Here is a 57,032-nt window from a genome sequence, read left to right on the forward strand (position 1 = left end):
TTTATAAAGAAGAAAAATTAAATATAATTGAAAAGGTGATAAAATTGGCGAGAATTAAATGGGATATTTTGTTGAACGAGGAAAGAAAGAGACAAAGTCAAGGCTCGAAAAATAACGAGTTAGATATTGATCAAAATTTAATAGATCATCGAAATGAATTTGAGAAAGATTTTGATAGGTTGATTTCATCATCTTCAGTTAGGCGCTTACAAGATAAAGCTCAGGTATTTCCCCTTCAAGAAAATGATTTTACAAGAACAAGATTAACTCACTCTATGGAAGTATCGGGCATCGCCCGGTCTTTTGGAAGATGGTTGGAAGATTGGTTAATGAAAAATAATAAATTAAGTGAAAAGAAAATTGGACAAATTCCTGCAATATTAGCTTCAGCAGGGATAGCGCATGACTTAGGAAATCCGCCTTTTGGACATTACGGAGAAGATGTAATTAAAAATTGGTTCGCAAATAAATTCAAAATTCATTCTGAAGAAAGAAAAAAACAAACTAAAGAAGATAAAGAAATTTATTCAATTAACTATTTTTTAGATCAATTGACAAATGCAGAAAAAAACGACTTTTTAAATTTTGATGGGAATGCTCAATCAGTTAGAATTTTAACTAAACTTCAATTTTTAAACGATCAGTATGGATTAAATCTATCCTATGGAACATTATCAGTGTTATTTAAATATCCATGGTCGTCTTCAGAATTGAGAGATGATAAAAGCAAATTTGGATATTTACAAAAAGATAGGGATATCGCTGAAGAAGTAATTTCAAAAACTATAGACTTAGGTGGTGGGCGAAATCCCTTAACATTTTTTTTAGAGGCTGCGGATGATATTGCATATAGAGGTGCTGATGTAGAAGACGGCGTCAAGAAAAATGTTATCAAGTGGGAAATTGAATTTCATAAAGTTATGAAAAAATTAGAGTCTTTAGATCTTCCAGGCCACCAAAAAATAATTGAAAAACATGATAGCACTTTTAAAAAGCAGGTTCCTAATCCTGAATTAATTAGTGTTCAAAATTTTAGAGTATGGATCCAAGGAATATTAATTACAGAAGCAAAAAGGATTTTTGTTAACAATTATCATAAAATAATGGAAGGTACTTTTAAAGGTGAGTTATTAGACGGTGACGAAAAAGCTGAAGCCATCATTGAAGTGCTAAAATCGTTGGCATTTGACTGTTTTTCTTGTAAAGAAGTTTTGACTTTAGAATTAGTAGGGGATAAAGTGATCAGTGATTTATTAGACATTTTTGTTGATGCTTGTTTAGCTGAGATTGATGTAGATAAAAAAGGGAATATAAAGAGTAAAGGTAAAAATGAAAAAATTATAAAAATGATCTCAGATAATTTCCTTCATGTAAGTATGTTAGAATATAGTACTGGCAAGAAAAAAACAAGCTTTAACGACTTGACTACCTATGAAAGATTGTTGTTAGTTACGGACTTCATTTCTGGGATGACTGACTCGTTTGCTGTAGACCTACATCAAAAACTAAGTGGCGTTAAATTACCTTAAGGAAGTGGTGATTAGGTGGCAACTAACCCTGAAATTAGATTTGATTTTTTTTCCATGATTAATAAATCTCAGAAGGCTAGGAACTTATTATGGGATTTTGAAGAAAATTCAGAGCTAATATTGTTTGGTGGGACCATTAGAGATTATTTCGATAATCAATTCATAAATTTACCTAGAGATATCGATATAGTACTAAAAGACAAGAATAGTATTTGGATTGAAAAAGAATTAAACAAATTCGGAATAAACTATAAAAGAAACAAATTTGGAGGGTTTAAAGCGTTTATTGATGAATTCACTTTTGATTTCTGGGCATTGAAAGACACTTGGGCATTTAAAGAACACAAGATTGAATGTTCAGTAAAGAACCTTCCTGAAACAGTTTTTCTAAACATTGATGGGCTTGTGTATAATTTGACAACACAAGACTTAATGAAAGAGTTTTACGATAATGGAATGAAAACACGATGTATTGATATTGTTTTTTCTGATAATCCATTTCCAGAATTAAATATTATGAGAGCTTATAACCTTAAAGATAAATACACAATGGAATTTTCATCGAAATTACAGAATTATATTCAAGAATGGTTTCAAGATCAACCGAGTTATATCAATGGACTAGAAAAATTAAAGAAAATAGAACAGAAGAGATATGGTGAAAATAAAATTTATTGGGAAAAAGAAATTGATGAATTAAAAGCAAACGTACCTTTATATTTATAAGTTAAGTTTTAAACTCATTAACAGCCTTTTTTAATATAATAATTTGAGTATGTAAGTCAGCTTTCTCACTCGGAGAAGCTGACTTTTTATTAGAGTCTAGAATTAAGTTACTTAAATACATATATTTACGTATCCATTCCTCACTCACAATACATGTAAACCTGAACCCTGTGTTGAACACAACTTCCACACAATTTAATACATTTATATAACGAAATGGTGTAGGGATTGCATCTGATAAAGGAAACACTTTAAAATAAGTACTACTCTTACTATGAAATCAATCACAAAAGTATCGTAATGACACATGTGTCTATTCGCAATCAGTACAAGGTAAAAAAACTGGAGGAAACAAAGTTGCCTACTATTAAAGATATTGCTGTAGCAGCCGGTGTCACTGTGACGACTGTATCCAGGGTATTAAATAACCATCCATATGTTTCAGAAGATAAAAGACAGGCTGTCCGTGAGGCAGTTGAGCGGCTTAACTATATTCCGAACGCGTCTGCTGTGAATCTGAAGAAGCAAAAGACAAATGCGCTTGCTGTGATATTGCCAATCATTGATCACCCTTTCTTTGGTAAATTAATTGAAGGCATGTCAGCAGCTGCATTAGAGGAGCATTATCATCTTATTTTGTGTCAGAGGGAAAACAGCATAGATAAGGAGCAGGAGTATTTGAATATGCTGAAGACAAAACAGGTTGACGGGATTGTCATCTCTGAGTTAATTCAACCGTGGGATTTAATATCGCCGATCACACAATACGGACCGGTTGTGCTTTGTCATGAATATGAGCTTGATTCAAATGCGCCGTCCATTTACATGAATCACTATAATAGCGCCTATGACGGCATGAAGTATTTAGTGAATCAGGGCTATTCTAAAATAGCGATTTGTATCGCTCCGCCGGCGGGTGTTGTTTCCCGCGATCGCGAAAAAGCCTGCAGGCAGGCACTCGAGGATTACGGTATGGCTGCGAAATGGGTCTACACGACCTCTCATTCAATACTGGATGGCGAGGAGATCGTGAAGCAGATCATACAATCAGAAGACCGTCCGGATGCGATCTTTACAGGGAGTGACCAGCTCGCAGCGGGTATCATAATTGCAGCAGCAAAGGTTGGACTTGATATACCCGGAGACCTTGCAGTACTTGGGTTTGATAATCAGCCAATTGCACAGGCACTTGATATCACAACCATTGACCAGCCGGCCAGAGAACTTGGTTACAGATCTGTCAAAACGGTGATTTCATTACTCAATGGAAACCTGTTAGAAGAACATGCGGTTGAACTTCCATATACGCTGGTTGAGAGGAAGTCTACTTAAAAATAATTAAATAAAATTGTGTGGGAATTGTACCTGACACAGGTAGTGTTTTTAAAAAGCTCAACTTCTCTACAAATCTAAATAGAGGAATTGAGCTTTTTAGTTACTTCATTTACTTATTGAACTCATCAACTGAAAAAAGTGTTCATCTTCATGCGTTTTATTCAGGTTATACCATGAATGCAATGTATCTGGTGTAAATACTTCTAATTTTTTCAGTACCTCCATCGCAAATTCCAGAGGAGCTATTCCTGATGCAGTAACTAAATTTTCATCAGACACTGCAGTTCTCAACTCATAATACTTTTCTCCTTTATAGTTAGGACACACCATCCTGGTATATTCTAAGTTATTACTCGTATGCTTTCTTGTATCTAGGTATCCCATATTCGCGAGGGCCTCAATCGCACCACAAATTGCGGCAACAATTGTGCCATATTTTAAAGCCTGGCCAATTCTTTCCAGGATAGGCTGATGAATGTCTTCACTCCACGTAGTCCCTCCCGGCAGGATTAAAAGATCCTTACTCTCAAAAGAACATTCATCAAGGGAAATGTCCGGTTTTATGCTTAGCCCTCCCATAGTTGTAACGACTTCATTATTAGCTCCTACTGTTATTACTTTTAAAGGTGATAAATCCTTTTTGAAATACCTGCCTGAGTTTAATTCAGCAATTAAATATCCATATTCCCAGTCTGACATTGTGTTAAAGACATATAAAAAAGCTTTTTTCGTTTGCATCCAATCACACTCCAATCACTTAATATAGCCAGTATAATAAAACTTCCCTGACAGTTAGCGTCAGGGAAGTGGTCATACTTGATGAAATTTTATTAATTCCGATAGAACTTCAACTAGTCTTTCCTTAAGGCTGATTGGCTCTATCACTTTGATAGATTGATTATATGGTAAAAGTAGATAAGGTACATATGTATTTATCACGTCTTTTTCAAGAAGAAAAACTGCTTGATTGTCAGTTCGTTCTTGTAAATAATGTCCTAAATACCAATGCTGGCAAATGTCAGCTAATACGTTTTTATCCCCGGTAATAACCAGAGAAATAACCTCTTCATTATTTTCTATAGACGGAAGAAGGCTTTCTGTAAAATAGTCACCTGCTGAAAAATCTTCCGGCCGTTCAAACTTATTTTCGGTTAGGGTAAGGTCTTCAATTCGGTCTACTCTAAAGCTGCGGATATCCGTTCTAAGATGACAATAACCAATCACATACCACTGATGATTCCAATAGATCATTTTGTACGGATCGACCAATCTATCGTTTGAATCCTTTACGCCGCTTTTATTGTAAAGAATTTTTACTGAATACCCGTCAGTTACAGCCTGTTCCAATTCCTTCAAAAAAAGTTCCGTAGCGTGCGAGCTTGATCGACTGATTACTTCAAGACTGGTTAAATGCTGGTTTATCTTTATTTCCTGTTCTTGATTTGAATGTTTACTCAGTTTTGAAATGGCCCTATTTAGTGCTTCACCTCCATAGTATCCGGCTTCTTCTGCAAAAACAGCAGCGTGAAATAAGGAAGTCTGCTCTTCAGAATCAAAATAGAGAGGAGCCTCGATAAAATTGTCTAATAAAGAGTATCCACCGTTATGTCCTGGTTCTGAAACGATCGGTACGCCACTTGTTGAAATCGTATCAATATAACGATACACAGTCCTTATATTCATCTCCAGCTTTTCTGAAATTTGCTTCGCAGTCATTTTTTCACCTGAACGAAGCATCCATAGAATCGCTAACATGTTGTCGGTTTTAGGCATGTAATTCCACCTCTATGTAAATTTCATTTTCTATATGATGAAGAATACTAAATATATTATGTTCTTCAATTAAATCAACCGACCCTCCAAAGCCGCAACATACCTCTCGGCCGACCGCTGCACAGCAACATCCGCCTGCCCGGCTACTTCTCTGTGAAATGCATTATACAATTCACTGAACTTCAAAGGCCTCAGTTTTAAAGCAATATCTCTTACTGTCTCTGCCGGCAGCGGAATCATATTAGGGTAGCTGTACATAAAGCTGACCCACTGACGATCTGCCGCAACCTGAATGATATCACCAGTTAGCAGGACAGCCTGACCGTCAGACTTTGCCCAATGCAAAACAGCACCTCCATCAAAATGTCCGCCAAGTCTGTGAAGGGCCAATCCTTTTGAGAGCTCAAGCGATTCACCACTCCAGTAAATAATGCGATCACTTGGCTCCTGCACCCATTGTCTGTCGTCTTCATGTATGTAGATTGGACAATTAAATGCTTCAGCCCACTCCACCTGCGTTGTGTAGTAGTGAGGGTGGGAGAGCGCAATCGCATCAAGACCGCCTTCCTCATTTATACGGGTGATGGTCTGATCATCTATGTAAGCCATACAATCCCATAAAAGTCTGAAGCCTTGTTCTTCTACTATGTATACCGTTTGTCCAATTCCGAATTCAGGGCTGGTTGTGATACTCTTCAGGCCTTTTTGCTCCTCAACAAAGTGATTTGAGTATGTGCCCGACTGTTGCATCTTTTCCAAAGTCGTCCACTGCTGCCCGGCAGGAGGGATGTATTGTCTTTCTTCCTCACAGATCATACATTCTTCTGGTGGATGTGAAGATGCAGGGTACTGTGTACCGCATGTGATACAAATATATTTTCCCATTGTTCATAACCTCCAAATTGCGTATAGTCTAATCCATTATATGGTCTTTCCGGTCAAGAATATAGTGTAAGATAAGGAAAGGATTTACTTTATAAATGAATGAATTAATTTGATCTGGAGCATCATCCCGTATAAAGGAGTGCAGACAATGCTGACATTCGGAGAAAAAGAAAACGGAAAGACCTACATAACAAGACCGGCCGTATATGGTGTGATATTCAATTCTAATAAAGATAAGATTGCAGTGGTTCAGGTTCAAAGTAAAAATCACTTTCTTCCTGGTGGAGGAATTGAACACGGTGAAAAACATGAAGATTGTCTACAAAGAGATGGAGGAAGGTTATTTAATGGTTTTTCTTTAGGGAAAAGGTAATCTTTATTGAACTAACTGGATACTTAAACGCAAGAACCGATTTCCTCAAAATGACGGATTTCTATACTGTACTATTTAATGAATAATTGTTTTCTCTCATAACGACAAAGGGGTGTAGATATGAAGCAGGATATTCAAATGGTGATGGGATACATTGGTTATTTTCTAATAGGGTATATGGCTTTGAAAGCTTTGTTGCTTCAAAATGACAAGATAGGATTTGCATTACTATTTATCGGTATGAGTTTACTGATAAGCTATGTTCATTCTTTTGAGAAACAACAAGGCTCCCCTAAGTATAGTGCTCACATTAAATTTACTTTGAGTCTGGTTTTGATCTTTTCAACACTAACGATGGTATACTAAAGGAAGTACAATACAATTCTCCGATACGCTGTATTGAGATTAATCTTGTTGAACTACAATGTGCGTAATTAATTCCGCTTAATTTTCTCCTTATACTGAATATGATAAAGATATGATAAAGAAAAACCATCGAAAACTCCTTCACGATGGTTTTTTTCAATCACTATTCATATCTCCTGCATCGTATCCCGCTTAGAAGCCCGCTGTTTTCTCTTTTGGGATTCATAAATTAACTGGTCCAGTTCCCGGCTTAGCTTCAGCGTTTCTGTGTGCATGAGACCGTTTGATAATCCGCTCTTGATCATGGCTTCGCGTTTGTAACGGATATTCATCTCTAATTCACTTTCAGATTTGTTCATGTGAGTAGCTCCTTGAAAGTTAGACGTAAACTGATACAACATGTGGAACATCAGTGAAAATCGTATGTAGAGAGAAATCATACATTCATATAAATCTCTTTTTATAGAAACTGACACATATTTCAAATAACCTATTTACATATTTTAATAACTATTCCATCATCATTCTACATATTTTTCATCCAATCATGTGGCAATTTGTAACAATTCATCTTCAATGTTTCTATTTGCCACAATCGATCAATCACGTGTCGTTATATGGTTTAATGAAACATTAGTTGATGGTTTTTCGCCATCCTTAAATGAGACGAGTATCATGGTGGTTTTAATTACCATAGAATTAGCGGTTCAATATATGTTTTATTGAATACATGAGTCTAAATGACGTGTTTGGACTTTTTAATGTTTAGAGGGGATCGGGGGATAGAATGAAGCGGGAATGGTTGATCGAACTAAGGAAATCTACTGGGCTTACTCAACAAAAGGTTGCAGATAAATCTTTCATTGACAGGTCCTATTATTCTCAACTGGAAAACGGCTTGCGCGACCCCAGCCCATCAGTAGCTGAGAATATTGCAAAAGTATTAGACTTTAACTTTTTAAGGTTTTTTACGGACTATATTTATTTTGGAGACTTAAGTTCCCCCTTGAAAAAAACGGTACATCTCAATCATGATGGGTTTTCTTTTTTAAGATCCAGAAAAAATGGTTATGTCATGTACCACTACAGCAATCATGAGGCATCTCAAAAGAATAAGATTAAATTTATCCTGTCAAAAGCAGAACAGAACATTCATTGCATCATCATAGACCAATACACAAACAATTCAAGCATCATCAATGAGTTACAATACTTGCTTCCAAAAAGTAAAATAGAAAAATATGTTCATTTTTTTCCGCATAATATCAGCACGGATGAACTTCCTCAGCACTTCTTTACATTTATACAGGAACAAGTAAAGCCTGATACATATTTCAGTATGTGGATCAATGATACTTCCTTAGATAGAAAAGATTCTTTTTACTATATCAAATCATTTGTTGAAACCTGCAGCAAAGAGCTGAAAGATTATGAGTGGCTTCTGGTCAGTTCCTTTGATGCATCTAAGGTAACTGCAGAGGAGTATATTCAGGTCATGAAGTTATTTCACTATATCATGACTGATCAGGAACTGGTCATGTCACCATTCTACAGTGAGCATGCTAAGGTGTTATCTGTAGCCCACCGTTTGGAAGATCAGGAGTCTTGAATAATGTGAATGTGACAACAACGGTGATCAACATTTGTGATCAATGATGAGTCAATCATTTATATAAAAATCCGGGCAGTGAGAAGTCGTCGCTGCCCGGATTTTTAATATTGAAGACTGATTGTCTCAAGGAAAAGTAGTGAAATAGATAACCTGTGATTTCAAATAAATTCTGCATTATAATTTATTTATAGAAAAATGAAGACAAAATTGACATACAGGAGGAAAAACGATGAAAGGGCAAAGATTAGATTCACTAGTATTCAACATCCAATCGCGAATGATTTGTTTTGGTGATCAGTTGTGACCAGCCGCCGAATTCTCATCGCAGGCGTATCAAGCGGTGTTGGCAAAACCAGCATCACACTCGGGTTAATGGCAGCTTTTATGAAAAAAGATCGATCTGTTCAGGGCTTCAAGTGCGGTCCTGACTATATAGATCCTGCTTATCACACTGCGATCACGAATCGTCCTTCCCGGACCCTCGACAGCTGGATGCTCACTTCAGACGTGATGAAGGAAATCTTCGTCAAAGGAAGTGAAGGTGCGGATATGTCGATCATTGAAGGCATGATGGGGCTTTATGATGGAGAGTCACCAACTTCCAACCGGGGATCCGCTGCAGAAATCAGCATTTTACTCAACTGCCCGGTCATTCTGGTCGTTGATTGCTCTGCCATGGCCCGGAGTGCAGCCGCAGTTGTTAAAGGGTTTCAGCTACTGGATCCGGACGTAAATATCGCTGGTGTGATTGCCAACAGAGTAGGAAGCGAAGGTCATTATAAACTGATTAAAGAAGCGGTGGAGCAGGAATGCGGCGTTCCAGTCTGCGGATATCTGACTGACAATGAACAGATTCATATGCCGGAGAGGCATCTCGGTCTAGTGCCGTCAATTGAACGTGGTGAACTGAATGAACAGCTTGAAAGGTTAGGGGAAGCTGTTGCAGAGACAGTCGATCTTGACCAGGTTTATCAGATGAGCGAGCAGTCGCCTGTGACAACTGAAAGCTCCTTATTCAAACAAAGAAGTTCCATGAACGTCAAAGTAGCAGTTGCCTATGACCAGGCATTTAATTTTTATTATCAGGAGAACCTTGAATTGATTGAAGCATTTGGCGCTGAAGTTATTTATTTCTCCCCGTTAAAAGGAGAGGTGCTTCCACCTGAAGCAGACGGACTTTATTTAGGCGGAGGTTTTCCGGAACAGTTTTTAAAAGAGCTGGCAGATCATAATGAAGTAAAACAGTCGATTAAAGACGCCATTGAAAAAGGTCTACCGGTACTGGCAGAGTGCGGAGGATTAATGTATTTGTCCGAATCAATCACGAACGTTGAGGAAGAGACTTATCCAATGGCCGCGGTGCTGCCTGGTAAGACAGAGATGCAGTTGAATATTGCTGCGATTGGCTATCGTGAAATCACAGGAGCGGCAGGTAATCCAATTGTGAAGGAAAAAACGCAAATACGCGGTCATGAATTTCACTATTCGACTTTTAAGCCTACTGATAAAATTCCCAGTGCATATCAAGTAAACAGCATTTTTGGTTCAGGAGAAGAAGGATATTTGTATAAGAATGTTGTGGCGGGATATACGCATATTCATTTTGCCTCTAACCCAGAGGTGCTGGAGAATTTTTTGAGTGAATGTAAACCCTAACCCTGTGTTGAAAACAATTCCCACACAATTTAACTTATTTATATAATCAAACAAAATTGTGTGGGAATTGTATCTGACACAGGGAACCGTTTACAGGGAACCGTTTAAAAGGTTCGTTAATCCCAGTGATTAAAAATAATCTGGCCGATTGTAGCGGGTTTCCAGTACGAAATCTGCTTTAATTCAGCTTTGTTCAGATTCCACTGCTGTAAAAGTTGCTGGTCATATCGGCTATTCAGATGTTTTGTATCCAGTATTTGATAAAATGTAGAGAATGACTGATGAACGGTAGACTCGTTCATAAACAGTATATTCCCATCTCCAACTGCCGAAGCACATGCAAGGTATGGGTAATGCTGATTAAGTAAGATATAAAAATAATGTCCAGCAACTTCAACATAAGCATAATGAAAATTTGAAGGGTAGTGAGACGGTTGACAATCAATTAGCTTCCCATTGTTGTGAAATACAAAGTCAAAGCATTGTTTTTTGAAGGTCTTCACATCCACTTGTGGCAGTGGACTGGCTATTGAATCGTAAAAACCAGTTACGCCATCAGGAAGTTTCATATTGGGTTCACCGCCTATCATAATTTTAGAAATTAATGCGATCTATTAAAAATTAATATAGTAAGAGGTGAAAAGGTTTGGGGACAGGTGGATATATAAACATTGGGATTGTCTTTAATTACTCCGGGCAACTGCCAGAGGTCTTTGAATCTATTAAAAATGACCTGATAGAAAAAGGAAGCAGCTTTCATCATGTTAAATATAGCAAAGACATCGATGGATTTGAATGGGTGGAGCAACAGATTAAAAACAACGTGATTCATCAGAGTAGTTTGTCAGGCAATTATACTAATTTTACGTTATCAGGGGCTTTTTTAAATGCCGGTATTCATGAATTGAGTTTGATCATTCATAAAGAAGATCATTTCTTTGGTTTTCTGTTTAGTGTTAACTGGGAAGATGTTTTCACTCGTCATGTACTGAATACGCAAAGTAAAATGGTCGACTGGTTAATTGAGTTGTATCAGAAAGTTCCATACGGTTATTCATTTATCGGTCATGAGATTGAAATTGAGAAGCATCCCAACGATTTCAAAACACTGATGATAAACAATCACTCATATCCTGTAAGTGTGATTCCGGTTAAAAGCAGATTAAAAATTTATTATGGCGAAAATGCAATTGATGGTCTATCAGATCAGGAACAGAGGATAGAGTATATCGATATTTAACGTTTTTTTAGCACAATGTTGAGCCTGAGAGTCATCTCATTTATGTTGTAAATGACAGAGTTTATCTGACCCTAAAAGATCAGATAAACTCAAACTCTCCCTCTCTCACTATATGCAGAAAGATGTTCAACCTGATTATACTCCCTAATCCGCCACTGATCTTCTGCAAAATCAATGGTCGTGATCCCGCCATTAATTAATCTTGTTTTTCTTGAACCGATTTCACCGCCTGAAAGCATGGATAAGATTGCACCAATGATGGCCCCATGCGCAACGACTAACACTTTTTTATCCCCGTATTTTCCGTGAATTTTCTGCAGCCCTGTCAGAATACGCTGTTGAAGAATATCCGCCTTTTCCTGGTTAGGGTATTCTTTATCCGGAAAAGCGATCATTCTTTCCTCCCGCGTCATACCTTCCGCATCCCCGAAATACCGCTCGGAGAATTCATCCATGATAACAAGTGGCAGGTGTAGGTCCTCATTGATGATTTCAGCCGTCTTTTTGGCCCGTTGGAGTGGGCTTGTAATCAGTACATCCCATTGATCGTTTTGTAAAAATTGACCGCATTCTTTTGACTGCAGGATCCCGGTTTTGTTGATCGGGATATCCGTGGCCCCCTGAAGACGTCCTTCTGTGTTCCAATCAGTTTCACCGTGTCTGATAATCGAAATCGAAGTAATGACATTCAGCTCCTTTTTATTTACAATACATTAGCTTCTTAATAATTCCTTGTGACTCGGCCATCAAAAGCTGCCTCAATATCCGCGTATTGATCAGTCGCCTCAACCAGTCTCGTTAACATGTTTTCTTCTGCAATCGAGTCCAGGTAGAGATGAGGTTCTTCTTCCTGTTCCATATGGGATTTCATCTGATAAAAATCCAGTGCCTCTTTTATAAAGGAATCAAGATATCCCTGCCAGTGTTTTTTCGCAAATTGTTCAAAGTTCATGAGGTGCACTCCTTTAACATGAAGTCTTACATATAGTGCAATTGTATAGGAAATCTATAGCCGGACACAAACACGGACCTTTTTTCCCCACAGTTTATATTCCGTTTATATTCACCGTGTAGACTGCACTGTGAAGACGAAAAAGGAAGTGACAGAATGAATCGGATTTTACAGTCAATCACAGATTTCGTGTCCGCACGAAAAGGCATGTGGATCACATTGATCGCATGGGTTGCGCTAGCCGTCCTTTTAAGTGCGGGGCCGGCTGCATCTGAATACCGGAGTGCAAGCTTTCAATCGCTCCCGGATGACGCGCAGAGTATCATTGCAGAAAATAAAGTGAAGGAATTGTTCCCGGATGATCAGGCGACACCGGGGATCCTGGTGTTTGATGCCGGGGAGGAGATAGAGGTTTCTGATGTTCAGGCTGTGCTTGATGAGATCAGAGAGGCAGACCTGACTGGTGTGCAGGAAATCATGGATCTGTCCGTTCTTCCGCCTCAGGCACTGGAAGGGTTTTTCTCTGAAGACAGTCAGACGTTTATCTTTCCGATCGAGCTTGACTCCGGTATTGGAAGTGACCAATACAGCAGGATTAATGATGAGATTCTATCAATCGGTCAGACATACGGTGAAAAGCAGAATGCGTTTGATTTTTATGTGACAGGACCTGCAGGAATCGCAGGTGATACGTTAAAATTGTTTGAGGAAGCTGATTTTGTTTTATTACTTGCGACAATTGGCATTATCTTAGTGTTATTAATCCTGATTTACCGTTCACCTTTGCTTGCAATCATTCCGCTGCTTGCAACGGCGATTGTCTATCAGGTAACGAACCAGATGATTGGCTTGCTTGGAGCAGGCGGCCTTGAGATCAATAATGCAACGACTTCCATAATGAGTATTCTGCTATTTGCTGCTGTAACCGACTATTCTCTGTTTGTATTCTCGCGTTTTAAAGAAGAGCTTTATCAGCATGAGAATAAGCATACAGCAATGGCAGTCGCGATGAGAGCAACAGGAAAGCCGGTTTTCTTTGCCGGGGCAACCGTTCTTGCTGCGATGCTTGTATTATTTATGGCGGATTTCCGTGATTATCAGAACTTCGCACCGGTGTTCAGTACAGCAATGCTCGTGATCATCATGGCCTCTGTCACACTGGTACCTGCTTTATTTACCTTGTTCGGACGTAAGGCTTTCTGGCCGAATGTTCCGTGGTATGGCAGGCAGCCGAAGCAGGAAAAAGGGTTGTGGTCCCGTATTGCTGAAATCGTTACGCGCCGTTCATATGTGTCAGGTGGAGCGGTGCTTGTATTACTGATTGTTGCTTCACTGAATTTATTTAACCTGGAATATGAGTTTGATATGGTCAAATCTTTTCCTGAGAATTTACCTTCACGGGCAGGCTATGAAATTGTAGAGTCCCAGTTTGATAAAGGGCAGCTGGCTCCAATGACGGTTGTATTGGAAGGGGAGGACGGCTTAAGTGAAAGCGCACGTACTTCATTTGAAGCGTTTCTGGCAAATGAAGAAACAATCGCTTCTTTCCGTCAGGGAAGTGAAACAGATGATGGGTCAGCTGTCAGTTATTCCGTTGCACTATCGTTAAATCCTTATACGACAGAGGCGATGGATGCCGTAGATGCGATGAGAGCAGAGGGAAGTGAATACGATGATGCTGAGGTATACTGGTCAGGCATGACGCCAAAATTAATAGATGAGCAGAATATAAACAATCAGGATATTGTCAAAATCGTGATTGCAGAAACAGTCTTAATTATCGTACTGCTATTCTTTATGACAAGGTCATGGAAGATGCCGCTCTACATGATGGCGACGATTCTGCTGTCATTTACAGCAGCGCTTGGAATCGGTATTTTTGCAGTTGATGTATTATTTGGCTATGAGGCGATCAGTACACGGGTGCCGCTATATGCATTCATCTTCCTTGTGGCGCTCGGAATCGACTATAATATTATATTGGTGTCACGCTTTATGGAGGAACGTCAGAAGGATGCAATTTTGCCAGCTTTAAAACGCTCCATTGCATCAACTGGCGGTGTCATATCATCAGCCGGTGTGATCTTAGCTGCAACCTTTGCAGCGCTGATGACGATGCCGATTGCTGACTTATTCGTATTCGGTTTTATCGTTGCGATCGGGATTTTAATTGATACATTCCTTGTAAGGGGTGTGTTGTTACCGGCGCTGATTCTGTTTTTTGAAAAGGAAAAGACGACGAAAGTATAAAAGGAGAGAGCTTCATGCGCATTTTAGTAGTAGATGATGAACTTCATATCCGGCAGCTCATTGCCATTCAGCTAAAGCAGGCCGGCTATGAGGCGGTTCTTGCAAAGGATGCGCAGGAAGCACTCCATTATCTTGAGGATGAAGAGGTCAGTGCTGCGATTGTCGATGTGATGATGCCCGGGATGACCGGATTTGAACTGACGAGAATTCTGTCACAGGAGTTGGATATTCCGGTTATTCTTGTGACAGCGAAGGGTCAGCTTGAGGATAAGGAAGAAGGGTTTCTTTCAGGCTCAGAGGATTATCTCGTTAAACCGTTTGAGCCAAAGGAATTACTGTTCAGACTGAACGCGATCCTGCGGCGTTACGGGAAAGCCCAGCGTCATAAAATCCAGGTTGCGAACGTCACACTCGACAGGTCAACCTATGATGTCACCATTAATGATGAAACATTGATCATTCCAATGAAGGAATTTGATATTCTCGCTGTATTAGCTAATTCATCCGGTCAGACGGTTCCGCGCTCTGTCATCCTGAGAGATGTGTGGGGGGATGATGAAGGGAAGCATGAATTTTCACTAAACACTCATATTACCCGTCTGCGCGAGCGGCTGAATCATTACGGTGCAAAGATCGAAATTCAGACGATGCGCGGGATCGGCTACCGGCTGGAGGTGACTGGATGAAAACACTCTACCGGCAATTTATCCAGACAAGCTTATTGTTTTTAGTGCTCAGTATTGTGCTTGGGATGATACTGACGAATGTGTATTATGTATCTTTTACGAAACAAGAAACAACTGAGCAGAATCTTGAGCGGGTCCAGGAAGTCGCTTATACACTTGAACAGATGCACGGAGACACTGCTGCACTTGAGCCGTTTTTATCATCAGTAGCCAACCTCGGCTATCAGATCGCCCTGCTTGATTCGGGTGGAGAACTCATGACTTTCGGTGAACCGTTTGAGGATCTGACACTGTCTGATCAGGCAGAGCAGGTGATGCTGAATCAGCAAATTTATACTGGTGACAATGCCGGCCTGTCCTTTTTTATGACGAGTCATTTTTCCAGCCGGCTTGATAATACAGTTGGCGTTCCATTTGAAGTCGACGGTCAGCAGTACGCACTCTTTTTGCGGCAGGATATGAACCTGTTGTCATCAGATATTCATACGCTGCTACTTGCATTTCTATTGTCGATTGCGGTTGTGAATCTGGCAGGCATGTTCCTGATGGCAAAGCAGCTGACGCGTCCAATCAGCCTGCTGCATCAGGCGACCAGAGAAGTGGCGAATGATAATTACAGCCATACACTGGCGATTTCAAGGCCGGACGAAATCGGTGATCTGGCAGACAGCTTTAATGAAATGATTGATCGGCTGCGGCAAAATGATGAATCACGCAAAACCTTTATTACGAATGTCTCCCACGACCTGCAGTCGCCATTAATGAATATTAAAGGGTATGCTGAACTGCTGTCAGCTAAAGCGGCGGACGGATCAGATGAAAGAGAGTATGCGAAAGTGATAGAATCGGAAGCGAAGCGTTTATCGGGACTTGCAAAGCAGTTGCTGCTATTGAGCTCGCTTGATCAGCCTGCTTATCAGCTGAAGGCAGGGACTTATTCTCTCGATGAACAAATACGTGAGATCATCAGCCATTATAGATGGCGCCTTGAGGAAAAAGAGCTTGATGTCAGCTTGAAATTGATGAAGGTAATCGTGTATGCTGACCGGGAGTTAATGCATTATGTGTGGGATAATCTGATCTCAAATGCGATTAAATATTCTCCATCAGGCAGCTCAATCCGTATTCATATAGATCGTGAAAACGGCATTTCAGTGATAGTCGAAGACAATGGGACAGGGATCTCAGCAGCAGATCTGCCGCATATTACAGAGCGGTTTTACCGGGCTGACCAGTCAAGAAGTGAAGAAGGGACAGGCCTTGGGCTTGCGATTGTGCAGGAAATTGTAAAGCTGCATAATGGGAAAGTTGAATTTGAAAGTATGGATGGAGAAGGTACGAAGGTTACAGTGTACCTTCCACAGTATGAGGAGGAGTAAGGAATGGAGAGAAAATGGGGATTGAGGTTAATACAAATCTCTGCAATTTTTGGTTTTATCGGAACGTATCTTGGCTCACATATGGCGGGCGTAATGGATTATTCGCTGCGTCCGATCCACGCGCACATTTTACTGGTGGGCTGGTTATCAGTGTTTGCGTGGGGGATCTTTTATCAAATCTTTGAAGTGAAGTATAAAAAGCTGGTTACGATTCATAGCATTTCAGCTATTATTGGCGCGATTGGCTTAACAACGGGCATGTGGTTTTATAACCTGAATCCATTGAATTTAAGTGACACTTTTGTACTTGTGTTCTTTATTGTTGGGGGAACAATTTTATTAATTGCATTTTTCCTGTTTGCTGTGGTGACGTTTTTTACGGTGCCGAGAACGGAAAAGAAATAAGGGAAAGCAAAGCGAAGTCCGGGATAATCCGGGCTTCGCTTTTTATATCTGCTTCATTTACAGAATATTTGTTCCAGACGTTTACAAAAAGTATAACGAAATCATCGGTACAGTCAGTGCGAATGAAATTCCACCGGCTATCGAGGAGGTTACACAGATTTTGTACTGAGCTAAATTGATTTCTTTGCGCTTATAGGCGAGTCTGGAGATTTTGATAATAGAATATACGGTGATCATCATGATGACGTATACGGTGAAAAAGAATGCAGTTAGTGGGATGATTTCCATAGAATCGTCTCCTTATCTTTTAAAATTGATGATCAGATATGTAATTAATCTTGAGTTAAGCTAAACAGATTGTATCATTTCTCCTTTTATAGGATGCTTTTTGGGCGGAATAATGAATACTGATTAGGTGTTTTTAAGAATTTAATTAGTTAAATAAAGGTTGAGTTAAAGTTTCTGTTTTGAAATAATTGGTACTAGTAAGTTCTCGCTATATAAAGGGGTGATAACATATGGATTTTTGGTTTTTACCACTGATTGTTCTTGTTGTTGTTGGAGTGACGTTAACTTTGATCACAAGAAATATGGATAATAAAAAATCTTCACGAATTCATTTTTGGACCTGGGCAACTGCCGGAGTTTTATTTATTGTAAGCTGGTTCGTGACCAGTTAAATCTTCCTGTAAAAAACGATTTTAAATATGCAGCTCAAAATTATAAAACTGAGTTGAATGCAATTCCTACATAATTTGTATCTGAAACAGGGGACTAAAATTAAGTGTAATCACTCTTATTAATTTTAAAGTCAGTTCTAATTTCATTTGATAAGGAGAAACCAATGTCTAAACCAACTGTAAAACACACTCGTCATGACGGGGTTACACACAATGTTGATTCTGCCTATAATATTGTGTTTGACCGGTGCACACCTTTTGCGAATGGCACTCCACGGGATCATAGAAAATCTTGATAAAGGTGATCCGGAGCTGATTTATTTTAAAAAAGTTTAACATCTACATAAGGGGGAGTAAGCTTGGCGCTATCTATTCGACGTTCACAGCAACATGATTATGATGCATTAATACCTTTGTTCAGACAGGTTCATGAATTTCACGTTTTGATGAGGCCGGATGTATATAAAGAAAATGAGACACCGGTTGAAAGGGGCTTTTTTGAAAATCAATTGATAAATGACAAACAGCATATCTTCGTGGCCTGCATAGACACTGACATAGCCGGTGTGATTGTAACGAAGGAAGAAGAGGTCCTTGAGAATACGTTTGTCAAAGCAAGGACAGTATTATTAATCCAAAGCTTATGTGTAGCTGAGATACATAGAAATAAGGGAATCGGAAAGAAGCTGACTGAATACGTTTTTGATTTAGGAAGAAGTCTTAAAGTAGATAGTATTGAGTTAGGTGTATTGGATGAAAATACAGCTGCCATTGAATTTTATCAGAGGGTTGGGATGAAAACGAAAAGCAGAAGAATGGAGATTTTGTTGTAGTAACTGATAAATTTCTTCATTAAAAAAGAAGCTTTATTTTCAAGCTTCTCTTCTGCAGTTTATTTAGTTGTGTAGTGTTAAAACTTTAACGGTCGTATATCTATCATTAAAGTTTTTTTACTTCATTCCCACAGTAAGCTGTTGAACTAAAGATTTTAACTTCACCGGGCTAAACGGTTTGGTGATAAAATGGTTGATCCCGCATTTACGTGCATTTTCCTGATCTTTCTGCTGCGTCATTGCGGTTAACATAATAATATGTTTAGGAAAGTGATCGCGCGACAGATTTTCTACTACTTCAATACCAGACAGCTTTGGCATAATGTTATCAATCACGCAAATATGGTATTCCTCATTCTTCAGTCTTTCTAAAGCTTCTTGGCCATCTGAAGCAAAGTCCAGTTCAGCATCTAATTCTTCCAGCGTGTCGCTAATCAGCATTCTTGAAAACTTTTCATCATCAGCGATTAGAATTTTCATCGTACGACCTCCCAGACAATACGCCTAAATAAAAATGTTATTTAAATAATATCTTGAACTAGATAGAAGTGAAAAACAAGTCATATTTGGTTTTTGTTATGTATGCAGAGATAGCAGAAGTAAGGAGAGCTAAGGTGATTAGGTGAGATCCTTTAACATAAAAAAGCGAAATCCGAGTTAATTAACCGGACTTCGCTTTCTCAATTAATTCACTTTCGCAAAACCAAATCCAGAAGCTATGTCGTCACCAACAGAAGAGCTGCGTCCGCCGAGGATATCATTTACTTTCGCGCGGTTTTGAAGCTCAGTACGAAGCTGGACGTGAGAGAAACCTGGGTTTTCTGCCCATACTTTAGCTGCAAGTCCTGCTACGTGTGGAGATGCCATTGATGTACCGCTGATTGTGTTATAACCGCCATTTGGCCAAGTTGAGAAGATTGCTGCACCTGGAGCAGAAATTTCAACGTCACCTTCCTGGATCAGGTAGTCGCCAGCACCGTTACGAACGCCTCTTGAAGAGAAATCAGCTACACGGTATGTACCGTTTTCAAATCTATTCTCAAGTGCTGCAACTGCAACTGCATTTTGAAGTGCACCAGGGTAGCCGATTGAACCAGCGCGGAAGCCTGAGTTACCAGCTGCTGCTACTACCAGAACGCCTTTACCATATGCATAGTTTACTGCATCTTCAATTAATGGGCTGTTTCCTGATGAACCAAGAGACATGTTGATCACTGTTTTTGTGCCGGTTGCAACAGCCTGATCAGCTGTGTGGCGGATTGCCGCTGCGATATCATCTGAGTAACCAGAACCGTCATCTCCAAGTACTTTGTATGCCCAAAGATCTGCATCCGGTGCAACACCGTATACGCCTGAACCGTCACTACCGCCATCTGCAAGTACAGAACCTGCAACGTGTGTACCGTGACCATCCACATCATTACATGATCCGTTTACAAGCGGAGTCGCCTGTGTGAAGTCTTTACACTGCTCAACTGTTCCCTGAAGGTCATGGTGCCCCGTGAATACACCTGTATCAAGTACTGCTACATTGATGCCTGAACCACCTGATGTTGCAGTAACATTAGCATCATTATAGATTGCTTCAATGCCCCATGGTGTCTGGTCAGCCGGTGCAGAGAATGCAGTCGTTACATTTTCATTGCCTCTGAGTGCATCAACTGACACCTCGTCCACTTTTGTCAGTTTCAGATTCTTATTGTTTTGAAGGGCTTTGAATTGCGCCTCGTTCATGTCAGTTGAAAATCCATTCGCGCTCAGTTCCCAGCGAGAATCATATTGTTTTTGCAATGACTCTTTCGTTTTTTTAGCTGATTCTCCTGATACCTCTACATATACGCGGAACTTTTCAGCGTTGTTAGACTGTTGATCAGGTGCTGCACTTGCCCCCGCTGGTACTGCCAGGCTTGCTGCTAATAATAAACTCATCATGACACTTCTCGACTTTTTCAATTCCTTCGACTCCTTTTGTCTAAATATTTTGTGAATAGACTCATCCTAACAAAAGCCGCGGGTCTTGTTTATCGGGAAAATTGAAGAGAGGAGGATACGGCAAAGGGGTATAAAACCCTTTATTTGTAAGGGTTTGTACGGAGTGTGGGGGATTGCCTCCTATGCGGGTTGGGAAAATTTCAGAAAAAGCGCCGGAGTCATATCTGTTTTTTTGTATAAAAATTTTATAAGGCTGAATAAAAGTGGTTTTAAAAGGATTATTTTTCTATAACTTTACATTTCATCCTTTAATCATTATTGTATATCTGCATTTATTTTTAAAATTCTAATTGATAAAAAGAACATTTGTTCGTATAATTTTCTTAAAAGTGGGTAATAGTATTAAAAGAAACTTACGCTGAATAGAGGAGTGAGGGTGATGGAAGTTGACTATTCTCTTGAAAAGAAAAAAGAAATTCTTTGCGTGGATATGAGAAGCTTTTATGCAAGCTGCACAGCAGTTGAACTTGGTCAGGATCCTTTGACATGTAAGATTGCGATCATCGGCAACCAGGAGCAAAAGGGCAGTGTCGTGCTTGCCGCTTCTCCGCGTGCGAAAAGTGAGCATGGTATCAGAACCGGCACAAGACGTCATGAGATCCCCGACATACCTGATCTTCAATTAATTGAACCGGATATGGGACAGTATCTCAGGCTGTCCACTGAAATAACGAAGATTTTTACAAGGTTCGTTCCAAAAGAAAATATACACGTTTACAGCGTGGATGAAAGTTTTATTCAGGTGGATGGTACTTCTTCGTTGTGGGGAGGACCGCATGCTGTCGCACGAATGATCTCTGATGATATGATGCGTGAATTTGGTTTGCCGTGTGCAATCGGAATCGGACCAAATATGCTGATCGCCAAGCTTTGTCTTGATCTTGAAGCGAAAAAGAAAGGGATCTGTGAATGGACGTTTGAGGATATTCCAAAGAAACTCTGGCCGCTCCAGCCTCTTTCAGCGATGTGGGGAATTGGACGCCAGCTTGAAAAACGCTTGAACCGGATGGGGATTTATTCAATTGGTGACCTTGCAGCCCATGATCTCAGTCATCTTGAATCAATTTTTGGCGTGATGGGCAATCAATTGTATTATCACGCACACGGAATTGACCGCTCAGAGATCGGCGCACCAATTATTCAGGGACAGGTGAGCTATGGAAAGAGTCAGATCCTTCTCAGAGACTACAATAAAATAGAAGAAATTGAAGCAGTGCTGCTTGAAATGTGTGAGGAAGTAGCAAGAAGAGCGAGGAACAAACATCTAGGCGGTCGTACGATTCATTTAGGAGTTGGCTACAGCAAGCGCACACCAATCAAACCATTCCACCGCTCAAAGTCACTGGATAAACCGACGTCGATTACGATGGAAATTTACGAGGTATGCCTTGAGATCCTCCATGAAAACCTGCAGCCATTTCCAGTCAGAAAGATTTCTATTTCATTAACTAATCTGGCAGATGATTCAGCGCTGCAGCTGGATCTGTTCAATCCCGGCCGCGAAAAAGTGCACCGTCTTGGCTACGTCATGGACGACGTACGACAGCGCTTCGGCTCCACTGCACTGCTCAGAGCTATTTCCTATACAGAGGGCGGGACAACGAGAAGAAGATCCAGATTAATTGGCGGGCATATTTCGAAGAAGGAGTCGATGAGTTGAATATGAATGTATGCAGAGGATATATTAAGTGAAGAGCGAGGGGGGAGGGCAGACGTAGTCTTCGCTGCAAAGCAATACTTCCTCTAACGAAAAATGATACAAATTATAAATTAACATAGGTATATGATCTATAAATTTCAATTTCATCTAGTAAGCCCCTTCATTTTCTAGTAGGAAAGAGCCTGAAGGTGATGGGGATTATACACTGGCGGAGCTGATAGTATTAATTGCAGGTCCGGTTGCATTTGTCATCGGATTGATTGTTTTTGCTGTATCGTTTAAAGGGAAAAAACCTGCAGATGAAACGTAGCGAAGTAAGGATCTGTCAATTCCTTTGTAAATCAAACTCGATCTCTCAACCAACTTTCATACCTTCCGAATCACAAACCCTTTCACCATTGTTCTTAAAATTTCAATCAGCTGAAGCGACAGATTTTCAGGAGTGAGGTTATAGTCATTACGGATCCACTCTGTGATGAGGCCCGCGGTGCCATGTGCCATGTATTTTTTATGTGCTTTCGTATTCAAATGACTGCTATTGTCTAATGTGAATTCAAATTGTTTTTCAAGCACCTGATAGATCGCATCAGGCAGGTCGTGATGGATGCCCGGGATCGTATCATCTGTGAGAACAAGATCGAAGTAAGCACGATTTTCTTTAATGAAATAGATCAGATCATACGAATGTGCGTTCATTTCTTCTGTTTTAATTACTCTGCCAAGCGCATACTTTTTTGTGCTGGTATCAATGATCCCCTCAAACATCTCTTTTCTAAGTTCTTTAGCAAGGTCCTCTTTATCTAAGAAATAATAGTAGAAAGTCGTCCGGTTATACTGAGCACGATTCACAATATCTGTGACGGTCACATGCTGGTATCCTTTTTCGGCTACAAGTGAAAGGAATGCCTGCTTCAGGTGTGATTTGGTCCGTAATGTTTGTCGGTTTTCGTTATACGGTTTCATTTTATTACCTCTCAGTCAACAGATTGTATAGATGTGTCGGATCAGGCAACACTGACAGAAGTATTACTGATTGAAGGACAACTGAACTGCGCTTACAATAAGTATGTAAGCGGATTCATATCAACAGGTTGTTTTGATTTTAACATTACTTTTAAAGAGGAGTGAATGGAAATGAAACGATTTGAAGACAAAGTGGTATTGATCACAGGCGGTGCATCAGGTCTTGGGTACGCTTCAGCATTACAGGTGGCAAAAGAAGGCGCTAAGCTTTCACTGGTCGATTTAAATGGCGAGGCCCTTGAAACAGCGAAAAATGACATTTTAGCAGAAGTACCTGAAGCAGAGATTATCACAATTACAGCAGACGTGGCAGATGAAGAAGCAGTTAAAAACTATGTAAATGAAACCGTATCAGCTTATCAGAAAATTGATGGATTCTTTAACAATGCAGGTATTGAAGGTAAACAAAATGAAACTGAAAACTATGGTTCTGATGAGTTTGAAAAGGTCGTATCTATTAACCTGAACGGCGTATTTTACGGAATGAAGCATGTACTGAAGGTAATGAAGGAACAGGGAAGCGGATCGATTGTCAATACAGCATCTGTTGGCGGGATTCGCGGCGTCGGAAACCAGTCGGGCTATGCAGCAAGTAAGCATGGGGTTGTCGGCTTAACGCGTAACTCAGGTGTTGAGTACGGTCAATATGGCGTCAGCATTAAGGCAATTGCCCCGGGTGCGATCATGACACCAATGGTCGAAGGCTCACTCCGTCAAATGGGCGGCGATGATTGGGAAGCGGTTGGTAAGGAGTTCGTCAAAGTAAATCCGATGCAGCGATTTGGTAAGCCGGAAGAAATCGGCTATCTCGTTGCCTTCCTGTTATCAGATCAGGCGGAGTTCATCAATGGCGCTGTAATTCCGATTGACGGCGGGCAGTCTTACAAATATTAATCAATCAGGCAGATCCGGTACAAAACCGGATCTGCCTTTTGTTAGACGAAGTATTGTGTTTTTAACGCTTCAAGATGGTGCAGCTCATGACCTGCTGATACATAAGCAAGTGCGCGGGCTGTAAAGACGTATTCACCTAATCGCCCCTCATTCAGCCAGTTCTCATCTTTTACATTTTCACAGGTCGTGATCATCAGTTGTCGTGTATCCCAGAAGTATTTAATTAACCGGTCAACTGGAATCGAATCATACTCAAAATGCTGGATGGATTTTTCTCTTTCGAAAAACGGAAGGGAATCCTCAAAGCCTCTTGTGATACGAAATATACGATAGAGCATATTCATTTCGTTATCAATCATATGACCGAGCACTTCTTTTGCATTCCATTTACCTTCAGCGTAGCGCTTATGCCAGTCGCCGGAAGGGACATATTTAAGGAATTCATTTGTTGTTTGCTGATGAAATTTCAATATATCTACTAAATTCCCATCAGGAACAAGATCAATATACGATTCAAAGGGTTTTACAAATTCGTTGCTTTCCGGTCTGCTTAGCATGTTCATCATTCCTTCCTCTCATCCATACTGATCAATTGTTGAAAACTAATCAAGTATAACCGCTTTTCCCTCTTTATGAAGCTTCTTTAAGGAAGTGAGCATATGATTGATCTGTTCATCTGAGTGTTTTTCCCAGAAGCCAGGCTCAGCAATGATTCTTAAAGATAAAAGCAGGATGAAAAATGGGGCTTTCCGGTATGAGGCCCGGAAAGCCGTATTGTTAATTGTCTTTCTTTTTACTCAGGAAAGTAACTGTCGCAAGGATCAGCACCATGCCAGCCGTCTGCGGAATAGTGAGGGCGTCACCAAGCAATAGAACGCCAAAAAGTGAAGCAGTTACCGGTTCTACCATCGCAACCATTGAAGCAGTAGTGGCCGTTGTATGACGGATTCCGAATACATACAGGATAAATGAAATCCCCCCGCCAAGCACGCCTATTAACAGAAACCAGCCAATGTCTCCTGATGTTACTGCCTTTGCCAGCTGCTGCTGATCACTAGTCAGAAACAAAATAATGCTGAAAGTGAAAAAAGCAATCGTCAATGACGTCTGCGGCTTTCCTGCATCAGAAGCATACTTAAAGCTGAAAATGAACAGCGCATAGGAGAGTCCGGCAGCAAGACCTGCTGATGCACCGATGACCCCAACAGAAAGTGAACCCAGATCATAAGCGCCTGTGAGCATGATAATGCCGATCAGCACGCTGCCAATACAGCCCCACTTAAACCATGTGGAGCGCTCTATACGAAAGATAAATGAGATTAAAAGAACAAAGATGGGCGCAGTGTACATTAATGTAGCAGCCACAGCCATACTGGAGTTCTCTATACTCAGGAAATAAAAAGTAAAGTTACCTGCAACGCCAACACCTGCAAGGATCGACCATATTACAAGTTTCACTGACATGCCCCGGCTTTGCTTGAACCGGGAAAAAAACCAGATGGAGAAAAAGATCAGTCCGACAGCCCCTCTGAAAAAGGAAATGACAGTTGCGTCCCATCCTTTTTCCATCAGAATATCGGCAATCCCACCACTAATTCCCCAGAACACAGCTGCAATGATGATGAGCCACACACCTGAAAATTTCATGATTAGCCTCCTATCAATCTGAAAACACGGGTTTAAAATACGAAGGTTTTAAGTACGTAAAACGAGTAAATTAATCCGTATTGTATTTACCATTTAAATGGTATTGGAGGTAATTCCTTCTAAACGTATTCGTTAAACATTGAATGTTGAATTAAAATGGGATTTATGATTTTAAAAAGAAAAAAGCCCATTTTCTCAGTGTTTTGATATGCTCCCTTCGAAGTAGACAGAGAAATAATAAAAATTCTCTACTACTTTGAAGGGGGCATTTTTGTGTCTAAAAGGACGACTGGTCATACATTAGATGAAAAATTAAAAGCAGTGTTATCTATCTTAGAGGAGAAGAAGTCGGTGGGTGTGGTCTCAAGAGATTATCAGATCACTGAAAAGACCTTCAGAGATTGGATTCGTAAATATCAATCAGATGGCATCGACGGATTGAAGGAATCGAAGACCTGGAAAGCGTACTCCCAAGAATTGAAACGACAGGCAGTGGACTATTATCTGGCGGGTCAAGGGAGCCTCAGTGAGACCTGTGCTCGTTTCAACATCTCAACCTCCTCTGTCTTACGAAGGTGGATAAAGCGTTACACTAGTGGGAGAGACTTGAAATCCACTAGTGAGGGGAATAAAAAGATGAGTACAGGACGTAAGACAACACTACAGGAACGGATAGAGATCGTCCAATTCGCAATCGCCCACGACCTTGACTATCACAGGGCTGCAGAGAAATATCAGGTCTCGTATCAACAGGTCTATGGATGGGTACGGAAATATCAGGCTGACGGAGAGACGGCACTTCACGATCGCCGCGGGAAATCCCTGGAGTCTAAGCCGGACCTGACAGAAGTAGAGAAACTGAAGCTCCGCATCAAAGAACTGGACCATCGTAATCAATATCTTGAAACGGAAAACGGCCTCTTAAAAAAGCTGAAGGAGATCGAAAGGAGGGACAGAATGCGCGAATAGGCAGTCATCTACATCGGTTCCAGGCGATCCATGAGTACCATGAGGAAACGAAGGCGCCGATCCAACTACTCTGCCAACTGGTCGGTGTCTCGCGATCCGGTTACTACAAATGGCTGAACCATACGCCGACTGACCAAGAGGAAGAAAATGAATGGCTACTCGGAGAAATCAAAAAGATATTCAACAAGCATCATTGGTTTCTGGGCTACCGGCGGATCACAATGTTCATCAACCGCCAGTTCAAAAAGCAGTACAATCGCAAACGGATCCGTCGCCTGATGATCAAGCTCAGACTGAAGTCTTTCATTCGCCAGTCAAACGGCTACTGTACGAAGACCAGCTATGTCAATATCGAAGATAACATCTTGAATCGCGCGTTCACAGCGAGTCAGCCCAACCAGAAATGGGTGACGGACATCACGCACCTCCATTATGGTCTTGGGAATAAGGCTTATTTGAGTGTGATCAAGGACCTGTACGACGGGTCCGTCGTAGCCTATCAGATCGGTCACTTCAACAACAACGCCTTGGTAATGGACACCCTGAAGGCAGCCATCGAAGCGAACCCAGACGCGACTCCCCTACTCCATAGCGACCGTGGGTCACAGTATACCTCGAAGGAATACCGCTACATCACGACAGAAGCAGGGATCACGCGCAGTATGTCTCGCGTTGGGAAGTGCATCGACAACGCGCCGATAGAGAGCTTCTTCGGGCACTTCAAATGTGAAAGGTATGAATTGAAACAGTACAAGAGTTATGAAGAATTGGTCAACGACATTGATCAATATATGCGGTTTTACAACGAGGGACGTTATCAAGAGAAATTAAACAACCTGGCACCAATGGAGTATCGGTACCAGGCCGCAGCGTAGTGCTAACCTTTTTCTTTTTTACTGTCTACTTGACAGGGCGCAGTTCATTTCACTTGAGAAAATGAGCTTTTTTAACTAGAGAGTAGGATATAGACCCCAATCACAAGAACGAATCCTGCTGAAAAGAAAAATGTTAAAGCATGTGTGTTCCGTTTTTTGAATTCATTTATTCCGTTGATGACAAGCGCACCGCCGACAGTCAGTAAGACATAAGGAGCTGTGACACTGACCTGCTTTGTAATCATGCCATAGGCGCATAGGATCATGCCGATCGCAATTAAAGTAAATCTGAGTATGTTCATAGAATGGTTCCTTTCAGATCTAATCGTTACACAATCAAAAATGCAACGATAAACATAAATAATGTCGTGATGAGAAGCAGCTTGAAATACTCTTTCTTTCCGGTAGCAGCCATCTCTGCAAGAGTGACAGCATTGGACAGTGCCAGAAAGAAGATCATACCGGATATCATTGTATCTGTAACTCCGTTTGATGCATCCCGACTAGACAATGCAGAGATTGCCAGATAAATAATTTGCACGGAATAAAATAACGCAATTGCATTAAAAAGAACTTTTATTGCCAGCAGGTATTTGTTTCTGGTCTGCATGTTTTCCTGAAGTTTGCTGATCATGTTATGCCTCCTTATGCCTGTTGAGATTCCCGTTCAAGTTCAGCATCTGACTTATAGTTTAATAATTTTGCAATATGTACAAATCCATAAATTAATACAGCAGAAATTGTCCAGCTTAGCACCTGTCTGAGAACAAGTCCTTTATCGAATGCTTCAACCCCGTAAGTCATAATCAGCCAGACTTTGATTGATGCGAGGAGAATGCCCTGAAAAGCAAAGCCAAATGTAATCAATTTGAATATAAAAAGCACCTTCTTCTGATAAAATTCCTGTATCAGAATCTCCCTGTTTCTTCCGCGAAGCTCCATAATATCAACCGCAAACAACAAATAGAGCGGCTTATTAATTGCGATGCTAATCAGTAAAAGAAAAGAGAGCGCATAGCTGTAAATCACACTGTTCCATAGCATCTGCAGTGCTGATCCTGCAAGCACATCTATCAGAGTGCCGATTGCCAAAGTGACGATTAAATAAATACCTAAAAAGTTTACTTTTTTCAGGATCATAAAACGGATCACACTATAGATAAATCCGGGCACAGTGGAAATAAGCATGGCATAGTAGTCACCGATATACGCTCTTGACCCGTGCCAGATCACGAGCGGGAAAATAATATAGCAGATTAAATCCCAAACCAGAATATTTTTGTTCAATATAAATCCTCCGCGCATTTACAAGATATAAGGAAATTCTAACACATTTTTCCACGCTGAAACGGCTCTTTATCAAATCGTTTATGTGAATCAAAACAGGGGTATTGAAAAGAGAATTATAGCAAGCATGGTGAAAACGATAAGCTGCTGACAAGGGAAGGTATGTGAACAAAGTGGACATTCAGAGATATTTAGTTGAGAACAACAAAAAGGTAAAACTACAGGATTTCGAAACGAAGGAAGACCATGGTATAACAGACAAAGAGCTGATGGAAGACAAACTGCCAAAAAGCATTGAAAAGCTGAAGGACTTGCACTGGCGCCTGCATGCTGAGGAGAAAAAAGGAATCGTGGTGGTTTTGCAGGCGATGGATGCTGCCGGAAAGGATGAGGCGATTAGTTATATCTTTTCGAATCTGACAGCACAGGGGCTGACGACTGCATCATTCCAAAAGCCTTCTGAAACAGAGCTTAAGCATGACTACCTCTGGCGGATTCGTGAAGGTTTGCCGGCGAGAGGGCAAATCGGCATACTGAACCGGTCACATTATGAAGAAGTCATTGCGCCAAGAGTTCACCAGGATGCGCTGAAAGACGAAATGTATCCTGACAATATGGATAAGGACGATGTCTGGCCGATGCGCTTTCGACAGATTAATGATTTTGAACAGCATCTTTCGGAAAACGGATTTAAGGTCATTAAGTTCTTCTTTAACATGTCAAAAGAAGAGCAGAGAGAGCGTCTGCTTGAGCGTATGAAGGATACAGAAAAGAACTGGGAATTTTCATTCAACGATGTAAAAGAACGCCGTCACTGGGATCAGTACCAGGAGGTCTTTGAAGATATGTTGAATAATACATCAACAGATTTTGCCCCATGGTTTATTCTTCCAGCAGATGACGAGTTGTATTCAAGGTATATTATCACAGAAGTGATGGTAAATTATCTGGAAAAAATAGATCCTCAATTCCCGGAGATCTCGGATGAAGATAAAGAGAAACTTGATGAAGCGATTGAAGAGCTGGAGAATGAAAAAAACTGATTTGATCGAAAGAAGACTGTGAAACGCAGTCTTTTTTTGATGTTAACATATTAGTCTGGTATATTATCACACCTGTTTAGCTTCTATCCCATCAGCTTTTCAATTGAAAATCAGGCGAACAACCAGAACTGAAATGAACATAACGCGTATAGATCCAACCGTTACATCAACATTTTGATCAGTGATCTCAAGGTTCTTATCAGCGTATTTTACATGTACTGAAAGAAGAGTGACACGCCACTGTATTGCATCGTTGAAATGACACCACTTAAAAGAAGCAACCGGAATTTTTCAAGGTACTCTCCCTTTACAATGCAGCATTTCTCTTTCTGTTCTTCAACCAGATACTTAAAAGAATACTGATTGCAATCGACACTGAAGCCTTTAGATAAAAGTGTGCAGCAAGCCCCTCGGTGACATATCCCTTTACCTTTTGAGAGAAAGTAGCTTCCGGCGTCCAATCAATCACATAGCCGAATCCAAATAGGGCAGGGAGACTTAGAATGATGTAGATAACTATAAACGAAGGAATAATCATTTTTATTATCATCTAATTGGCTCCCTCACTTAGCTTGACGGTAAATGAAAATACTTATATGGTATATTATAACATACTATTTTTTCCATAAAAGGAGAATGAAAAAATGCTTGTTGACGTGATTGCCATCCTATTTGTATTTGTCGTTACTTTTTTAATCAGTGCCACTCTCAATATTCTTTTAAAGACAACGAGCAGAGTAGACTGGGGAATCACGCTGTTGATCAGCATGGGATTATCCATCGTACTGGTAGGGATTTTAAGTACCAGCTGACTTTCATACCCACATTACTTCAGCAGTTAATCCGCGATTATCAGACCCAGCAGCGCTGCAAACCGTATCGCTTGCTGTGTAGAAACTTTGCACCCCTTTAAATCCTCAAGTGAAAGAATGAGTGACTCAAATGAAGAGGTGCTGATATCTACAGTTTTCAGCGGCGTCCTCTCGAAATTAGCACTGTTCAAATTACACTTATGAAATTCAACCTTCTTTAACACACATTCATAAAAATCAGCACTATCCATTGAACAGTGTTCAAATTTTAATTTTTCCAGCTTCGAGCTGCCAAGCGCAGTCAAGTTCAAAATTGATTCCTCAAACAGCACATTCCCCAGTCTGGAATCAGTCAGGTCAGTACCTGTGAACTTACAGTTATTGAAGGTGACCCGGTGGATAGAAGCTTTGCTCAGGTTGGCGTTAGAGAAGTCACAGTTTTCAAACTGCACGTCTGTCATGCTGATCGAAGTAAAGTCGGTTCCGTTAAATCTGCAGTTTCTCAGTATCATGCCGGACAGATTTACTCTGTGCAGGTCCTCATTTTCAAAGTCCGTATCGCTGATCAGGCAGCTGTCGAGCTCCGGATAGTCTTCATGAAAAATATCTTCAAACTTTCTCTCAGGTAGTTCACGGCTGATTTTTGGTTGATCTAGTTTCATCAAATGACCTCTTTCAATTCAGTTATATGATTAGTGTAGGGAAAGCTGATGCGAAAAAACAGGCTATCTTTTTTGATGGGGTTGTGTGCAATCGGCTAAAGTGAATTTCTTAGAAAAATTTCATTTCATCTGGATACCGCTAAATCAGGGGTGTTAGCGAATTCATTCTTTTTGGCGAACCTGACAGATGTTTACACTCCATTTTGTGAGGAAAAGATTGGTATGTACAAAATAAAGGAGCTGGATGAAATGGATATTCAACATAGACAAAAGGGTGGCCAACCCGGACAAACACAGGCAGAACAGCCTGGGATTGAGTCGAAAATGGACCCGCGTCCACTTCAGCCGCTTAACTATAAAGGCAGTGAAAAGCTGACTGACCGTGTCGCATTGATTACAGGTGGGGACAGCGGAATTGGCCGTGCTGTCGCAATCGCCTATGCACGTGAAGGGGCTCACCTCGCAATTAATTATCTGAAAGAAGAGCAGAGTGATGCAGATGAAACGAAGAAGCTGATTGAGGAGGAGGGCGTGAAGTGTCTGCTGATTCCCGGAGATGTTTCTAAGGAAGAAACATGTAAAGACTTAATTGAAAAAACGGTGGAGCATTTTGGACAACTGGACATTCTGATTAATAACTCAGCGGTTCAATACCCGACTTCAAATCTTGAGGACATTTCATTTGAACAGTGGGACAAAACGTTTAAGACAAATATGTATTCAGTCTTTCATATGACGAAGTTTGCGCTGCGTCATTTAAAAGAAGGCAGTGCAATTATTAATACAACATCGGTTAATCCATATAAAGGAAATCCGCAGCTCATTGATTATACGTCCACAAAAGGTGCGATCGTCGGCTTCACACGCAGTATGGCAGCGAACCTGGCTGAGAGAGGAATCCGTGTAAACATGGTAGCGCCGGGACCGATCTGGACACCGCTGATCCCATCAACATTTGATGAGGAAAAAGTGGAAGAATTCGGAACAGAGACATTAATGGGCCGACCAGGCCAGCCTTCTGAGCTTGTCGGGCCGTATGTGCTGCTTGGATCTGATGATGGATCTTATATGACCGGTCAGTGTATCCACGTGAATGGCGGGCAGATTATGTCGTCGTAAATCTTATAATCTTGAAAACCCCTTTGGCTATAAAAAGCTGAAGGGGTTTTGTCCATTCATCATTAACTTTTTACAATCTGTGATAAACTATCATCAATAAGAATGATTAAAGAGGGTGAACATTTTGGCGAATATGAAAGATGTTGCAAGAGAAGCTGGTGTGGGTCTTGGAACTGTATCCAGAGTCATCAATAAAAATGGACCTGTAAAACAATCTACTCGCCTGAAGGTAGAAAAAGCGATTGAAACATTGAAATATAAGCCGAATGAAGTCGCAAGAAATTTCAAGATGCAGCAAACCCGCTCGGTAGCACTGATTGTCCCGACAATCTGGCATCCTTTTTTCTCGAAATTCGCATACCATGTTGAAACGATACTATCTGAAAATGGCTATAAGATGATTTTATGTAATTCTCATAGTGATGTGGCGAACGAAATAAATTATATTACAATGCTGGAAAAAAATAAGATCGATGGATTAATTGCAATTACGTACAGCAAAGATCTGGATCAATATATCACGAGTAACTTACCTATTGTCAGCATTGACCGGCACTTTACAGAGGATGTCGTATACGTTACGAGTGATAATGCAAATGGTGGCAGAATCGCAGCGTCGGAGTTAATCAAGCGTGATTGCAAAAAAATCGCCTATCTGGGAAGTGTATCAGACATCAAGAATGAATCGATGAAACGCCGTCAGGGATTTGAAGAGGAAGCAAAAAGACAAAACTTCCCGCATCTAGTACTTGAACTGAAAGAGCCGGTAAATGATATTCGTGAGAGTGTGGTTAATTTCCTGGATGAACATACAGATATTGATGGTATATTTGCGATGAATGATAAATGGGCCAGAATGATTATTAAGACACTTCAGGAAAGAAAGAAAGTAATCCCTGACGATGTTCAGGTGATCGGCTATGATGGAATTACAGCAAGCAAAGAAGAGGAGTTAACTTTTTCTACAATCAAACAGCCTGTGCAATTGATGGCTCAAAAAGCAGCTGAAGCACTGATTAAAATTATTAATGAAGAGCCTGCAGAAGAGAAGATGATCTTACCAGTAGAATTTTATGATGGATATTCAACAAAAAATACGTGTTGACAATCGTTCTTTCACAGGATAATATAAATACAAACTTACAGCGATTAATTAAATCGCTTTTTTAAAATCAAAAAGTGGAAACGTTTCCACTTCGGGTTTTATTTTTTTAAAGCAAAGTGGAAACGTTTCCACTTTGGACGTAAATAGAGGAGGATGTGTAATGGCGAAGAACCCTAAAGTAGTCGCAAGCAGTGTTTTGAAAGCCCTTGGTGGTAAAGAAAACATCTCCAGGATGTCCCACTGCGCCACAAGGCTGAGAGTTGAATTGTATGATGATCAGAAATTGGATAAGCAGGCTTTGGACACGATTGAGGGAGTGAGTGGTTATTTCTATCAAAGTGGGCAGCATCAAATTATTTTGGGAACTGGGTTTGTAAATAAGGTATTTGCAGAACTAGTAAAAGAAGGAGTAGCAGAAGGTTCGGCTGATGATCAAGCAGCTTCAGTGGATTCAAACAAAACAAAGGTCCAGCGATTGACTAAAACATTTGCTGACATTTTTATTCCGATCATTCCTGTACTGATTGCAACGGGTCTTCTAATGGGACTTCGCGGATTATTAGTAAATGGTTTGGGAATGGAATTATCAGATACGCTTATCGTTCTTTCACAGGTGCTGACAGATACAGCATTTATATTTATCCCGGTACTTGTCACCTGGTCAGCTATGAAAAATTTTGGCGGCTCACCTGTTATTGGTATCACGCTTGGCTTAATGCTTGTTGCCCCGCAACTGCCGGATAAATGGGCAGTATCTTTTGGGGAGGTTGATCCGTTATTACTGACAGTGTTGGGTTTTGATATTCCGATCACCGGTATGCAAAGCTCTATTTTACCAGCTGTATTTATGGGATGGCTGGCAGCGAGGATTGAAAAAAGTGCGCGTAAGGTCATTCCGGATGTTTTGGATTTGATATTAACCCCTTTTATCACATTACTCAGCTCATTAATCTTAGGATTGGTCATGATTGGTCCGCTCATTTTAGGAATTGAGAACCTGATTACTGATGGAATCATGTACTTTTTTGAATTGCCATTTGGTGCAGGTGGTTTTATTTATGGGGGAGCCATTCAGTTTTTAGCCATTACGGGTATGCATCATACCATTGTACCGATCACAGTTAAGATGGTCGCTGAAACTGGCTACGACCTCATCAATCCGATTGGCACTGCTGCCATTGCCGGTCAGGCAGGAGCTGCGATTGCAGTTATTCTTAAACAGAAAAATAAGATTAAACGTTCAAATATGTTCGGATCTGTTATTCCTGCATTTTTTGGCATTACCGAACCTGTGATGTTTGCTATTAATCTGCCAAAAGTAAAGCCGTTTTTCTTTGGTTGTTTAGGTGGAGCAGTAGGTGGCGGACTAGCTTCTATATTGGGTATTGCTGCAGCAGGGACAGGGTCTACAATGCTTCCCGGTTTACTGCTTTATATAGGAGACGGCTTCTTTCAATACATCCTGGTGATTCTTGTCGCACTTTCAACATCATTATTTATTACTTTGTTAGCGTATCGGGAAAAACAAGAGATTGAACAACCGGCCTTAAACCGTAAAGCGAACTGAAGTGAGAGAAAGGGTTTTTGGATGACACAAAGTATTGATTTTTCTAATTACCAGAATCGATTTTTATCGATGAACGATGTATCTGAGCAATATATAAAAATGATTGGAGAAAAAACGAAACAGGACCCTTATTATCCGGTCTATCATATCGCACCGCATCACGGACTTCTGAATGATCCGAATGGACTCTCTTACTATCATGGTAGGCACCATATATTCTATCAGTGGTTTCCGCTTGGTCCGGTTCACGGGCTGAAGCACTGGTATCATTTATCGACAAAAGATTTTGTGCATTTTGAAGATCACGGCGTCGCACTGCATCCTGATATGGAATATGATTCACATGGATGTTTTTCAGGTTCTGCTTTTCATGAAGGAGACGATCTCCATCTATTATATACAGGAAATCAGATCAATCAGGACGGTAAGGTTCATCAGAGTCAAATCTATGCTTCGATGAATGAAGATTTCGCTATTACAAAGCACACTCCGGTTATAGATGATCCGCCACCCGGCTTCACATATAACTTCAGAGACCCTGTTATTTTTAAGAGGGAAAATACTTATTATATGTTAGTTGGCGGCGAAACTGTTGATCAGCAGGGAGCTTTAGCTTTGTATAGCGGTCCTTCTATTAAAGAATTGACATATGAAGGAATCATACAAACCAAACTCGCACAACCGGGATACATGTGGGAGTGCCCTAACTATTATGAAGAAAATGATAGAGGCGTCTTAATTTTTTCTCCGCAGGGAGACTTAAAAAAAGACAAGTACAACTTTAATAATGTATTTTCTGTCGTATACGGAGTGGGATCCTCAATGAATGTTGAAGATTTAACGTTCAATGCCAATGAGTTTATTGAGCTTGATAAAGGGTTTGATTTCTATGCGCCGCAAACCTATCAGGATGAGCAGGGCAGAAGGATACTGATCGGCTGGTTAGGTAATTCAAAAAGTAATTATCCGACCGATTCAAATATGTGGGCACATATGCTGACCATCCCGAGGGAAGTGACAGTCAGTGGAGAACGACTCGTTCAGCAGCCAATCAAAGAACTGAAGGATTTAAGGATGAATACTGAAATGCTGCAATCTCATCATGTATTGACGTCACGTGCATTTGAAGTTGAGCTGATTGTTGATAAATCGTTTAGAATTGTGTTTGAGAATTCTGATGGTGATGAAATCGTATTTTCTTCCGATGGAGAGGAATATTGTTTAGACCGTTCAAAGATGACTCATCTTTATGCAGAGCGGTTCGGCACAAAAAGATATGCGGTCAGATTAAAAAGAGAAGAACATAACATACGGATCTTTGCAGATTCCTCCAGTATTGAAATTTTCTGTGACGGGGGACAAACAGTTTTTACAAGCCGAATGTTCATTCATCAACTTTCAAACCTTCGCATTCAAGGAGCAAGAGGAAGATTATTTAAGTTAGAATCAATAAAAACTGAGTTGAAAATCAAGTGATTTTTTCGGATATAAATATCTATCCTCTAAAAATAGGGTAGACAGAAGATAACGTTTTAATGAATTGTGTTGTAGAACAAATCAGCAGAATTGTTGTAGCAGAAAAATCTTTCCGGCAATGACTGATATAAAAAACAGAAAGACCGGAGCACTCTTGAGCGCTTCCGGTCTTTCTCTGTGCGTGATTTATTCTAAGTTTGCATGCTTGCCATACATCGTATCAGAATCCAGCCCTTTTTTCTCCATAAATCGAAGAATCACTGCGTCAAAGAATAATAGAAGGGTTTGTTCGAAAAGAGATCCCATCGGCTGAATGGTTTCATACGCATTTTCCGATTGGTCTTTAGGAGAGCCGGGCATCTTAATGACCTGATCAGCAAGTTTTCCAATCGTTGAATCTGGATTAATCGTGACGGCAATCACTGTTCCGCCCAGGCTTTTAGCCTTTCCAGCCATTGAGACTAAGCTTTTCGTCTCGCCTGATCCGGAAGCGATAATCAGGATATCGTCCTGTTCCAGATTCGCCGTCACTGTCTCGCCAACTACATAAGCATCGAGCCCCATATGCATCATGCGCATCACAAAGGATTTGCCCATGAGTCCTGATCTGCCGGCCCCTGCCACAAAGATTTTATTTGTGGCAATGAGTTGTTCGACAAGCTGTTCAGCCTGCTCATCTGAAAGTAAGTCTGCTGCATGACTTAACTCATCAAGAATGCTTTTAAAATAGTGAGTCGTCTGCGTCATGACTGATTAACCCTGCGTAATGAGTTCTTTCATTTTAGCAGCTGCAGCCTGCTTATCGTCTTGCCCTGTAATGCCACCGCCAACGATGACAAGATCCGGCTGTGCTTTAATAACTTCCGGAAGTGTATCCAGCTTGATGCCGCCTGCAACAGCGGTTTTAGCATTTTTCACAACGCTCTTAATTGTTGCCAGGTCTTCAAAGGAATTCTGACCGGCAGCCTGCAGGTCATATCCAGTGTGAACACAAATATAATCTACACCAAGTTCATCAAGCTCTTTCGCCCGTGTAGCAATATCCTTTACAGCGATCATATCAACAAGGATTTGTTTACCCTGTTTTTTTGCTTCTTCAACGGCGCCTTTGATTGATGCGTCTTCAGCAGCACCAAGGATTGTTACAATATCAGCGCCTGCTTCAGATGCCTGGCTGACTTCATAACCTGCTGCGTCCATGATTTTCAGGTCAGCAAGGACAGTCAGTTCAGGGAATGCAGCTTTCATTTCTTTCACTGCTTTCAGTCCTTCATTAATCACAACCGGTGTACCGATTTCGACTACGTCTACATGCTCTTCTACTTCTTTCACCAATTCAATGGCTTGTGGAATATTTACAAGATCTAATGCTAATTGCAATTTCATCGACAATCACTCCTAAACAGAATTTTGTGGTGTAAGGACTGATCATCCTTATCGTTAATCTTACTATCGAATAATGGTATTGCCGGCTTTTATCATCTAATATGTCGTCTTCATGAAAAAGGTTTTTCCCAGAAGACCCCTCAAAATTCAAGCCGTTTTTGTAGTCTAATCCTAATCAGCTACATTATCAATCAAAGAGACTTGTGTATTGTGCTGCCTTTATTCAGAGGGGCAGTTTCGCTTTTTACATACTTCAATCATCCGTTTAAGCATCTTCACACGGGGTAGACATCTACATATATTCTTTAAACCATCAATTTTTGAAAGAGGTGTATCACGATGAAAAATGACTTAACGATCAAGCATAAGCTCGGTCTTGGAACGGCGCCGCTTGGCAATATGTTCAGAGATGTACCTGAAGAGGAAGCGCGAGAAACGATTCAATCTGCATGGGATGAAGGCATCCGTTATTTTGATACAGCACCGTTTTATGGAGCGGGATTAGCAGAGATCAGGCTTGGAGAGATCCTGTCATCTTATAAGCGGGATGATTATCTTCTAAGCACGAAGGTCGGCCGGATTGTGCTGGATGAAACAGAAGAAAAAGAAGGGCTGTTTGAATATGGCCGTAAGAATAAGATAAAGACAGACTATACAGAAGAAGGCACGCTCAAATCGATTGAAGACAGCCTGAAACGTCTTAAAACGGATCGTCTGGATATGGTGTATGTGCATGATATTTCACCAGACTTTCTCGGGGATGAGTGGATCACAAAGTTTGATGAAGCACGTAATGGTGCATTTAAAGTACTCGACCGTCTAAGAGATGAAGGCGTTATTAAAGCCTGGGGGCTGGGCGTGAATACAACGACGCCAATTGAAGTGGCGCTTGAGCTTGAAGAAGCCCACCCGGACCTTAGTTTATCTGCGACGCAATACACGCTGCTTCAGCATGAACGTGCACTTGAACGCATGATGCCGCTCGCTGAGAAAAGTGGTGGCGGACTTGTGATTGGATCAGCGTTTAACTCAGGAGCGCTTCTTGGCGGTGACCACTTTGATTATCAGAAAATCACACCTGAGATTAAAGCACGTGTGGACAAGTTTAATGAAGTGGCACTGAATCATGGCGTGAAGCTGAAGGATGCTGCACTCCAGTTTTCGATAGCTCACCCTGCCGTGAAAGCAGTCGTGACAGGTTCAACAAGACCTGATCGTATTAAAGAGGACCTGCAGGCACTAAGAGCAGATATTCCGGCTGGTTTCTGGGATGAGCTGGTGGAAAAAGGGCTTGTATCGTCAAAAGCGATTCTGCCCGTCCTAAAATAATATAAGCTATGAAGGGGCTCCGGTTTTTTCCGGGGCTCTTTTTTAAATCACAGCTCCAGGAAATTGTGTTACGATGGTCTTCAGATCATAAAAAGGGGTCAATTGATTCATGGGAAAAATATTACTTGGACTGCTTTTCGTATTTTTCAAGCTCAACATAAACTTTCTGGATATCAGTCTTATCTATTCACTCACCAATCTGATTGGCTACATCCTGCTCTTTTTTGGAGTACAGGAGGTTAGTAGAAGGTATGAAAGGGTGGGGAAAGCTCAACCTTTAATAAGCTTTATGATTTTTCACAGCCTTGCTTTCCTGATTTTAAATGCTTCAGGAAATTCACCTCTGTTATTGCCGCTTCATTCTTATTTAGCCATTATTTCTTATATAGGTCTGGCGTTTATCATTGCAGGACTGTTCATGATCTACGTGATTATCTCACGTTTGATTGAAGGGATGGAGGAAGAGACCGGCGTAACCGAGCATACCAAGCGTTTAAAGAAACTATGTACAATCATGATGATTGTATTCGTTTTATTAGGTATGTTTTATTTCTTATTTTCAACGCTCCCTGGTATCGCACAGATCATGATGGGTGTGTTAATCATGTTACAGATTATATTCCTTTTAGAATTTTTCAATGTGTTTTTGAAAAGCAGAAGTCATGTAAAAGTAGAAAAGCAGATTCGGGACTGACCCGGATCTGCTTTTAATTTTGTTTTTTACCGTTATTCGCACAGACAATCTGTTCATCACTGCAATAGTATATACAGAATATGATTTTAAGGAGATGGAAAAATGGCAAATGGTTTGTTAAGAGATTTTGTGCAAATTATTGGTATTGCAGATCCCACAGAGTTCCCGGTTATAGGAGAAAACACAAGGTATACGCAGTTTTCAGTTTTAGAAAGGTTAGAGATTCCGGAAGTTAAGCCAGACGTTGAGCAGATTAATACACTTCTTATTGACGCAAGAGTTACAAACGCCCGTACGATCTTTACACCTGTAGGAGTGAAGGTAGTCATTGAAGGAGTACTCCGTCAAAAAGTTATTTACACTGCACTTGTAGAAGAGCAGTCTGTGCACTCTGCACACTTCGAGCACCCATTCTGTACGTTTATCGATATTCCGCTGGATATACCAGCTGGTGTCACCGTACCTGCTTATCTTGCATCGTTAGGACTGTCAATTAACGACATTCTGGATTCACCAGTTAACGTAATCATTGAGGACGTTGAAATACAATTGCTGGATCCGAGAACGGTAAGCAAATGTGTGATCTTGTTTGCTTATGCTGATCTAAATCCTGATTTATTTCCGTTAACGTGCGATTGTTCCTTCACTGCTGCTGGACTAACAGCAGATATCACTGCTCCGGTACTTGGAGATGTAACTGCTACGCTGGATGTGGGGATCTGTCCGGGGTGTGACGCTGAAGCAAGCTTTATTAACCTGACGCTCTCAGCTCTGGGTGTAGACGTGCTCACAGTTGATGTAGGTTCAGATCTGATCACAGACATTATCTGCAGTGATGATAATACGACGCTTACAGTATTAGCAGCTGGCGTTAACGCAGGTGTGCTGGGTGTGAACCTTGATCTTAGTCTGATCATTGATACAACAGCTAACACTGCCACACTCGTTTTATCATCTGGCGGAACAGATATCCTGACGGTTCCAATTGTCGATCTGCTTGGCAACATAATCACTGAGTGCGCTTAATAATAAAATTGAAAGGATGAATAGTGTGATAGATGGTGTATTAAGAGATTTTGTTCAAATTATTGGAATCGCTAATCCGAATGAATTTCCGGTGATCAATGAGGACAACCCAAGCACACAAATGGCGATTCAGGAAAGACTGACGATTCCGGATGTTAAGCCTGATGTTGAGCAGATTAACACGCTTTTAATCGAAGCAGTGATCACGGGAACACGTACAATTTTTACCCCAACTGGTGTCAAAGTAGTTGTCGATGGATTTTTACGACAAAAAGTAATCTATACTGCTCTTGTGGAGGAGCAGTCAGTACACTCAGCTCATTTTGAACATCCATTCTGTACGTTTGTTGACATTCCGCTAGCGATTCCAACTGGAGAAACTGTAGCGAGTTTCTTAGCAAGTTTAGGTCTTTCACTTAATGATGTAGTCACCGGTCCTGTGAATGTACTCATAGAGGATGTCGAAATCAGTCTTCTGGATCCACGCACGGTCAGTAAATGTGTGATTATTTTTGTATATACAACTGTTAACGAAGCTTTAGTGCCGTTCTTACTCTAAAAAATAGGCTCCTCTAATATGGGGAGCCTATTTCTATGTGAATGACTCACCAGATTTTACAAAATCGATATAATGTAAAATAAATTAGAGGAGGAATGTGATTATGTCAATGCTTAATCCGCATGAGATGATATCTTATGCAGGTATTGCTTCAAAGGAAGACTTTCCGGAAGGACCGCTTGCCTATAAACAATTCACAATCATTGAAAATGCTTTCGTTCCAAAACCCAAGCCGTCAATTGAGGAAGTCAACAAAGTAAGTGCATCCGTCTTAATCAGTCACTCTAAATTCATAACCTCTCCTTATGACTGCAAGCTTTTAGTCAGCGGTATTGTAAAACAAAAAATCATCTATACAGCGGCAAAGCCTGATCAGCCAGTTCATAACTTTCATTTTAATGTCCCGTTTTGTGAACTAATCATTCTTGAAAATCAAAAACACATACCTCATCATTTTGAATTAAATGCTTTTATTGAAGATATTCATGTATTTTCAACAGAAAAGAGAAGATTAAAGATTTGTAAAGTCTTATGTCTAACGGTTGTAAAGCACCCTCATTGTGTACCTGACAATAAACCTTCATGCAGCCACCACCATAAAAAATGCTGATGAGTTTGTAAGGAGTGATAGTCTTTAGAAAAAAATGATCATTTCCGTACACCTTATGTAGTACTCCCTTTTAAAGCAGAGCAGTGTCTATTACTGCTCTTTTATATGAGTCTTTAGACCAGTTGAAAGTAAGTAAAAACAGTTTTACACTGAATAGGAATGAATGTTCATTCCGTTACAGGAGGAGGAAATATGTATGCCGGCAGCTACAACAAAACGTGAAGATATCCTGCAAAGTGCTTTGACTTTATTTGCAGAGCGGGGGTTTGATGCAACAACGATCCCGATGATTGCCAATGATGCCAAAGTAGGTGCAGGAACGATCTATCGGTATTTTGAAAACAAAGAGGTGCTCGTTAATACGCTCTTCCAGCATTACGTGAGTCTATTCAGACAGACGCTTGAGCAAAACTATCCATCTGAGCAGGGAATACGTGAACAATTTCATCATTTGTTTCAGGGAATGATCCGTTTTACAAATGAGCATGATCACGCCCTGTATTTTATTAAGACACATAATTCAGCTTATTTTCTTAACGAAGATAGCCGGGAAGAGTTTTATCGCTTACTGATGATCCTTGAGCATTTTCTTGATGAAGGTAAGCATATACAGCAGATCAGACTGCTGCCTTCTAAAGCATTAATTGCGATTATCTTCGGCGGCTTCCTTGAGTTATATAAATTAATCCGTGCAGGTGAGGTTGAAGCATCAGAAGCCTTACTTGCCGGTGTTGAAGAAAGCTGCTGGGATGCTGTACGTCATCATTCGTGATGAGGCTCAGCTTTCTTTTCCTTTGTACGGAATGAATATTCATTCCGTACAAAAAGCAGATAAATTTTAAAAGAGGTGTAAGCATGATAGAGATAAAAAACCTTCCACAACCAAAGACATACGGTCCGCTTGGAAATTTACCAGTAATCGATAAAGAAAAACCGGTACAATCTTTTATGAAGCATGCAAGAGAGCTTGGACCAATTTATCAATTTCATTTCCCGGGACGTGCGAGCACCTTTGTATCAAGTGCGCGCCTTGCTGCAGAGATTTGTGATGAAAAGCGTTTTGATAAGCAGGTCGGCCCTGCACTGCAGAAGGTACGTGCATTTGGAGGGGACGGTCTCTTTACAAGTAAAACAGAGGAGCCGAACTGGAAGAAAGCCCATCAGATTCTGCTGCCTAGCTTTAGCCAGCAGGCAATGAAAGGCTACCATGATAAAATGGTTGACCTTGCGCTGCAGCTTGTACAGAAATGGGCACGGCTGAATGCCAATGAAGAAGTACAGGTGCCGGATGATATGACACGTCTGACGCTTGATACGATTGGATTGTGCGGGTTCAATTACCGGTTTAACAGTTTTTATCGTGAAGACGCCCACCCATTTGTCGAGAAGATGGTGAATGCACTTGATGAATCAATGAACCAGACACAGCGCCTTGGTATTCAGGATAAGCTGATGGTCCGCTCTAAGCAGCAGTTCAAGGAAGACATTGATTATATGTTCAACCTTGTGGATCAGCTGATTGAAGAGCGTAAGGAAGCCGGTGACCAGGGTGAGAACGACTTGCTTTCGCACATGCTGAAAGGAAAAGATCCTGAGACTGGTGAGACACTGGATGCAGAAAATATCCGCTATCAGATTATCACGTTCTTAATTGCAGGGCATGAAACCACAAGCGGTCTGCTGTCATTTGCGATTTATTATTTACTGAAGCATCCTGAAAAACTTCAAAAAGCGTATGCAGAAGTAGATGAAGTGCTGGGTGATGGGGTCCCTGACTTCAAACAGGTGAAAAAGCTGAAGTATGTCAGAATGATTCTGAATGAAGCGCTTAGACTCTGGCCAACTGCGCCGGCATTTTCAGTTTATGCAAAAGAGGATACAACCCTGGCGGATGAAGTGAAAGTTGAAAAAGGTGACACATTCACACTTCTGATCCCTGAATTGCACCGGGATACTGCAGTATGGGGAGATGATGTAGAAGCATTCAGACCTGAGCGTTTTGAAGATCCATCAGCTATTCCGCATCATGCGTACAAACCATTTGGCAATGGACAGCGTGCCTGCATCGGTCAGCAGTTCGCAATTCATGAAGCGACACTCGTACTTGGCATGGTACTGCAGCATTTTGAACTGGAGGATCATTCGAATTATGAGTTGGATGTGAAAGAAACACTGACCTTTAAGCCAGAAGGATTGAAAATGAAGGTTAAAGCGAGAAAAGAACAGATTCAGACACAGGCAACAACTTCAATAGAAAGTCATGAATCATCAGGATCTCAGTCAGCTGCCATTGCATCACACGGTACGCCTTTACTTGTGCTGTTTGGTTCTAATATGGGTACTGCTGAAGGTATTGCGCGTGAACTGGCAGATACAGGCCGTTATAAAGGTTTTGAGGTTACAGTTGCACCGCTTGACGACTATACTGCAAACCTTCCTGCCAAAGGAGCTGTATTGGTTGTTTCTGCTTCCTATAACGGGAATCCACCGGACAATGCTGTAGACTTCACAGATTGGCTTAGCAATGATCAATCTGAGGATCTGAAGGGAGTCAGCTATACAGTCTTTGGATGTGGTGACCGAAACTGGGCAGATACGTATCAGCGGATCCCTCAATTCATTGATGAAAAACTTGAAGCTAAAGGTGCGTCCAGACTGCTGAAACGCGGAGAAGGTGACGCAGATGAAGATTTTGACGGTGATATTGAAAAATGGCAGGCGAGCCTGTGGCCGGCACTGGCTGAAAAGTTTGACCTTGACATTGAACCGGATAACCATGCGTCAGCATCAGTATCTATGGAGTATGTCAGCGGCGTAAGCTATACACCGGTTGCCAGAACATATGAAGCCTTCTCATCTGTGATCCTGGAAAATCGTGAGCTTTTAAGAACTGATCAACGAAGTACCCGTCACATTGAGGTTGCACTTCCTTCAGGCGTCACTTACCAGGAAGGGGACCATCTTGGCGTATTACCTGAAAATGCTCAGGGATTAATAGACAGAGTGCTGCATCGCTTTGGATTAAATGGTGATGAGTATGTAGTACTTGGTGAAGGAGCAGGCCGTGCAAACCATTTACCAACTAACCAGCCTGTATCCCTCTCAGAATTGCTGGGCCGTTATGTCGAACTTCAGGAGCCGGCGACGCGCGCCCAGATCCGAGCGCTCGCAGCGTGTAATCCATGTCCTCCTCACAAAATGGAGCTTGAGCAGCTGACTGAAGATGAGGCTTATAAGCGTGAGGTCCTCAGCGTCAGAAAAACAATGCTTGAACTGCTTGAGGAATTCATGTCATGTGAGATGACTTTTGAAGCGTTTATCTCTTTACTGCCGCCTTTAAAAGCAAGATACTACTCTATTTCAAGTTCACCACGTAAAACAGGGGAGCAGCTGAGTATCACTGTCAGCGTCGTACGTGGAGATGCATGGAGCGGGAAGGGTGAGTATGCAGGCGTCGCGTCAAATTATTTAGCGGCAAGACAAGCAGGAGACAAAATTGCCTGCTTCATCCGCACACCTCAGTCATCATTCCAATTGCCTGAGAACCCTGAAACACCACTTATTTTGATTGGACCGGGAACAGGTGTGGCACCATTCCGTGGTTTTATCCAGGCACGCCATGCGCTTCAGAAAGAAGGCATCACTCCTGGACAGGCGCACCTGTACTTCGGTTGCCGTCATCCGGAGCAGGACTTTTTATATGAAGATGAACTGAAGGAAGCTGAAAAACTTGGATTGATCGAGCTGCACAGCGCTTTTTCAAGACAAAGTGCCGACAAAGTATATGTACAGCATTTAATAGAACAGAACGCAGAGACGATTCTTTCACTTCTGGACCAGGGAGGGAAAGTATACATCTGTGGAGATGGCAGTAAAATGGCGCCGGATGTGTTGAAAACATTAAGCCGTTGTTATCAGAAACGTCACCAGACAGGCAAGGAAGAAGCCTCAGCCTGGATTGATGAATTAGAGCGGTCAGGACGTCTTGCAAAAGATGTATGGTCGGCGAAGTAATTTAAAAAGGCAGAGCAGGGGCAAAAAAACCTTCTCTGCCTTTTTTGTTATAATAAAAGTGAACAAACTTCCAGAAACAAAGGAGAGAAAATAATGAGCAAAAGCAAAGCAAAAAAGCGCCGTCTGCATGCGGTGAGAAACGGCAGATTTGATGTTGAGATTAAGCGCGGCACACAGGTTGAGATCAGTACACATGTCAGAAAAACGAAAACGAAAAAGGAGAAGCTGGAGCAGGTGAAGCACAAAAAATCAACATCAGGGTGGAGGGTAGAAAAAGTTGCCTGATGGAATAAGGAACAGTGAAGGTCACAGGATCAGTACCTGGCCTTCAAAAAGCAGACCCACTCAGTATTTAGTTCTGAGTGGGTCTGCTTTTAGGTTTTGAAGGACATTGCCCCCAGGGTTTACGGTATGTCCGGGTCTCGTCGAGTGCGGTATTCTGCCCGTTGAGGTAGCGACACACCCGGGGTGAGTGCGGCGTGCAGCGGATTGAGGTAGCGATACACCCGGATTGAGTGCTGCGTGCTTCCGATCGAGTGCCGTAACCTCCAGATCGGGTGAACGCCACGCCCACTTGATGCCTTTAAGAAACTAAAAGCATGTGACCTAAGGGCATGAAGCGTGTAAGGTATTCTGACGGTGTCTGGTAATCATCGAGGTTTATGTGCACTGCGTTGAGGTAGCGACACACCCGGATTGAGTGCTGTGTACTTCCAATCGAGTGCCGTAACCTCCAGATCGGGTGAACGCCACGCCCACTTGATGCCTTTAAGAAACTAAAAGCATGTGACCTAAGGGCATGAAGTGTGTAAGGTATTCTGACGGTGTCTGATAATCATCGAGGTGTGTGTGCACTGCGTTGAGATAGCGACACACCCGGGTTGAGTGCGGCGTGCTTCCAATCGAGTGCCGTATTCTCCAAACCAGGTGCAGCACCACTCCCACCCCTCATACCTATCATTCAAACAATCATTTGAATATTTGATTGACATCAGCCGCTTCGCACGCATACACTATAACTAAACAATCAAACAATTATTTGAATGAGGTGCAAACATGCAGAAACAAACGAACCAGACATCGCCAGATACATGTGACACGTATTGTTATGACGAAGCGGTAGTCAATCGGGTACAGCCGAAAATCCCTGAAGCGGAAGGTGTTGAGCTGATTTTTAAAGCACTGGCAGATGCCACCCGGGTAAAAATTGCTTATGCGCTCACACTAGAAGATGAGCTTTGTGTCTGTGATATCGCAAACATTATAGGCTGCTCAACAGCGACTGCATCACATCATCTGAGGCTGCTTCGTAATATGAAGCTTGCGAAATACCGTAAAAAAGGAAAGCTGGTATTTTACTCACTGGCTGATGATCATGTGCGTCAGCTTGTGTCGATTGCGCTAGTTCATGCGAATGAGGAATAGAGGTGTTTGACATGCAAAAAACTGAACAGGAAACAAAATCATCCTGCTGTTCCGCTGAAGATACGAAGGAAGAAGCAGCAAAAAAATGCTGTTCAAGTAAAATTTCAGAAACTGAACAATCAGCAGAAATGGATGATAGAAAAACCTATAAAGTAACTGGGATGGACTGCCCATCATGTGCTTTAACCCTTGAAAAGGGCCTCTTAAAAACAGAGGGAATCCAATCTGTCAAAGTCAATTATGCGGCAGGAAAAATGGCTGTCGGTGCTGTAAGCGCTGATATATATGATGCAATTCCGGGACACGTTAAGAAGTATGGATTTGAAGCTGAACCGGAAAGTCCGGCAAAAGATGCGAACGTGTATCAGGTAAGCGGGATGGACTGCAGCTCATGTGCAGCAACGCTTGAAAAGCATATGTCTGGTAACCCTGGCGTCCAGAGCGTAAGGGTTAACTTTTCAACAGGAAAGATGCATATTGCCCATACGCTGACTGCAGATCAGGTCATAAAAGAGGTGCAAAAGTCAGGCTTTGATGCTGTACCTGCAACTCTCCGGAATCAGAAAAAGGATGATCAAAAAGCAGTAAAGGCACTGCCGGTCACAACCATTTCCGGGATCCTTTTAGCTCTTGGATTCATCGGATCTTTTACAGCCATCCCTGAGTTGCTGGTGACTGCATTTTACGCAGCTGCGATTGTCATCGGGGGATATAAGCCTGCGAGAAGTGCATTTTATGCAGTAAAAAGCCGGTCACTTGATATGAATGTACTGATGGTCACTGCAGCAATCGGAGCAGCACTGATCGGTGAGTGGTTTGAAGGGGCGACGGTTGTCTGGCTGTTTTCGCTCGGTAATGCACTGCAAAACCGGTCAATTGAACGCACGAGAGATTCAATCCGCAGCCTGATTAACCTGACGCCTTCTGAAGCTGTGATCAAAACGGCAGATGGCACAGTTGTAAAAGATGTGGAGGACGTGGCGATCCATGACATTATGATCGTAAAGCCAGGTGAGAAAATTCCGCTTGATGGCGAGATTACTGCCGGAATATCGAGTCTGAATCAGGCGCCGATTACCGGTGAATCGCTCCCTGTTGATAAAGAGCCGGGTGATCAGGTATATGCAGGTACAGTAAATGAGAGCGGCTCTCTTGAGGTAAAGGTCACCAGACTCTCGGAAGATACAACAATTGCACGCATTATCCATTTAGTAGAAGAAGCACAGGATCAAAAGGCGCCGACGCAGGCATTTATCGACCGATTTGCTGGAGTATACACACCGATCGTTTTTGTGCTTGCGATTCTTGTTATGGTGGTTCCACCGCTTGCAGGATTTGGTGCCTGGAGTGAGTGGTTCTATAGAGGACTTGCGTTACTAGTCGTTGCCTGTCCATGCGCACTTGTCATATCAACGCCTGTTGCGATTGTCTCAGCGATCGGAAACGCAGCACGCAACGGTGTACTGATTAAAGGTGGAACGTTCCTTGAAAAAGCGGGTGCCATTAAAGCAATCGCATTTGATAAAACAGGTACGTTAACAGAAGGAAAGCCGAAAGTAACACAGGTGATTGCACTTGAAGAGGATAGTGAAAGGCTTGTTAGTATCGCAAAAACAATTGAAGAGCATTCAACGCATCCAATTGCGCAGGCGGTCATCAGCTATGCAAATGAACGGGAGATTTCCTCTAAAGCCGGCAGTAACTTTACTGCAATTGCGGGTAAGGGTGCGACTGCAGTCATTGACGGGACTGAATATTTTGCAGGGAAACCAAAGCTATTTAAAGAGATGGGTATTTCAACCACCCATTTAGATGAACGGATTGACCTCATGCAAAATGAAGGCAATACGCTTGTGGCAGTCGGTACGCGGAATCAGATTCTCGGGTTGATTGCAGTCGCTGACACGGTTCGGGATATTACAGTCCGTTCCATTGAAAAGCTGAAACAGGCTGGTATTGGTGAAATGGTGATGCTGACAGGGGATAATGAAGGAACAGCGAAGAAAATGGCTGCTGAAACCGGCGTAACCCGCTACTTTGCAGAACTGATGCCAGAAGATAAGGTGACGGCTGTGAAGAAACTGCAGAGTGAAGGAAAGCAGGTAGCCATGGTAGGTGATGGCATTAATGATGCGCCGGCACTTGCGACAGCTGATCTGGGAATTGCAATGGGCGGCGCCGGAACAGATACTGCGATGGAAACGGCTGATATCGTTCTGATGGCAGATAACCTTGAAAAGCTGCCGCATACGATCCGCCTGAGCCGAAAAGCGCTCACGATCATTAAGCAGAATATCTGGTTTTCACTGATTACAAAGCTTGCCGCACTTATGCTGATTTTTCCTGGGTATTTGACGCTATGGATGGCAGTGTTGAGTGATACGGGTGCTGCGCTGATTGTGATTTTGAATAGTATGCGGTTGTTGAGGATGAAGTGAGGGGAAGCAGATCCGGTTTTGGGTCTGCTTTTTTTAATGTGTTACTGGATGAAAAGGTTCAATAGGGGGAGTAATTATTCAGAGGGCTTGTATATCCACAGCCGTGGGTAAATAATCAAACCAGCCCCAGATACAAATCTAAAAAGAGGGACCTTCACATAGAAGAGGCCCCCTTAGCTGTATAGTCTAAAAAATCACAAATCCAATCACGACAAAATACGTAACTACAGCCGTTATTGAAGGCAGCAGGTAAGTAAACGTATTGCGTGTATGATCCCTTTTTACAATCACCATTACAAGTGTAGTCAGTACAAATCCGATCAGAGAGATGAAAATCAGATCATTACTGGTGTACTTCCATATATTACCTCCAAAATAAAAGATATCTCCAAATGCAATGACTAATACATTGAAAACATTACTGCCGAGGATGGCACCAATAGCCATATTGACATTACCCAGTCTCAGTGCCATAAAAACGCCCATCGCATCGGGCAGTGAAGTTGCTAACGCAACGAGGATACTGCCGACAATCGTTGCACTGACTCCGGTGTTTTGAGCAATGGCATCACCGGACAAAGACAGTGCACTTCCGAAAATAAAGATCAGAATTGAAAAGATAATAAATTGCCTTACTGCTATACGCAGAGATGGATGATTTTTTTGTTCTTCTGCTTTTTCCTCAGGTGCGGGCTCCTGCTGCTTTTTAGAAATGTACAACATCCCAACCACATAAATGGTGGCAACTGCAAAGCTGGTCAGGCCGATATTCAGCAGTGAAATCGAGACAGTTGAAATCAGTCCGACCGCAGTAATCACACAAAGAATTAAAGCAATGGAACCTGTGTACATATGGTGATGAGAGGCATTTAGAAAAAGCCGCTTTTTCCTGAAATATATATCTAACACAAATAGAATAAAAGTGTTGAATACAATACTTCCAAGCCCATTACCAACTGCAATATCCGCACTGCCAATGATGCTGGCAGAAACGGTTGTTGTCAATTCAGGCAGGGATGTCGCTACAGCTAGAAGAATTGTTCCGGCAAGAAACCCGCCCAGATTTGTCTGCTTACTGATCGTATCAGTGTGCCTCGAGAGGTAAACGGCCGAGAGTGCTGATACAACTGCTGCAACAGTAAAAATAATGATATATAACCACGTCATAATGTTGAACTCCTTAAACTCGTAAAAGATTAAATCCTGAAACTGATAATCGAATAGCGCTCAGAACATACGTGGCATATACCCCTTTGTAACGGTTCTACACTTTGGAAATTTTTTCAGTGGATATATAAATAGATGGTTGTGGCATTTATTGAATGTAGACCTGACCCGGTACGGACGTGGTTCTTCGATGACAGCAGGGAATGAATCAATTGATCGGGGGAGCCGTGCTTTCGTTATTAAATCAATATGGGAGTAGGTTCAACCATCATCCCTGATGCCAAATCACTCTCAAAAAAAAGACCCTCTCCACAAGGATCTGCTTTGACAACCTTCTTTATTTGATCTTAATCTTCCACCGGTCAATATATCTCCCGAGCAGCTTTTGAAACTGCCTGATGTCCTCTTCAGAACTAAAAAAACGTTTGGGTGCAACAATTGCTCTATTTTTAGATATAAACAAAATAAACATTGCAGGTGTTTCCCTGACAGATAGGATCTGGCTCCATTCATGATAAACAACTGAACGCCCCTGCTCGAGACGAATACCTTCAGGTGAAAAGTGATAAGTAAGATCTTTATATAAACCTGGATTACTTTTGAATTCCTGCTTCGCTCTGATATAGATGGCTAGCCTGAGGATAAAGTAGATCAATAATGTACCAGGCAATGCGACGATAACCACAACAAGCAGCGCCATGAAGAGGCCTTCTTCATTGTCAGCAGGTATACCAATGATCAGTGAAAAAGCCAGAAATGCAATCAGACTTGCCCACTTCATGTAGTTCTCACTATGGATTTCGTTATATTTCCTGAATTCCTTAAAAGTTAACATTCCGGTCGCCACCACTTCCTGTGAAGCTGGCTGCTTGGTATATGACATAAGTAGCTCCTTACATTTGAAGTTGCTTTTCATTGTAACACAGTTGTTTCATACAAAAAGCGACCAGGCCACTTCATAAAAAGTGACATGGTCGCCTCCTCAAAATGATCAGCTCTGCTGCGTCTGATACACTTCCTCATAAGGCTGTACAACAACAAATCCATTCCCTGAAAACTTCATCTGCACAGACTCTCCGCTGCCTCGTCCGAAAAAGCTTTTCAGCTGAACGTCTGTGACAAATTCCGGCTCAAGATTACCTGACCAGGCAACCGTTGCGTTCGGGTCAGTGAATACCGGCTTGTTCGGTGTGACGTGTAAAGTAAGCGGCTCATAATGTGAGGTGAAGGCAACAAGCCCCTGACCTTCAAGACGCACATTGAACAGTCCCCCAGCCATCATTCCTGCAACACGTCTCATCAATTTGATATCCCAGTCCAGCCCATCCTGAAATGCGAGCAAGTCATTTCCGTTAATAAAAATGCTCTCACCTTCAAGATCAAGCACAGTGATTTTCTTGCCCATATCTGCAATGTAAAGTCTGCCCTGACCATTCGCCTTCATCAATTGAGCACCTTCACCACTAAAGGCCTTCTTCACAAACTTTCCAAGCCCATGCTCAAGCATACCTTCGCGTTCAAATTTAATATTCCCATCATAAGAAATCATCGAGCCTGCTTTTGCCCAGACCCTTCCATTCAGATTAACCTCAAGCAACCGGTCAGTCTCGAGCTCAAAAAAATCACGTGCGTTATCTTCCTGCTGCGTTTCCTGTACAAATTGTCTGATCGAGTACTTTGACATATAAATTCCTCCTCAGTTTGGATAACAGTATATACGATTAAATATAGAAATAGTTCCATCTCTTAAAAAGCTTTGAGAGAGACTCACAGGTTATTTTTAATAAAGTGAAGCATAAACTTCAACAAGCTCATAATGGCAGGTGGACCTCTATGCATGAAATGTCTCTGATGGCAGAAATCATTCAAGCAGTATCTGATGATGCACAGTCAAGAGGATTTAAGAGAATCGAGCGTATGGATGTGATTGTAGGGGAGCTGTCGAATGTTTTATCGGATGCCCTTGAACTCGCCTTTTTTTATTTTCAAAAGCAGGGGGTTCCATGTATTGATGAAACCACGGTATTAAAGATCATAACAGAACCTGCAATAGCCAGGTGTGCAGAGTGCCAAATAGAATTTAACCCGGATTATCGGATTGCTCTCTGCATTCAATGCGGTGGGACGGGCTGTGTGTTGTTATCTGGTGAAACGTTCATGATCGAATCATATGAAGGAAGTGAATAAGCTTGAAAATGTACCTTCAGGAAGATGTATTAAAGGATCAAAAACGCGCTGCCGCTTTTAACAGGGAACATTTCAAACGTGCTAAAACGCTTGTCATTAATCTGATGAGTTCACCGGGAGCGGGGAAAACGACACTGCTGGAAAAAACGATTCAAGAACTCAAAGATGATTACCGTATTGCTGTCATTGAAGGGGACTTAGCTACAGAAAGAGATGCTGAACGTCTTCGGGCACTGGGTATTCAGACAGTTCAGATCAACACGGTCGGGGGCTGTCATTTGGATGCAAGAATGATCGCAAAAGAGCTTCAGCATTTTCAACTTGAAGAAATTGATCTTTTGTTTATTGAAAATATAGGAAACCTTGTCTGTCCATCAGGATACGACCTTGGACAGGACTACAAAGTGGTGCTGTTGAGTGTGCCTGAAGGAAACGATAAAATCCCTAAATATCCAATCATGTTCAGGCGTACTGATATGACAATTATTAACAAGATCGACCTGCTGCCTTTTGTAGATTTTGACCCCGCTGAAGCCAAAAGTGATCTGAGGGCCATTCATCCGGAAGCTAAGCTTAAGCTGCTTTCAGCTAAAACAGGGGAAGGGTTCGAAAGCTGGATAGACTGGTTAAGGGAAGTTCATCAGGCATGCACGCACTAAAAGTCACGGTGAAAGGAAGGGTCCAGGGGGTGGGATTCCGTCCGTTCATCTATTCACTTGCAGCGAAATATCAGCTGACAGGCACTGTGCAAAATAACGCAGGCAGTGTACTGATACATATTGAAGGAAACAAAGATATCCTTTCCAAAATGATTAAAGATATCCGACTGCACACACCACCGCTATCAAAAATTGTTGAGATGGAAGTGCAGCATGCAGCAGTAAAGACGTATAAACATTTCATGATTATACCGAGTGAAAAGAATACCGGTTCACTTCCGTGGATCAGTGCAGACGCTGGGGTTTGTGATCAATGCATCAAGGAAATGATGGATCAGAAAAACCGCCGTTTTCATCACCCGTTTATTAACTGTACCCAATGCGGTCCGCGATACACGATTATTCAGGATCTTCCGTATGACCGTCCATATACGACGATGAGCCGTTTTCAAATGTGTCCTGAATGTCAGAAGGAATATATGGATCCCGAGAACAGGCGTCACCATGCCCAGCCGATCAGCTGTAAATCCTGCGGACCTGTGCTGAAGCTTTTTAATCGTCATAAAATGCTAATAGCTGAAAGGCAAGAAGCAATCAGGGCAGCCATTGATGTACTTGAGCATGGGAAGACAGTTGCGATCAAAGGGATCGGTGGCTACCATTTAGCCTGCGACGCTCTTCAGGAAGATGCCGTCAGGGAAGTGAGGAACAGAAAGCAACGCCCTAATAAACCGTTAGCAGTTATGTTTAATTCGTTAGATTCGATTAAAAAGTATTGCCATGTCTCTGATGATGAAGAAGAGATGTTAATGTCATATGAAAAACCTATTGTTGTATTACATAAAAAATCTGACTGCTTCCTGCCTGATCTATTGTCTCCCGGTTTAAATACAGTGGGTGTCATGCTGCCCTATACGCCTTTGCATCATTTGCTGTTTGAAAGCGGGAGACTTACATGTTTAGTCATGACAAGCAGTAATCTCTCCGGTCATCCTATTCAATACGATGACAGTGATTTAGAGTCGCTTCATAGAACAGGGGATACTATTTTATCTCACGACCGGGCGATTTATGTTCCGGTGGATGATTCTGTTGTTCAATTCGAATCAAATGAAAAAATGTTCATCAGAAGAGCAAGAGGGTTCGTTCCTGAACCTTTTCCTGCACAATCGAATGTGGACGGAATTATTGCGCTCGGTGGACAGCAGAAAAATACGTTTGCCATTGGAAAACAGAATGATATATGGGTGGGTCCTCATATTGGAGATCTTGATCATGAAGAAATGGTTCAATCGTTTTTAAAGCAGCTTCATCATTTTAAAGATTGGCTGCAGGTCTGGGGGGAAGTGATTGCAGTCGACCAGCATCCCCAGTACACAACTTCTTATTTAGCTGAGGAAATGCAGGGTTCAGTCATCGCTGTACAGCATCATCACGCCCATCTCGTCTCGTGTATGGAGGACAATGGCTTAACTTCTCCTGTGCTTGGTCTGATCTTAGACGGAACAGGCTATGGAGAAGATGGATGCATATGGGGGTTTGAGTTCTTATATGGAGATGCCGATTCATTTGAGCGGGCTGCTCACTTAGCTTATACACCTTTGCCGGGGGGAGAGAGGGCAGTGAAAGAACCCTGGAGAGTTGCAGCAGGAATGATCCTGCATCATTGGCCGGATGATGGAATGGAAATAGCCGGACAGCTTTTTCCGGGGAAACAAAAGGAAATTGAGATGATTAACCAGATGTGCTTACATGCTATCAACAGTCCGATGGCAGGATCATGTGGCCGCCTGTTTGACGCAGTCAGTGCAATACTTGGCGTTTGTCTTACCTCTACATATGAAGGTGAAGCAGCCATGAAAGTGTCTGCCATGATGAACGGAACCGGAGAAGAATCAAATGCTGAACCTTACCCGTACCTCTTGAACCAAAGAGAAGATGGAATGTTTGAGCTTGACTTCTCTCCGATGCTTCAACGGATTATTCATGAGAAGTTTGCATCTCAATCAATTAAAACGATTATCCGGAAATTTCACATGACCATCATAAGCGCTTGTGTAGAGACAATTTTATTCATATTCAAGAGACACCCTGACTGGAATCAGACAGTTGTGTTTTCGGGAGGGGCTTTTCAAAATCAGTTTTTAACAAGAGAAATAAAAGCACGTCTTCAAAAGAATCAGATCAACGTCTATACCCATAAAAAAGTTCCCTGCAATGATGGCGGGTTATCACTCGGTCAGCTCATCATTGCCGCAAGTAAACGTAAAAGGCGGTGACATCATTGTGTATCGGGGTTCCTGCGAAAGTGCTGGATATCAAGAATGAAGAAGCATTGGTGGATGTAATGGGAGCAAAGATGTACGTTGGTACTTTTTTTGTTCCGGAAATAAACATCGGGGATTATGTACTATTGCATGCAGGTCAGGCGATGACCATCGTCAATCATACATTTGCGATGGAGAGTATGGAAGAGTGGAGGAATATTCTTGGTGAATAATCTGGAGCTGTTTTCTGATCATCATCTTGTGCACAGGTCTCTTGCTGCTTTCATTGAGCTCGCAGATGCATTCAAACTGGAAAAAGGCCGTATGCCTGTGTTAATGGAAGTGTGCGGTTCACATACAATGGCTTTTGCAAGAAGTGGAATTAAACAACGGTTAATTGATCATGTAAAGCTGATTGCCGGACCGGGCTGTCCCGTTTGCGTGACGGATCAAAAATCTA

61 protein-coding genes and 1 pseudogene (1 of these 62 cut by a window edge) are annotated in these 57,032 nt (G+C 41.6%); 38 read left to right on the forward strand and 24 right to left on the reverse strand.

Translation table 11 applies throughout. From position 1 onward, the window contains the following. The first annotated feature begins 44 nt into the window (after positions 1–44). From dgt to DH10bf12_RS08285, 3 genes are all read left to right on the forward strand, one after another. Positions 45–1,529, forward strand: a complete 1,485-nt coding sequence (gene dgt, locus DH10bf12_RS08275) for a dGTP triphosphohydrolase (protein WP_471738018.1) — start codon at positions 45–47, stop codon at positions 1,527–1,529. Between the two features lie 15 nt (positions 1,530–1,544). Continuing rightward, on the forward strand, positions 1,545–2,255 hold the full coding sequence (locus tag DH10bf12_RS08280) for a hypothetical protein (RefSeq protein WP_471738019.1): 711 nt from the start codon (positions 1,545–1,547) through the stop codon (positions 2,253–2,255). A 357-nt stretch (positions 2,256–2,612) separates the two neighbouring features. Further along, positions 2,613–3,587, forward strand: coding sequence for a LacI family DNA-binding transcriptional regulator (locus DH10bf12_RS08285; RefSeq protein WP_471738020.1), 975 nt, complete (start codon positions 2,613–2,615; stop codon positions 3,585–3,587). A gap of 108 nt (positions 3,588–3,695) precedes the next feature. Here the strand turns inward: DH10bf12_RS08285 and DH10bf12_RS08290 are convergent, their stop codons facing one another. The 3 genes from DH10bf12_RS08290 to DH10bf12_RS08300 form a co-directional block, all read right to left on the reverse strand. Then, positions 3,696–4,328, reverse strand: a complete 633-nt coding sequence (locus DH10bf12_RS08290; protein ID WP_471738021.1) for a type 1 glutamine amidotransferase family protein — start codon at positions 4,326–4,328, stop codon at positions 3,696–3,698. A 72-nt stretch (positions 4,329–4,400) separates the two neighbouring features. Then, the gene (locus tag DH10bf12_RS08295) at positions 4,401–5,363 is read right to left on the reverse strand and encodes a helix-turn-helix transcriptional regulator (protein WP_471738022.1); all 963 of its coding nucleotides are present in this window, start codon (positions 5,361–5,363) and stop codon (positions 4,401–4,403) included. Positions 5,364–5,432: 69 nt separating this feature from the next. Beyond that, on the reverse strand, positions 5,433–6,248 hold the full coding sequence (locus tag DH10bf12_RS08300; RefSeq protein WP_471738023.1) for an MBL fold metallo-hydrolase: 816 nt from the start codon (positions 6,246–6,248) through the stop codon (positions 5,433–5,435). A 148-nt stretch (positions 6,249–6,396) separates the two neighbouring features. On the opposite strand from DH10bf12_RS08300, the gene DH10bf12_RS08305 reads away from it, so the two are divergent. Together DH10bf12_RS08305 and DH10bf12_RS08310 are read left to right on the forward strand one after the other, a co-directional pair. Next, entirely contained in the window at positions 6,397–6,621 is a 225-nt protein-coding gene (locus DH10bf12_RS08305) for an NUDIX domain-containing protein (protein WP_471738024.1), read from the forward strand. Between the two features lie 120 nt (positions 6,622–6,741). Continuing rightward, complete coding sequence (locus DH10bf12_RS08310) at positions 6,742–6,987, forward strand: hypothetical protein (protein ID WP_471738025.1); 246 nt, start codon at positions 6,742–6,744, stop codon at positions 6,985–6,987. Positions 6,988–7,154: 167 nt separating this feature from the next. Here the strand turns inward: DH10bf12_RS08310 and DH10bf12_RS08315 are convergent, their stop codons facing one another. Further along, positions 7,155–7,346 (reverse strand): Spo0E family sporulation regulatory protein-aspartic acid phosphatase, encoded by a 192-nt coding sequence (locus tag DH10bf12_RS08315; RefSeq protein WP_471738026.1) that lies wholly within the window; start codon positions 7,344–7,346, stop codon positions 7,155–7,157. A 428-nt stretch (positions 7,347–7,774) separates the two neighbouring features. Here DH10bf12_RS08315 and DH10bf12_RS08320 point away from each other — a divergent pair, with 428 nt between their 5' ends. Beyond that, positions 7,775–8,596 (forward strand): helix-turn-helix domain-containing protein, encoded by an 822-nt coding sequence (locus DH10bf12_RS08320; RefSeq protein ID WP_471738027.1) that lies wholly within the window; start codon positions 7,775–7,777, stop codon positions 8,594–8,596. A gap of 303 nt (positions 8,597–8,899) precedes the next feature. Beyond that, positions 8,900–10,255 carry a cobyrinate a,c-diamide synthase gene (locus DH10bf12_RS08325; RefSeq protein ID WP_471738028.1) on the forward strand — a complete coding sequence of 452 codons (1,356 nt, stop codon included), beginning with the start codon at positions 8,900–8,902 and terminating at the stop codon, positions 10,253–10,255. Positions 10,256–10,371: 116 nt separating this feature from the next. Here the strand turns inward: DH10bf12_RS08325 and DH10bf12_RS08330 are convergent, their stop codons facing one another. Then, positions 10,372–10,824 carry a hypothetical protein gene (locus DH10bf12_RS08330; protein ID WP_471738029.1) on the reverse strand — a complete coding sequence of 151 codons (453 nt, stop codon included), beginning with the start codon at positions 10,822–10,824 and terminating at the stop codon, positions 10,372–10,374. 77 nt (positions 10,825–10,901) lie between these two features. Here DH10bf12_RS08330 and DH10bf12_RS08335 point away from each other — a divergent pair, with 77 nt between their 5' ends. Further along, positions 10,902–11,495, forward strand: a complete 594-nt coding sequence (locus DH10bf12_RS08335) for an Imm64 family immunity protein (RefSeq protein WP_471738030.1) — start codon at positions 10,902–10,904, stop codon at positions 11,493–11,495. 89 nt (positions 11,496–11,584) lie between these two features. Here DH10bf12_RS08335 and DH10bf12_RS08340 read toward each other — a convergent pair whose 3' ends face one another. Both DH10bf12_RS08340 and DH10bf12_RS08345 read right to left on the reverse strand, forming a co-directional pair. Beyond that, positions 11,585–12,178 carry a histidine phosphatase family protein gene (locus tag DH10bf12_RS08340; RefSeq protein WP_471738213.1) on the reverse strand — a complete coding sequence of 198 codons (594 nt, stop codon included), beginning with the start codon at positions 12,176–12,178 and terminating at the stop codon, positions 11,585–11,587. A 38-nt stretch (positions 12,179–12,216) separates the two neighbouring features. Continuing rightward, positions 12,217–12,447 carry a DUF6407 family protein gene (locus DH10bf12_RS08345; protein WP_471738031.1) on the reverse strand — a complete coding sequence of 77 codons (231 nt, stop codon included), beginning with the start codon at positions 12,445–12,447 and terminating at the stop codon, positions 12,217–12,219. A 156-nt stretch (positions 12,448–12,603) separates the two neighbouring features. Here DH10bf12_RS08345 and DH10bf12_RS08350 point away from each other — a divergent pair, with 156 nt between their 5' ends. From DH10bf12_RS08350 to DH10bf12_RS08365, 4 genes are read left to right on the forward strand one after another with little or no spacing between them, the layout of a single operon-like run. Next, positions 12,604–14,697: an MMPL family transporter gene (locus DH10bf12_RS08350; RefSeq protein WP_471738032.1), complete on the forward strand. Its 2,094-nt coding sequence runs from the start codon at positions 12,604–12,606 to the stop codon at positions 14,695–14,697. A 14-nt stretch (positions 14,698–14,711) separates the two neighbouring features. After that, positions 14,712–15,383: a response regulator transcription factor gene (locus DH10bf12_RS08355; RefSeq protein ID WP_471738033.1), complete on the forward strand. Its 672-nt coding sequence runs from the start codon at positions 14,712–14,714 to the stop codon at positions 15,381–15,383. Next, on the forward strand, positions 15,380–16,762 hold the full coding sequence (locus tag DH10bf12_RS08360) for a sensor histidine kinase (RefSeq protein ID WP_471738034.1): 1,383 nt from the start codon (positions 15,380–15,382) through the stop codon (positions 16,760–16,762). Before DH10bf12_RS08355 ends, DH10bf12_RS08360 begins: the two co-directional genes overlap by 4 nt. 3 nt (positions 16,763–16,765) lie before the next feature. Further along, positions 16,766–17,167, forward strand: coding sequence for a hypothetical protein (locus DH10bf12_RS08365; protein ID WP_471738035.1), 402 nt, complete (start codon positions 16,766–16,768; stop codon positions 17,165–17,167). An 81-nt stretch (positions 17,168–17,248) separates the two neighbouring features. Here the strand turns inward: DH10bf12_RS08365 and DH10bf12_RS08370 are convergent, their stop codons facing one another. Next, entirely contained in the window at positions 17,249–17,455 is a 207-nt protein-coding gene (locus DH10bf12_RS08370; RefSeq protein WP_471738036.1) for a hypothetical protein, read from the reverse strand. A gap of 230 nt (positions 17,456–17,685) precedes the next feature. On the opposite strand from DH10bf12_RS08370, the gene DH10bf12_RS08375 reads away from it, so the two are divergent. Together DH10bf12_RS08375 and DH10bf12_RS08380 are read left to right on the forward strand one after the other, a co-directional pair. After that, positions 17,686–17,847: a hypothetical protein gene (locus tag DH10bf12_RS08375; RefSeq protein ID WP_471738037.1), complete on the forward strand. Its 162-nt coding sequence runs from the start codon at positions 17,686–17,688 to the stop codon at positions 17,845–17,847. A gap of 359 nt (positions 17,848–18,206) precedes the next feature. Further along, a complete protein-coding gene (locus tag DH10bf12_RS08380; protein ID WP_471738038.1) occupies positions 18,207–18,680 on the forward strand; it encodes a GNAT family N-acetyltransferase in 474 nt (157 codons plus the stop codon). Positions 18,681–18,797: 117 nt separating this feature from the next. On the opposite strand, the gene DH10bf12_RS08385 is transcribed toward DH10bf12_RS08380, so the two are convergent. Then, the gene (locus DH10bf12_RS08385) at positions 18,798–19,160 is read right to left on the reverse strand and encodes a response regulator (protein ID WP_471738039.1); all 363 of its coding nucleotides are present in this window, start codon (positions 19,158–19,160) and stop codon (positions 18,798–18,800) included. 204 nt (positions 19,161–19,364) lie between these two features. Continuing rightward, positions 19,365–20,633: a S8 family peptidase gene (locus tag DH10bf12_RS08390; protein WP_471738040.1), complete on the reverse strand. Its 1,269-nt coding sequence runs from the start codon at positions 20,631–20,633 to the stop codon at positions 19,365–19,367. Positions 20,634–21,051: 418 nt separating this feature from the next. Here DH10bf12_RS08390 and DH10bf12_RS08395 point away from each other — a divergent pair, with 418 nt between their 5' ends. Beyond that, positions 21,052–22,332, forward strand: a complete 1,281-nt coding sequence (locus DH10bf12_RS08395; protein WP_471738041.1) for a Y-family DNA polymerase — start codon at positions 21,052–21,054, stop codon at positions 22,330–22,332. A 366-nt stretch (positions 22,333–22,698) separates the two neighbouring features. Here the strand turns inward: DH10bf12_RS08395 and DH10bf12_RS08400 are convergent, their stop codons facing one another. Further along, positions 22,699–23,295 (reverse strand): TetR/AcrR family transcriptional regulator, encoded by a 597-nt coding sequence (locus DH10bf12_RS08400; protein WP_471738042.1) that lies wholly within the window; start codon positions 23,293–23,295, stop codon positions 22,699–22,701. Between the two features lie 171 nt (positions 23,296–23,466). On the opposite strand from DH10bf12_RS08400, the gene DH10bf12_RS08405 reads away from it, so the two are divergent. Continuing rightward, positions 23,467–24,249 carry an SDR family oxidoreductase gene (locus DH10bf12_RS08405; protein ID WP_471738043.1) on the forward strand — a complete coding sequence of 261 codons (783 nt, stop codon included), beginning with the start codon at positions 23,467–23,469 and terminating at the stop codon, positions 24,247–24,249. 41 nt (positions 24,250–24,290) lie between these two features. Here the strand turns inward: DH10bf12_RS08405 and DH10bf12_RS08410 are convergent, their stop codons facing one another. The 3 genes and pseudogenes from DH10bf12_RS08410 to DH10bf12_RS08420 all read right to left on the reverse strand — a co-directional run bounded on the left by DH10bf12_RS08410 (position 24,291) and on the right by DH10bf12_RS08420 (position 25,896). Next, positions 24,291–24,812 carry a DinB family protein gene (locus tag DH10bf12_RS08410; protein ID WP_471738044.1) on the reverse strand — a complete coding sequence of 174 codons (522 nt, stop codon included), beginning with the start codon at positions 24,810–24,812 and terminating at the stop codon, positions 24,291–24,293. Positions 24,813–24,851: 39 nt separating this feature from the next. After that, a pseudogene (locus DH10bf12_RS08415) lies at positions 24,852–24,968 on the reverse strand (NAD(+)--rifampin ADP-ribosyltransferase); the annotation flags it as partial. Between the two features lie 58 nt (positions 24,969–25,026). Then, entirely contained in the window at positions 25,027–25,896 is an 870-nt protein-coding gene (locus DH10bf12_RS08420; protein WP_471738045.1) for a DMT family transporter, read from the reverse strand. 273 nt (positions 25,897–26,169) lie between these two features. Between DH10bf12_RS08420 and DH10bf12_RS08425 the strand changes: the two genes are divergently transcribed. Continuing rightward, positions 26,170–27,740 (forward strand): IS3 family transposase gene (locus tag DH10bf12_RS08425; protein WP_471738046.1). Its coding sequence is split into 2 segments (ribosomal slippage): positions 26,170–26,833 and positions 26,833–27,740, totalling 1,572 coding nucleotides; the frame shifts between segments, so codons are not numbered across the junction. A gap of 71 nt (positions 27,741–27,811) precedes the next feature. Here the strand turns inward: DH10bf12_RS08425 and DH10bf12_RS08430 are convergent. The 3 genes from DH10bf12_RS08430 to DH10bf12_RS08440 are packed head-to-tail and all read right to left on the reverse strand — an operon-like array spanning position 27,812 to position 29,027. Beyond that, the gene (locus DH10bf12_RS08430; RefSeq protein ID WP_471738047.1) at positions 27,812–28,042 is read right to left on the reverse strand and encodes a DUF3953 domain-containing protein; all 231 of its coding nucleotides are present in this window, start codon (positions 28,040–28,042) and stop codon (positions 27,812–27,814) included. Positions 28,043–28,068: 26 nt separating this feature from the next. After that, a complete protein-coding gene (locus tag DH10bf12_RS08435) occupies positions 28,069–28,374 on the reverse strand; it encodes a hypothetical protein (RefSeq protein ID WP_471738048.1) in 306 nt (101 codons plus the stop codon). Between the two features lie 11 nt (positions 28,375–28,385). After that, positions 28,386–29,027 carry a VC0807 family protein gene (locus tag DH10bf12_RS08440; protein ID WP_471738049.1) on the reverse strand — a complete coding sequence of 214 codons (642 nt, stop codon included), beginning with the start codon at positions 29,025–29,027 and terminating at the stop codon, positions 28,386–28,388. A 164-nt stretch (positions 29,028–29,191) separates the two neighbouring features. Between DH10bf12_RS08440 and DH10bf12_RS08445 the strand changes: the two genes are divergently transcribed. Next, a complete protein-coding gene (locus tag DH10bf12_RS08445) occupies positions 29,192–30,070 on the forward strand; it encodes a PPK2 family polyphosphate kinase (protein WP_471738050.1) in 879 nt (292 codons plus the stop codon). Between the two features lie 307 nt (positions 30,071–30,377). Here the strand turns inward: DH10bf12_RS08445 and DH10bf12_RS08450 are convergent, their stop codons facing one another. Beyond that, positions 30,378–30,620 carry a hypothetical protein gene (locus tag DH10bf12_RS08450; protein ID WP_471738051.1) on the reverse strand — a complete coding sequence of 81 codons (243 nt, stop codon included), beginning with the start codon at positions 30,618–30,620 and terminating at the stop codon, positions 30,378–30,380. Positions 30,621–30,714: 94 nt separating this feature from the next. On the opposite strand from DH10bf12_RS08450, the gene DH10bf12_RS08455 reads away from it, so the two are divergent. After that, positions 30,715–30,882, forward strand: a complete 168-nt coding sequence (locus DH10bf12_RS08455) for a hypothetical protein (protein WP_471738052.1) — start codon at positions 30,715–30,717, stop codon at positions 30,880–30,882. A gap of 26 nt (positions 30,883–30,908) precedes the next feature. Here the strand turns inward: DH10bf12_RS08455 and DH10bf12_RS08460 are convergent, their stop codons facing one another. Next, positions 30,909–31,544 (reverse strand): pentapeptide repeat-containing protein, encoded by a 636-nt coding sequence (locus DH10bf12_RS08460; protein WP_471738053.1) that lies wholly within the window; start codon positions 31,542–31,544, stop codon positions 30,909–30,911. Positions 31,545–31,793: 249 nt separating this feature from the next. On the opposite strand from DH10bf12_RS08460, the gene DH10bf12_RS08465 reads away from it, so the two are divergent. The 4 genes from DH10bf12_RS08465 (at position 31,794) to DH10bf12_RS08480 (ending at position 36,811) form a co-directional block, all read left to right on the forward strand. Then, entirely contained in the window at positions 31,794–32,663 is an 870-nt protein-coding gene (locus DH10bf12_RS08465) for an SDR family oxidoreductase (RefSeq protein WP_471738054.1), read from the forward strand. A gap of 133 nt (positions 32,664–32,796) precedes the next feature. Beyond that, on the forward strand, positions 32,797–33,768 hold the full coding sequence (locus DH10bf12_RS08470; RefSeq protein ID WP_471738214.1) for a LacI family DNA-binding transcriptional regulator: 972 nt from the start codon (positions 32,797–32,799) through the stop codon (positions 33,766–33,768). Between the two features lie 160 nt (positions 33,769–33,928). After that, positions 33,929–35,335: a PTS transporter subunit EIIC gene (locus DH10bf12_RS08475; RefSeq protein ID WP_471738055.1), complete on the forward strand. Its 1,407-nt coding sequence runs from the start codon at positions 33,929–33,931 to the stop codon at positions 35,333–35,335. 21 nt (positions 35,336–35,356) lie between these two features. Continuing rightward, positions 35,357–36,811, forward strand: coding sequence for a glycoside hydrolase family 32 protein (locus DH10bf12_RS08480; protein ID WP_471738056.1), 1,455 nt, complete (start codon positions 35,357–35,359; stop codon positions 36,809–36,811). Positions 36,812–36,997: 186 nt separating this feature from the next. On the opposite strand, the gene hxlB is transcribed toward DH10bf12_RS08480, so the two are convergent. Further along, positions 36,998–37,558 (reverse strand): 6-phospho-3-hexuloisomerase, encoded by a 561-nt coding sequence (hxlB, locus tag DH10bf12_RS08485; RefSeq protein WP_471738057.1) that lies wholly within the window; start codon positions 37,556–37,558, stop codon positions 36,998–37,000. A 6-nt stretch (positions 37,559–37,564) separates the two neighbouring features. After that, on the reverse strand, positions 37,565–38,197 hold the full coding sequence (hxlA, locus tag DH10bf12_RS08490; protein ID WP_471738058.1) for a 3-hexulose-6-phosphate synthase: 633 nt from the start codon (positions 38,195–38,197) through the stop codon (positions 37,565–37,567). Positions 38,198–38,536: 339 nt separating this feature from the next. On the opposite strand from hxlA, the gene DH10bf12_RS08495 reads away from it, so the two are divergent. From DH10bf12_RS08495 to DH10bf12_RS08540, 10 genes are all read left to right on the forward strand, one after another. Beyond that, a complete protein-coding gene (locus tag DH10bf12_RS08495) occupies positions 38,537–39,526 on the forward strand; it encodes an aldo/keto reductase (protein ID WP_471738059.1) in 990 nt (329 codons plus the stop codon). Between the two features lie 109 nt (positions 39,527–39,635). Beyond that, on the forward strand, positions 39,636–40,220 hold the full coding sequence (locus DH10bf12_RS08500) for a hypothetical protein (RefSeq protein WP_471738060.1): 585 nt from the start codon (positions 39,636–39,638) through the stop codon (positions 40,218–40,220). A 102-nt stretch (positions 40,221–40,322) separates the two neighbouring features. Then, positions 40,323–41,246 carry a DUF3794 domain-containing protein gene (locus DH10bf12_RS08505; RefSeq protein ID WP_471738061.1) on the forward strand — a complete coding sequence of 308 codons (924 nt, stop codon included), beginning with the start codon at positions 40,323–40,325 and terminating at the stop codon, positions 41,244–41,246. Positions 41,247–41,271: 25 nt separating this feature from the next. Next, positions 41,272–41,805 carry a DUF3794 domain-containing protein gene (locus DH10bf12_RS08510; RefSeq protein ID WP_471738062.1) on the forward strand — a complete coding sequence of 178 codons (534 nt, stop codon included), beginning with the start codon at positions 41,272–41,274 and terminating at the stop codon, positions 41,803–41,805. Positions 41,806–41,908: 103 nt separating this feature from the next. Further along, a complete protein-coding gene (locus DH10bf12_RS08515) occupies positions 41,909–42,415 on the forward strand; it encodes a DUF3794 domain-containing protein (protein ID WP_471738063.1) in 507 nt (168 codons plus the stop codon). 196 nt (positions 42,416–42,611) lie between these two features. Continuing rightward, positions 42,612–43,187: a TetR/AcrR family transcriptional regulator gene (locus DH10bf12_RS08520; protein ID WP_471738064.1), complete on the forward strand. Its 576-nt coding sequence runs from the start codon at positions 42,612–42,614 to the stop codon at positions 43,185–43,187. Between the two features lie 83 nt (positions 43,188–43,270). After that, entirely contained in the window at positions 43,271–46,429 is a 3,159-nt protein-coding gene (locus DH10bf12_RS08525; RefSeq protein WP_471738065.1) for a bifunctional cytochrome P450/NADPH--P450 reductase, read from the forward strand. Positions 46,430–46,522: 93 nt separating this feature from the next. Beyond that, a complete protein-coding gene (locus DH10bf12_RS08530) occupies positions 46,523–46,714 on the forward strand; it encodes a hypothetical protein (RefSeq protein WP_471738066.1) in 192 nt (63 codons plus the stop codon). A gap of 771 nt (positions 46,715–47,485) precedes the next feature. Beyond that, a complete protein-coding gene (locus DH10bf12_RS08535) occupies positions 47,486–47,854 on the forward strand; it encodes an ArsR/SmtB family transcription factor (protein WP_471738067.1) in 369 nt (122 codons plus the stop codon). Positions 47,855–47,865: 11 nt separating this feature from the next. Beyond that, the gene (locus DH10bf12_RS08540; RefSeq protein WP_471738068.1) at positions 47,866–50,292 is read left to right on the forward strand and encodes a heavy metal translocating P-type ATPase; all 2,427 of its coding nucleotides are present in this window, start codon (positions 47,866–47,868) and stop codon (positions 50,290–50,292) included. A 186-nt stretch (positions 50,293–50,478) separates the two neighbouring features. On the opposite strand, the gene DH10bf12_RS08545 is transcribed toward DH10bf12_RS08540, so the two are convergent. The 3 genes from DH10bf12_RS08545 to DH10bf12_RS08555 all read right to left on the reverse strand — a co-directional run bounded on the left by DH10bf12_RS08545 (position 50,479) and on the right by DH10bf12_RS08555 (position 53,143). After that, the gene (locus DH10bf12_RS08545) at positions 50,479–51,459 is read right to left on the reverse strand and encodes a sodium:calcium antiporter (protein WP_471738069.1); all 981 of its coding nucleotides are present in this window, start codon (positions 51,457–51,459) and stop codon (positions 50,479–50,481) included. Between the two features lie 337 nt (positions 51,460–51,796). Next, positions 51,797–52,342, reverse strand: a complete 546-nt coding sequence (locus tag DH10bf12_RS08550) for a YcxB family protein (RefSeq protein WP_471738070.1) — start codon at positions 52,340–52,342, stop codon at positions 51,797–51,799. Positions 52,343–52,450: 108 nt separating this feature from the next. Continuing rightward, positions 52,451–53,143 (reverse strand): AIM24 family protein, encoded by a 693-nt coding sequence (locus DH10bf12_RS08555; protein ID WP_471738071.1) that lies wholly within the window; start codon positions 53,141–53,143, stop codon positions 52,451–52,453. 149 nt (positions 53,144–53,292) lie between these two features. On the opposite strand from DH10bf12_RS08555, the gene DH10bf12_RS08560 reads away from it, so the two are divergent. The 5 genes in view from DH10bf12_RS08560 to hypD are tightly spaced (at most 5 nt apart) and all read left to right on the forward strand, a layout consistent with a single transcriptional unit that may run on beyond the window. Beyond that, positions 53,293–53,646, forward strand: coding sequence for a hydrogenase maturation nickel metallochaperone HypA/HybF (locus DH10bf12_RS08560; RefSeq protein WP_471738072.1), 354 nt, complete (start codon positions 53,293–53,295; stop codon positions 53,644–53,646). A 2-nt stretch (positions 53,647–53,648) separates the two neighbouring features. Continuing rightward, on the forward strand, positions 53,649–54,305 hold the full coding sequence (gene hypB, locus DH10bf12_RS08565) for a hydrogenase nickel incorporation protein HypB (RefSeq protein WP_471738073.1): 657 nt from the start codon (positions 53,649–53,651) through the stop codon (positions 54,303–54,305). Then, positions 54,293–56,584, forward strand: a complete 2,292-nt coding sequence (hypF, locus tag DH10bf12_RS08570; protein WP_471738074.1) for a carbamoyltransferase HypF — start codon at positions 54,293–54,295, stop codon at positions 56,582–56,584. The genes hypB and hypF overlap by 13 nt, the downstream gene beginning before the upstream one ends. A 5-nt stretch (positions 56,585–56,589) precedes the next feature. Beyond that, positions 56,590–56,805 (forward strand): HypC/HybG/HupF family hydrogenase formation chaperone, encoded by a 216-nt coding sequence (locus DH10bf12_RS08575; protein ID WP_471738075.1) that lies wholly within the window; start codon positions 56,590–56,592, stop codon positions 56,803–56,805. After that, positions 56,795–57,032: the start of a hydrogenase formation protein HypD gene (gene hypD / locus DH10bf12_RS08580; protein ID WP_471738076.1), read on the forward strand. 872 nt of this gene lie beyond the right edge of the window; the window shows 238 of its 1,110 coding nt (coding positions 1–238); its start codon is at positions 56,795–56,797; the stop codon falls past the right edge of the window. Before DH10bf12_RS08575 ends, hypD begins: the two co-directional genes overlap by 11 nt.

Source organism: Jeotgalibacillus sp. 10bf12 (assembly GCF_055597105.1).

What these genes read in the sequence shown, in the direction of transcription:
- DH10bf12_RS08290 (WP_471738021.1), bottom strand. Translation starts at nt 4,328, where the DNA reads ATGCAAACGAAAAAAGCTTTTTTATATGTCTTTAACACAATGTCAGAC.
- DH10bf12_RS08295 (WP_471738022.1), bottom strand. Translation starts at nt 5,363, where the DNA reads ATGCCTAAAACCGACAACATGTTAGCGATTCTATGGATGCTTCGTTCA.
- DH10bf12_RS08300 (WP_471738023.1), bottom strand. Translation starts at nt 6,248, where the DNA reads ATGGGAAAATATATTTGTATCACATGCGGTACACAGTACCCTGCATCT.
- DH10bf12_RS08305 (WP_471738024.1), top strand. Translation starts at nt 6,397, where the DNA reads ATGCTGACATTCGGAGAAAAAGAAAACGGAAAGACCTACATAACAAGA.
- DH10bf12_RS08310 (WP_471738025.1), top strand. Translation starts at nt 6,742, where the DNA reads ATGAAGCAGGATATTCAAATGGTGATGGGATACATTGGTTATTTTCTA.
- DH10bf12_RS08315 (WP_471738026.1), bottom strand. Translation starts at nt 7,346, where the DNA reads ATGAACAAATCTGAAAGTGAATTAGAGATGAATATCCGTTACAAACGC.
- DH10bf12_RS08320 (WP_471738027.1), top strand. Translation starts at nt 7,775, where the DNA reads ATGAAGCGGGAATGGTTGATCGAACTAAGGAAATCTACTGGGCTTACT.
- DH10bf12_RS08330 (WP_471738029.1), bottom strand. Translation starts at nt 10,824, where the DNA reads ATGAAACTTCCTGATGGCGTAACTGGTTTTTACGATTCAATAGCCAGT.
- DH10bf12_RS08345 (WP_471738031.1), bottom strand. Translation starts at nt 12,447, where the DNA reads ATGAACTTTGAACAATTTGCGAAAAAACACTGGCAGGGATATCTTGAT.
- DH10bf12_RS08350 (WP_471738032.1), top strand. Translation starts at nt 12,604, where the DNA reads ATGAATCGGATTTTACAGTCAATCACAGATTTCGTGTCCGCACGAAAA.
- DH10bf12_RS08355 (WP_471738033.1), top strand. Translation starts at nt 14,712, where the DNA reads ATGCGCATTTTAGTAGTAGATGATGAACTTCATATCCGGCAGCTCATT.
- DH10bf12_RS08360 (WP_471738034.1), top strand. Translation starts at nt 15,380, where the DNA reads ATGAAAACACTCTACCGGCAATTTATCCAGACAAGCTTATTGTTTTTA.
- DH10bf12_RS08365 (WP_471738035.1), top strand. Translation starts at nt 16,766, where the DNA reads ATGGAGAGAAAATGGGGATTGAGGTTAATACAAATCTCTGCAATTTTT.
- DH10bf12_RS08370 (WP_471738036.1), bottom strand. Translation starts at nt 17,455, where the DNA reads ATGGAAATCATCCCACTAACTGCATTCTTTTTCACCGTATACGTCATC.
- DH10bf12_RS08375 (WP_471738037.1), top strand. Translation starts at nt 17,686, where the DNA reads ATGGATTTTTGGTTTTTACCACTGATTGTTCTTGTTGTTGTTGGAGTG.
- DH10bf12_RS08385 (WP_471738039.1), bottom strand. Translation starts at nt 19,160, where the DNA reads ATGAAAATTCTAATCGCTGATGATGAAAAGTTTTCAAGAATGCTGATT.
- DH10bf12_RS08395 (WP_471738041.1), top strand. Translation starts at nt 21,052, where the DNA reads ATGGAAGTTGACTATTCTCTTGAAAAGAAAAAAGAAATTCTTTGCGTG.
- DH10bf12_RS08400 (WP_471738042.1), bottom strand. Translation starts at nt 23,295, where the DNA reads ATGAAACCGTATAACGAAAACCGACAAACATTACGGACCAAATCACAC.
- DH10bf12_RS08405 (WP_471738043.1), top strand. Translation starts at nt 23,467, where the DNA reads ATGAAACGATTTGAAGACAAAGTGGTATTGATCACAGGCGGTGCATCA.
- DH10bf12_RS08410 (WP_471738044.1), bottom strand. Translation starts at nt 24,812, where the DNA reads ATGAACATGCTAAGCAGACCGGAAAGCAACGAATTTGTAAAACCCTTT.
- DH10bf12_RS08420 (WP_471738045.1), bottom strand. Translation starts at nt 25,896, where the DNA reads ATGAAATTTTCAGGTGTGTGGCTCATCATCATTGCAGCTGTGTTCTGG.
- DH10bf12_RS08430 (WP_471738047.1), bottom strand. Translation starts at nt 28,042, where the DNA reads ATGAACATACTCAGATTTACTTTAATTGCGATCGGCATGATCCTATGC.
- DH10bf12_RS08435 (WP_471738048.1), bottom strand. Translation starts at nt 28,374, where the DNA reads ATGATCAGCAAACTTCAGGAAAACATGCAGACCAGAAACAAATACCTG.
- DH10bf12_RS08450 (WP_471738051.1), bottom strand. Translation starts at nt 30,620, where the DNA reads ATGATAATAAAAATGATTATTCCTTCGTTTATAGTTATCTACATCATT.
- DH10bf12_RS08455 (WP_471738052.1), top strand. Translation starts at nt 30,715, where the DNA reads ATGCTTGTTGACGTGATTGCCATCCTATTTGTATTTGTCGTTACTTTT.
- DH10bf12_RS08460 (WP_471738053.1), bottom strand. Translation starts at nt 31,544, where the DNA reads ATGAAACTAGATCAACCAAAAATCAGCCGTGAACTACCTGAGAGAAAG.
- DH10bf12_RS08465 (WP_471738054.1), top strand. Translation starts at nt 31,794, where the DNA reads ATGGATATTCAACATAGACAAAAGGGTGGCCAACCCGGACAAACACAG.
- DH10bf12_RS08470 (WP_471738214.1), top strand. Translation starts at nt 32,797, where the DNA reads ATGAAAGATGTTGCAAGAGAAGCTGGTGTGGGTCTTGGAACTGTATCC.
- DH10bf12_RS08475 (WP_471738055.1), top strand. Translation starts at nt 33,929, where the DNA reads ATGGCGAAGAACCCTAAAGTAGTCGCAAGCAGTGTTTTGAAAGCCCTT.
- DH10bf12_RS08480 (WP_471738056.1), top strand. Translation starts at nt 35,357, where the DNA reads ATGACACAAAGTATTGATTTTTCTAATTACCAGAATCGATTTTTATCG.
- hxlB (WP_471738057.1), bottom strand. Translation starts at nt 37,558, where the DNA reads ATGACGCAGACGACTCACTATTTTAAAAGCATTCTTGATGAGTTAAGT.
- hxlA (WP_471738058.1), bottom strand. Translation starts at nt 38,197, where the DNA reads ATGAAATTGCAATTAGCATTAGATCTTGTAAATATTCCACAAGCCATT.
- DH10bf12_RS08495 (WP_471738059.1), top strand. Translation starts at nt 38,537, where the DNA reads ATGAAAAATGACTTAACGATCAAGCATAAGCTCGGTCTTGGAACGGCG.
- DH10bf12_RS08500 (WP_471738060.1), top strand. Translation starts at nt 39,636, where the DNA reads ATGGGAAAAATATTACTTGGACTGCTTTTCGTATTTTTCAAGCTCAAC.
- DH10bf12_RS08505 (WP_471738061.1), top strand. Translation starts at nt 40,323, where the DNA reads ATGGCAAATGGTTTGTTAAGAGATTTTGTGCAAATTATTGGTATTGCA.
- DH10bf12_RS08515 (WP_471738063.1), top strand. Translation starts at nt 41,909, where the DNA reads ATGTCAATGCTTAATCCGCATGAGATGATATCTTATGCAGGTATTGCT.
- DH10bf12_RS08520 (WP_471738064.1), top strand. Translation starts at nt 42,612, where the DNA reads ATGCCGGCAGCTACAACAAAACGTGAAGATATCCTGCAAAGTGCTTTG.
- DH10bf12_RS08525 (WP_471738065.1), top strand. Translation starts at nt 43,271, where the DNA reads ATGATAGAGATAAAAAACCTTCCACAACCAAAGACATACGGTCCGCTT.
- DH10bf12_RS08530 (WP_471738066.1), top strand. Translation starts at nt 46,523, where the DNA reads ATGAGCAAAAGCAAAGCAAAAAAGCGCCGTCTGCATGCGGTGAGAAAC.
- DH10bf12_RS08535 (WP_471738067.1), top strand. Translation starts at nt 47,486, where the DNA reads ATGCAGAAACAAACGAACCAGACATCGCCAGATACATGTGACACGTAT.
- DH10bf12_RS08540 (WP_471738068.1), top strand. Translation starts at nt 47,866, where the DNA reads ATGCAAAAAACTGAACAGGAAACAAAATCATCCTGCTGTTCCGCTGAA.
- DH10bf12_RS08545 (WP_471738069.1), bottom strand. Translation starts at nt 51,459, where the DNA reads ATGACGTGGTTATATATCATTATTTTTACTGTTGCAGCAGTTGTATCA.
- DH10bf12_RS08550 (WP_471738070.1), bottom strand. Translation starts at nt 52,342, where the DNA reads ATGTCATATACCAAGCAGCCAGCTTCACAGGAAGTGGTGGCGACCGGA.
- DH10bf12_RS08555 (WP_471738071.1), bottom strand. Translation starts at nt 53,143, where the DNA reads ATGTCAAAGTACTCGATCAGACAATTTGTACAGGAAACGCAGCAGGAA.
- DH10bf12_RS08560 (WP_471738072.1), top strand. Translation starts at nt 53,293, where the DNA reads ATGCATGAAATGTCTCTGATGGCAGAAATCATTCAAGCAGTATCTGAT.
- hypF (WP_471738074.1), top strand. Translation starts at nt 54,293, where the DNA reads ATGCACGCACTAAAAGTCACGGTGAAAGGAAGGGTCCAGGGGGTGGGA.